The sequence below is a fragment of the Gordonia sp. ABKF26 genome, from assembly GCF_041103195.1.
Classification (GTDB): Bacteria; Actinomycetota; Actinomycetes; order Mycobacteriales; family Mycobacteriaceae; genus Gordonia; species Gordonia terrae.
This window is the reverse complement of the sequence record NZ_JBGCVZ010000003.1, coordinates 2,412,522-2,468,697: the sequence shown is the minus strand read 5'-3', so window position 1 is coordinate 2,468,697 and position 56,176 is coordinate 2,412,522. Positions and strand designations below refer to the sequence as shown.

Annotated in this window: 55 protein-coding genes and 2 tRNA genes (2 of these 57 only partly in view); 21 read left to right on the top strand and 36 right to left on the bottom strand. The window is 67.9% G+C overall.

Annotated features, from left to right (window positions below; all coding sequences use genetic code 11):
- The 4 genes in view from AB4Z55_RS11530 to AB4Z55_RS11515 are tightly spaced (at most 27 nt apart) and all read right to left on the bottom strand, a layout consistent with a single transcriptional unit that may run on beyond the window.
- Nucleotides 1–1,298: the 5' portion of an AMP-binding protein gene (locus tag AB4Z55_RS11530; RefSeq protein WP_239402492.1), read on the bottom strand. It extends 262 nt beyond the left edge of the window; 1,298 of the gene's 1,560 nt are visible here — the first part of the coding sequence; it begins with the start codon at nucleotides 1,296–1,298; its stop codon lies off the left edge, out of view.
- 11 nt (nucleotides 1,299–1,309) lie between these two features.
- Nucleotides 1,310–2,299, bottom strand: coding sequence for a hypothetical protein (locus tag AB4Z55_RS11525; RefSeq protein ID WP_239402493.1), 990 nt, complete (start codon nucleotides 2,297–2,299; stop codon nucleotides 1,310–1,312).
- A gap of 27 nt (nucleotides 2,300–2,326) precedes the next feature.
- Nucleotides 2,327–3,166, bottom strand: coding sequence for an enoyl-CoA hydratase-related protein (locus AB4Z55_RS11520; RefSeq protein ID WP_369519743.1), 840 nt, complete (start codon nucleotides 3,164–3,166; stop codon nucleotides 2,327–2,329).
- Between the two features lie 26 nt (nucleotides 3,167–3,192).
- Nucleotides 3,193–4,017, bottom strand: coding sequence for an SDR family NAD(P)-dependent oxidoreductase (locus AB4Z55_RS11515; protein WP_369519742.1), 825 nt, complete (start codon nucleotides 4,015–4,017; stop codon nucleotides 3,193–3,195).
- A gap of 226 nt (nucleotides 4,018–4,243) precedes the next feature.
- On the opposite strand from AB4Z55_RS11515, the gene AB4Z55_RS11510 reads away from it, so the two are divergent.
- The 5 genes from AB4Z55_RS11510 to AB4Z55_RS11490 are packed head-to-tail and all read left to right on the top strand — an operon-like array spanning nucleotide 4,244 to nucleotide 8,339.
- Nucleotides 4,244–5,428: a lipid-transfer protein gene (locus AB4Z55_RS11510; protein ID WP_369519741.1), complete on the top strand. Its 1,185-nt coding sequence runs from the start codon at nucleotides 4,244–4,246 to the stop codon at nucleotides 5,426–5,428.
- On the top strand, nucleotides 5,428–5,883 hold the full coding sequence (locus AB4Z55_RS11505) for a MaoC family dehydratase N-terminal domain-containing protein (RefSeq protein WP_248643028.1): 456 nt from the start codon (nucleotides 5,428–5,430) through the stop codon (nucleotides 5,881–5,883). Before AB4Z55_RS11510 ends, AB4Z55_RS11505 begins: the two co-directional genes overlap by 1 nt.
- Nucleotides 5,880–6,320 (top strand): MaoC/PaaZ C-terminal domain-containing protein, encoded by a 441-nt coding sequence (locus tag AB4Z55_RS11500; RefSeq protein WP_004023056.1) that lies wholly within the window; start codon nucleotides 5,880–5,882, stop codon nucleotides 6,318–6,320. The genes AB4Z55_RS11505 and AB4Z55_RS11500 overlap by 4 nt, the downstream gene beginning before the upstream one ends.
- Entirely contained in the window at nucleotides 6,317–7,534 is a 1,218-nt protein-coding gene (locus AB4Z55_RS11495) for a TetR/AcrR family transcriptional regulator (RefSeq protein ID WP_248643029.1), read from the top strand. Before AB4Z55_RS11500 ends, AB4Z55_RS11495 begins: the two co-directional genes overlap by 4 nt.
- A gap of 28 nt (nucleotides 7,535–7,562) precedes the next feature.
- Complete coding sequence (locus AB4Z55_RS11490; protein WP_248643030.1) at nucleotides 7,563–8,339, top strand: SDR family NAD(P)-dependent oxidoreductase; 777 nt, start codon at nucleotides 7,563–7,565, stop codon at nucleotides 8,337–8,339.
- Nucleotides 8,340–8,356: 17 nt separating this feature from the next.
- On the opposite strand, the gene AB4Z55_RS11485 is transcribed toward AB4Z55_RS11490, so the two are convergent.
- The 3 genes from AB4Z55_RS11485 to lepA are packed head-to-tail and all read right to left on the bottom strand — an operon-like array spanning nucleotide 8,357 to nucleotide 13,262.
- Nucleotides 8,357–9,271: a cation diffusion facilitator family transporter gene (locus AB4Z55_RS11485; protein WP_004023059.1), complete on the bottom strand. Its 915-nt coding sequence runs from the start codon at nucleotides 9,269–9,271 to the stop codon at nucleotides 8,357–8,359.
- Between the two features lie 8 nt (nucleotides 9,272–9,279).
- Nucleotides 9,280–11,355 (bottom strand): M3 family metallopeptidase, encoded by a 2,076-nt coding sequence (locus AB4Z55_RS11480; RefSeq protein WP_369519740.1) that lies wholly within the window; start codon nucleotides 11,353–11,355, stop codon nucleotides 9,280–9,282.
- Nucleotides 11,355–13,262, bottom strand: coding sequence for a translation elongation factor 4 (gene lepA, locus AB4Z55_RS11475; RefSeq protein WP_275425840.1), 1,908 nt, complete (start codon nucleotides 13,260–13,262; stop codon nucleotides 11,355–11,357). Before lepA ends, AB4Z55_RS11480 begins: the two co-directional genes overlap by 1 nt.
- Nucleotides 13,263–13,478: 216 nt before the next feature.
- Between lepA and AB4Z55_RS11470 the strand changes: the two genes are divergently transcribed.
- Together AB4Z55_RS11470 and AB4Z55_RS11465 are read left to right on the top strand one after the other, a co-directional pair.
- Complete coding sequence (locus AB4Z55_RS11470; RefSeq protein WP_369519739.1) at nucleotides 13,479–14,168, top strand: alpha/beta fold hydrolase; 690 nt, start codon at nucleotides 13,479–13,481, stop codon at nucleotides 14,166–14,168.
- On the top strand, nucleotides 14,165–14,590 hold the full coding sequence (locus AB4Z55_RS11465) for a type II toxin-antitoxin system PemK/MazF family toxin (RefSeq protein WP_101819367.1): 426 nt from the start codon (nucleotides 14,165–14,167) through the stop codon (nucleotides 14,588–14,590). Before AB4Z55_RS11470 ends, AB4Z55_RS11465 begins: the two co-directional genes overlap by 4 nt.
- A 15-nt stretch (nucleotides 14,591–14,605) precedes the next feature.
- On the opposite strand, the gene AB4Z55_RS11460 is transcribed toward AB4Z55_RS11465, so the two are convergent.
- From AB4Z55_RS11460 to AB4Z55_RS11445, 4 genes are all read right to left on the bottom strand, one after another.
- On the bottom strand, nucleotides 14,606–15,454 hold the full coding sequence (locus tag AB4Z55_RS11460; protein WP_369519738.1) for a transglutaminase domain-containing protein: 849 nt from the start codon (nucleotides 15,452–15,454) through the stop codon (nucleotides 14,606–14,608).
- On the bottom strand, nucleotides 15,451–16,428 hold the full coding sequence (locus AB4Z55_RS11455; RefSeq protein ID WP_004023068.1) for an alpha-E domain-containing protein: 978 nt from the start codon (nucleotides 16,426–16,428) through the stop codon (nucleotides 15,451–15,453). Before AB4Z55_RS11455 ends, AB4Z55_RS11460 begins: the two co-directional genes overlap by 4 nt.
- A complete protein-coding gene (locus tag AB4Z55_RS11450; protein WP_004023070.1) occupies nucleotides 16,425–18,287 on the bottom strand; it encodes a circularly permuted type 2 ATP-grasp protein in 1,863 nt (620 codons plus the stop codon). Before AB4Z55_RS11450 ends, AB4Z55_RS11455 begins: the two co-directional genes overlap by 4 nt.
- 92 nt (nucleotides 18,288–18,379) lie before the next feature.
- Entirely contained in the window at nucleotides 18,380–19,537 is a 1,158-nt protein-coding gene (locus AB4Z55_RS11445; protein ID WP_239402501.1) for a sulfotransferase family protein, read from the bottom strand.
- Between the two features lie 239 nt (nucleotides 19,538–19,776).
- Between AB4Z55_RS11445 and rpsT the strand changes: the two genes are divergently transcribed.
- A complete protein-coding gene (gene rpsT, locus AB4Z55_RS11440) occupies nucleotides 19,777–20,037 on the top strand; it encodes a 30S ribosomal protein S20 (RefSeq protein ID WP_004023072.1) in 261 nt (86 codons plus the stop codon).
- A gap of 368 nt (nucleotides 20,038–20,405) precedes the next feature.
- On the opposite strand, the gene holA is transcribed toward rpsT, so the two are convergent.
- Nucleotides 20,406–21,374: a DNA polymerase III subunit delta gene (gene holA, locus AB4Z55_RS11435; protein WP_369519737.1), complete on the bottom strand. Its 969-nt coding sequence runs from the start codon at nucleotides 21,372–21,374 to the stop codon at nucleotides 20,406–20,408.
- 164 nt (nucleotides 21,375–21,538) lie between these two features.
- On the opposite strand from holA, the gene AB4Z55_RS11430 reads away from it, so the two are divergent.
- Complete coding sequence (locus tag AB4Z55_RS11430; RefSeq protein WP_004023074.1) at nucleotides 21,539–22,951, top strand: amino acid permease; 1,413 nt, start codon at nucleotides 21,539–21,541, stop codon at nucleotides 22,949–22,951.
- Between the two features lie 12 nt (nucleotides 22,952–22,963).
- Here AB4Z55_RS11430 and AB4Z55_RS11425 read toward each other — a convergent pair whose 3' ends face one another.
- From AB4Z55_RS11425 to AB4Z55_RS11375, 11 genes are all read right to left on the bottom strand, one after another.
- Entirely contained in the window at nucleotides 22,964–24,361 is a 1,398-nt protein-coding gene (locus AB4Z55_RS11425; RefSeq protein WP_239402503.1) for a ComEC/Rec2 family competence protein, read from the bottom strand.
- A gap of 3 nt (nucleotides 24,362–24,364) precedes the next feature.
- Complete coding sequence (locus tag AB4Z55_RS11420; RefSeq protein ID WP_248643038.1) at nucleotides 24,365–25,348, bottom strand: ComEA family DNA-binding protein; 984 nt, start codon at nucleotides 25,346–25,348, stop codon at nucleotides 24,365–24,367.
- A gap of 118 nt (nucleotides 25,349–25,466) precedes the next feature.
- On the bottom strand, nucleotides 25,467–26,327 hold the full coding sequence (locus AB4Z55_RS11415; protein WP_004023077.1) for a DegV family protein: 861 nt from the start codon (nucleotides 26,325–26,327) through the stop codon (nucleotides 25,467–25,469).
- Nucleotides 26,328–26,358: 31 nt separating this feature from the next.
- Nucleotides 26,359–27,165, bottom strand: coding sequence for a diglucosylglycerate octanoyltransferase (gene octT / locus AB4Z55_RS11410; RefSeq protein WP_239402505.1), 807 nt, complete (start codon nucleotides 27,163–27,165; stop codon nucleotides 26,359–26,361).
- 14 nt (nucleotides 27,166–27,179) lie between these two features.
- A complete protein-coding gene (locus tag AB4Z55_RS11405; RefSeq protein ID WP_064570625.1) occupies nucleotides 27,180–27,893 on the bottom strand; it encodes a histidine phosphatase family protein in 714 nt (237 codons plus the stop codon).
- Nucleotides 27,890–28,252 (bottom strand): ribosome silencing factor, encoded by a 363-nt coding sequence (rsfS, locus tag AB4Z55_RS11400; RefSeq protein WP_004023080.1) that lies wholly within the window; start codon nucleotides 28,250–28,252, stop codon nucleotides 27,890–27,892. Before rsfS ends, AB4Z55_RS11405 begins: the two co-directional genes overlap by 4 nt.
- A gap of 10 nt (nucleotides 28,253–28,262) precedes the next feature.
- Entirely contained in the window at nucleotides 28,263–29,042 is a 780-nt protein-coding gene (gene nadD, locus AB4Z55_RS11395) for a nicotinate-nucleotide adenylyltransferase (protein ID WP_239402506.1), read from the bottom strand.
- Between the two features lie 48 nt (nucleotides 29,043–29,090).
- Complete coding sequence (locus AB4Z55_RS11390; RefSeq protein ID WP_354562125.1) at nucleotides 29,091–30,488, bottom strand: VWA domain-containing protein; 1,398 nt, start codon at nucleotides 30,486–30,488, stop codon at nucleotides 29,091–29,093.
- Entirely contained in the window at nucleotides 30,488–31,432 is a 945-nt protein-coding gene (locus AB4Z55_RS11385; RefSeq protein WP_051987154.1) for a MoxR family ATPase, read from the bottom strand. The genes AB4Z55_RS11390 and AB4Z55_RS11385 overlap by 1 nt, the downstream gene beginning before the upstream one ends.
- Nucleotides 31,432–32,745 (bottom strand): glutamate-5-semialdehyde dehydrogenase, encoded by a 1,314-nt coding sequence (locus AB4Z55_RS11380; protein WP_369519736.1) that lies wholly within the window; start codon nucleotides 32,743–32,745, stop codon nucleotides 31,432–31,434. The genes AB4Z55_RS11385 and AB4Z55_RS11380 overlap by 1 nt, the downstream gene beginning before the upstream one ends.
- A gap of 111 nt (nucleotides 32,746–32,856) precedes the next feature.
- Nucleotides 32,857–33,147, bottom strand: a complete 291-nt coding sequence (locus AB4Z55_RS11375) for a metal-sensitive transcriptional regulator (RefSeq protein WP_239402508.1) — start codon at nucleotides 33,145–33,147, stop codon at nucleotides 32,857–32,859.
- A 126-nt stretch (nucleotides 33,148–33,273) separates the two neighbouring features.
- On the opposite strand from AB4Z55_RS11375, the gene AB4Z55_RS11370 reads away from it, so the two are divergent.
- Genes AB4Z55_RS11370 through AB4Z55_RS11360 form a run of 3 tightly spaced genes read left to right on the top strand, consistent with a single transcriptional unit; the run spans nucleotide 33,274 to nucleotide 36,535 of the window.
- The gene (locus tag AB4Z55_RS11370) at nucleotides 33,274–35,433 is read left to right on the top strand and encodes an MMPL family transporter (protein WP_369519735.1); all 2,160 of its coding nucleotides are present in this window, start codon (nucleotides 33,274–33,276) and stop codon (nucleotides 35,431–35,433) included.
- A 57-nt stretch (nucleotides 35,434–35,490) separates the two neighbouring features.
- Nucleotides 35,491–35,895, top strand: coding sequence for a DUF302 domain-containing protein (locus AB4Z55_RS11365; protein WP_004023087.1), 405 nt, complete (start codon nucleotides 35,491–35,493; stop codon nucleotides 35,893–35,895).
- Nucleotides 35,896–35,929: 34 nt separating this feature from the next.
- Nucleotides 35,930–36,535 carry a DsbA family protein gene (locus tag AB4Z55_RS11360; protein WP_239402510.1) on the top strand — a complete coding sequence of 202 codons (606 nt, stop codon included), beginning with the start codon at nucleotides 35,930–35,932 and terminating at the stop codon, nucleotides 36,533–36,535.
- Between the two features lie 35 nt (nucleotides 36,536–36,570).
- Here AB4Z55_RS11360 and AB4Z55_RS11355 read toward each other — a convergent pair whose 3' ends face one another.
- The 3 genes from AB4Z55_RS11355 to AB4Z55_RS11345 form a co-directional block, all read right to left on the bottom strand.
- Nucleotides 36,571–37,359, bottom strand: coding sequence for an HNH endonuclease family protein (locus AB4Z55_RS11355; protein ID WP_369519734.1), 789 nt, complete (start codon nucleotides 37,357–37,359; stop codon nucleotides 36,571–36,573).
- Between the two features lie 75 nt (nucleotides 37,360–37,434).
- The gene (gene recG / locus AB4Z55_RS11350) at nucleotides 37,435–39,681 is read right to left on the bottom strand and encodes an ATP-dependent DNA helicase RecG (protein WP_369519733.1); all 2,247 of its coding nucleotides are present in this window, start codon (nucleotides 39,679–39,681) and stop codon (nucleotides 37,435–37,437) included.
- Entirely contained in the window at nucleotides 39,678–41,327 is a 1,650-nt protein-coding gene (locus AB4Z55_RS11345; RefSeq protein ID WP_248643043.1) for a DAK2 domain-containing protein, read from the bottom strand. The genes recG and AB4Z55_RS11345 overlap by 4 nt, the downstream gene beginning before the upstream one ends.
- Before the next feature lie 283 nt (nucleotides 41,328–41,610).
- On the opposite strand from AB4Z55_RS11345, the gene rpmB reads away from it, so the two are divergent.
- Both rpmB and AB4Z55_RS11335 read left to right on the top strand, forming a co-directional pair.
- Nucleotides 41,611–41,802, top strand: coding sequence for a 50S ribosomal protein L28 (gene rpmB, locus AB4Z55_RS11340; RefSeq protein WP_004023092.1), 192 nt, complete (start codon nucleotides 41,611–41,613; stop codon nucleotides 41,800–41,802).
- Between the two features lie 109 nt (nucleotides 41,803–41,911).
- Entirely contained in the window at nucleotides 41,912–42,748 is an 837-nt protein-coding gene (locus AB4Z55_RS11335; RefSeq protein WP_354562131.1) for an enoyl-CoA hydratase-related protein, read from the top strand.
- A gap of 70 nt (nucleotides 42,749–42,818) precedes the next feature.
- Here the strand turns inward: AB4Z55_RS11335 and AB4Z55_RS11330 are convergent, their stop codons facing one another.
- The 3 genes from AB4Z55_RS11330 to AB4Z55_RS11320 are packed head-to-tail and all read right to left on the bottom strand — an operon-like array spanning nucleotide 42,819 to nucleotide 45,100.
- Nucleotides 42,819–43,502, bottom strand: a complete 684-nt coding sequence (locus AB4Z55_RS11330; protein ID WP_004023094.1) for a uracil-DNA glycosylase — start codon at nucleotides 43,500–43,502, stop codon at nucleotides 42,819–42,821.
- Between the two features lie 26 nt (nucleotides 43,503–43,528).
- Nucleotides 43,529–44,050 (bottom strand): gamma carbonic anhydrase family protein, encoded by a 522-nt coding sequence (locus AB4Z55_RS11325; protein ID WP_004023095.1) that lies wholly within the window; start codon nucleotides 44,048–44,050, stop codon nucleotides 43,529–43,531.
- A 9-nt stretch (nucleotides 44,051–44,059) separates the two neighbouring features.
- Entirely contained in the window at nucleotides 44,060–45,100 is a 1,041-nt protein-coding gene (locus tag AB4Z55_RS11320) for a thiamine-phosphate kinase (protein ID WP_101819352.1), read from the bottom strand.
- 139 nt (nucleotides 45,101–45,239) lie between these two features.
- On the opposite strand from AB4Z55_RS11320, the gene AB4Z55_RS11315 reads away from it, so the two are divergent.
- Nucleotides 45,240–45,485: an Lrp/AsnC ligand binding domain-containing protein gene (locus AB4Z55_RS11315; protein ID WP_101819351.1), complete on the top strand. Its 246-nt coding sequence runs from the start codon at nucleotides 45,240–45,242 to the stop codon at nucleotides 45,483–45,485.
- 80 nt (nucleotides 45,486–45,565) lie between these two features.
- Complete coding sequence (locus tag AB4Z55_RS11310) at nucleotides 45,566–46,174, top strand: DUF3515 domain-containing protein (RefSeq protein WP_101819350.1); 609 nt, start codon at nucleotides 45,566–45,568, stop codon at nucleotides 46,172–46,174.
- Between the two features lie 14 nt (nucleotides 46,175–46,188).
- On the opposite strand, the gene AB4Z55_RS11305 is transcribed toward AB4Z55_RS11310, so the two are convergent.
- Nucleotides 46,189–47,196 carry an NAD(P)H-dependent glycerol-3-phosphate dehydrogenase gene (locus AB4Z55_RS11305; protein ID WP_101819349.1) on the bottom strand — a complete coding sequence of 336 codons (1,008 nt, stop codon included), beginning with the start codon at nucleotides 47,194–47,196 and terminating at the stop codon, nucleotides 46,189–46,191.
- Nucleotides 47,197–47,339: 143 nt separating this feature from the next.
- On the opposite strand from AB4Z55_RS11305, the gene cofC reads away from it, so the two are divergent.
- From cofC to AB4Z55_RS11290, 3 genes are all read left to right on the top strand, one after another.
- A complete protein-coding gene (gene cofC, locus AB4Z55_RS11300; protein ID WP_101819560.1) occupies nucleotides 47,340–48,095 on the top strand; it encodes a 2-phospho-L-lactate guanylyltransferase in 756 nt (251 codons plus the stop codon).
- Between the two features lie 75 nt (nucleotides 48,096–48,170).
- Nucleotides 48,171–50,372 (top strand): RNA degradosome polyphosphate kinase, encoded by a 2,202-nt coding sequence (locus AB4Z55_RS11295; RefSeq protein WP_033203969.1) that lies wholly within the window; start codon nucleotides 48,171–48,173, stop codon nucleotides 50,370–50,372.
- 44 nt (nucleotides 50,373–50,416) lie between these two features.
- Nucleotides 50,417–51,349 (top strand): NUDIX domain-containing protein, encoded by a 933-nt coding sequence (locus AB4Z55_RS11290; RefSeq protein ID WP_369519732.1) that lies wholly within the window; start codon nucleotides 50,417–50,419, stop codon nucleotides 51,347–51,349.
- Nucleotides 51,350–51,455: 106 nt separating this feature from the next.
- On the opposite strand, the gene AB4Z55_RS11285 is transcribed toward AB4Z55_RS11290, so the two are convergent.
- The 3 genes from AB4Z55_RS11285 to leuC form a co-directional block, all read right to left on the bottom strand.
- A complete protein-coding gene (locus tag AB4Z55_RS11285) occupies nucleotides 51,456–52,082 on the bottom strand; it encodes an HU family DNA-binding protein (RefSeq protein ID WP_369519731.1) in 627 nt (208 codons plus the stop codon).
- A gap of 173 nt (nucleotides 52,083–52,255) precedes the next feature.
- Entirely contained in the window at nucleotides 52,256–52,849 is a 594-nt protein-coding gene (gene leuD, locus AB4Z55_RS11280; protein ID WP_004023104.1) for a 3-isopropylmalate dehydratase small subunit, read from the bottom strand.
- Between the two features lie 52 nt (nucleotides 52,850–52,901).
- On the bottom strand, nucleotides 52,902–54,365 hold the full coding sequence (leuC, locus tag AB4Z55_RS11275) for a 3-isopropylmalate dehydratase large subunit (RefSeq protein ID WP_064570633.1): 1,464 nt from the start codon (nucleotides 54,363–54,365) through the stop codon (nucleotides 52,902–52,904).
- Between the two features lie 108 nt (nucleotides 54,366–54,473).
- On the opposite strand from leuC, the gene AB4Z55_RS11270 reads away from it, so the two are divergent.
- Together AB4Z55_RS11270 and AB4Z55_RS11265 are read left to right on the top strand one after the other, a co-directional pair.
- Nucleotides 54,474–55,208, top strand: coding sequence for an IclR family transcriptional regulator (locus AB4Z55_RS11270; protein WP_004023106.1), 735 nt, complete (start codon nucleotides 54,474–54,476; stop codon nucleotides 55,206–55,208).
- 61 nt (nucleotides 55,209–55,269) lie between these two features.
- Nucleotides 55,270–55,767 carry a PPOX class F420-dependent oxidoreductase gene (locus tag AB4Z55_RS11265; protein WP_004023107.1) on the top strand — a complete coding sequence of 166 codons (498 nt, stop codon included), beginning with the start codon at nucleotides 55,270–55,272 and terminating at the stop codon, nucleotides 55,765–55,767.
- A gap of 120 nt (nucleotides 55,768–55,887) precedes the next feature.
- On the opposite strand, the gene AB4Z55_RS11260 is transcribed toward AB4Z55_RS11265, so the two are convergent.
- The 3 genes from AB4Z55_RS11260 to gltX form a co-directional block, all read right to left on the bottom strand.
- Nucleotides 55,888–55,960: transfer RNA gene (locus tag AB4Z55_RS11260), tRNA-Glu, on the bottom strand.
- A gap of 54 nt (nucleotides 55,961–56,014) precedes the next feature.
- Nucleotides 56,015–56,086 (bottom strand) — tRNA-Gln (locus AB4Z55_RS11255).
- Nucleotides 56,087–56,172: 86 nt separating this feature from the next.
- Nucleotides 56,173–56,176: the end of a glutamate--tRNA ligase gene (gene gltX / locus AB4Z55_RS11250; protein WP_369519730.1), read on the bottom strand. 1,475 nt of this gene lie beyond the right edge of the window; the window shows 4 of its 1,479 coding nt (coding positions 1,476–1,479); its start codon lies beyond the right edge, outside the window; its stop codon occupies nucleotides 56,173–56,175.

Sequence of the window (56,176 nt, the reverse complement as noted above, 5' to 3'; positions counted from 1 at the left end):
ACCTCGGGATGGGTGACGAGGAGATTTTCCACCTCCTGCGGGTAGATGTTCACCCCGCCGGAGATGATGACAAACGCCTGACGGTCGGTGAGGTACAGGAATCCGTCCTCGTCCAGGTAGCCGATGTCCCCGATCTTCGACATCGTGCCGTCGGCGTCCCGAGCTTCGGCGGTCTTGCCCGGATCGTTGAAGTATTCGAACGTTGCACCGACGCCCCGGAACCAGATGGTTCCTGGTACTCGCGGCGGGCATGGGTTCCCGTCATCGTCGAGGATCACCGGCTCACCCATGAACGGACGGCCGACGGTTCCCTTGTGCGCCAGCCACTCCTCGGGTGTACAGCCACAGATGCCGTTCGCCTCGGTGCCGCCGTAGTACTCGTAGATGACCGGGCCGAACCAATCGATCATCGCCTCCTTCACCGCCACCGGGCACGGTGCGGCACCGTGCACCACCACCTCCAACGACGAGAGGTCCTGCTGCCGTTCTCTTTCCGGGAGTTTGAGCATGCGCGAGAACATGGTGGGAACAACCATGGAATGCGTGATCCGGTGTTCCTCGATGAGGTCGAGGTAGTCACGGGCATCGAACCGCTTCATCACGACGATCGTCGCGCCGAGACGGATGCCGATGGCCACCGACGACTGAGGCCCGGAGTGATACAGCGGAGCGGGCGAGAGAAAACGCATGCCCTCCCGGAGGTGGAAGACCTTCCGACCGAAGTCCTCGATGTCCAGGATCTGTCCCGGGTGCGCGTCGGGCAGATTGCGCTTGATGGCCTTGGGCCGGCCGGTGGTGCCCGACGAGTAGAACATCGGAGTTCCCAGTCGCTCGTTCTCGCCTGGGGCGTCGCCGAACCCGGCGACAGCCTCGGCGAACGACTCGAATGGTCCGGGCATGGATGCGAGCTGGTCGGCGTCGACGAGGAGCCAACGACCCACCGCTGGGCACAACTGCGGTAAGTCTTGTGCTACATCGAATTTCGCCACTGTTGTGATGACCAGCTTCGACTGCGAGTCGTTGATGATGTACGCGGCCTCGCCGGCCGACAGAAACGAGTTGACCGGCGTGTAGAACAGTCCGCTGCGTTCGGCTGCGGACATCGCCACGATCATCTCGACGTGATTCTCCATGAACAGGGCGATGTGGTCGCCCGGCTCACATCCGTTCGCACGGAAGAGCGCGGCGAGTCTGTTGGCGCGCGAGTCGAGGTCCCCATAGGTGAGAATCGCATCGCTGCCCGCCATGATCACGGCCGGGCGGTCGGGGTGTTCGGCGGCGTGACGTCCGGGATACATGGGAACTCCTTCTACGGGCGGATCGGTCGCAGGAACTCGGCGACGGCCCAGCCGCCGACGCCTTCGGCGAGATCGACGGTCATCTGCCCCATCCGCACCGCGCGGTCCTCGGTGCGCTGGGTGACCGGGACGAAGTGGCGGATCGTCCCGTCGACCACGATCGTCGGCAACCCCTCTGCCTGGACGACGCCGACGTGGCGCCCCGAGTAGGTGGATTCGCCGGCGTAATCGGTGAGGACGCGGTAGTCGGTGATCGGGTGGGCGACTCCGTCGGTGGTCAGCACGGCCCCAGCCGACACCCTGATCCCTGACTTCTCGTATTCGCCGTAGGCACTGAATGCGGTCCCGTCGGCGAGCCAGCCGGCCACCCATTCCCCGGTGTAGGAATCCCATTCACGCGGACCCCACGAATGGTCCCGAAACGACGTCACCTTCTCGAGCACCCAGGTCCGCGTCCCGACCCGGATGGTCCCCGAGAGATGACCGAACTGCTCGTAATGGTCGGTGGCGAAGGTCGACTCGCCGGGCGTGCAGTCGCCGCCACCGTCACTGTTGATCACGAACATCGGACTCGATGCCTCGTAGGTGAGCGAGATCTCGCAGTCCTCGGCGGGCGCGTTCTTGAGAGCGATTCGTCCGTTCTCTGCCATCAGGGACGGATGCGTCACGCGCGCAACCGAGTTGCGGTAGGTGATCGTCGCCTTTCGAGTGGGCTCGGTGAACACGATCTCGAGGCCTTGACCGGCGAACCCGTCGTTGGTGTCCCGGGGTGTCCGACCCGCACGAAATGCGATCGCGCCGCCCGGCAGCGTCAGTTGCACCGAAGTCTCGCTGTAGCCGAGATTCGGACGGTTGCCGATGCGCACGAGACCGCCCAATTGCGAGACGGGGTCGACGAAGTTGAAGTAGACGCTTTCGTTGAAGTTGTGGACGTCGGCGGGGTCGTGTGTTCCTTCGGCGTCGGCGCCGTACTTGCACACGGTGAACGGCTGGTTGGTCATTGTGCTCCTCTGTCTGCGGCGATCAGCTCAGAAACGCTGCGCCGGCGAAGGATCGAGTGGGGGGAAGACAGCAGGTCGGCGCTCCAGAAAGGACATGACGCCCTCCCGAGCATCATCGGAGTCGACTCGACCGGCGTAGATTCGGGACTCCTGGGCCGCAGCCGGACCCGGGTGGGAGTGGAGCCACGCGCTCGAGAGCAACCTCTTGGACAATGCCACGGACGTAGGCGAGGTGTTCCGGGCGAACAATCGCGCGTACTCATGGGCGACCGACATCACCTGATCGGCTGGGACCACCTTCGTGAGGAAGCCCGCTTCGTAAGCCTCAGCTGCATCGAGGACTCGGCCCGTCAGCAACCAATCGGCAGCACGACCCAACCCGACCAGTCGCGGGAGGAACCAGGACGACGCACCTTCGGGGACGACACCCCGCTGAGTGAACACGAACCCGAACCGGGCGTTCTCACTCGCGATGCGGATGTCCATCGCTGCGGCGATCGTCGCCCCGCCGCCGATGGCATGCCCGTTCAACGCTGCGATGACCGGCTTGCACATCGAGAACAACCGCTCGCTGATCCGGCCCGCCGGCTCACGGTAACCCGTCGGGGTGTGACCGTCGACGTCCTCGACCAGCGCTCGCGACAGCGTCTCGGGCCCGTCGAGATCGGCTCCCACGGAGAAGGATTCGCCGGCTCCGGTGACGATCACCGCGCGGACATCGGGATCGCGGTCGGCACGATCCAAGGCATGGAGGGCATCCACGAGCATCTGGACCCGCATGCCGTTGCGGCGCTGCGGAGCATCGAGTGTGATGACGGCGACGCCATCCGCGATCTCGTAGCCCACCTCGTCGTACGATCTGTTCACAGCGCGTTGTGCTGCAGACGAACCCGTCACAGCCCGCCACCGCAGACCAGGACCTGTCCGGTGATGTAACTCGACTCCGGGCTGCACAACAGATAGACGGCCCCGGCCGCCTCCTCGACTGTTCCGGCACGTCCGAGGGCGATCCCCTTCGTCGCCGCTTCCATCACCGCCGGATCCATCCCGACCTTGATGTCGCGGTCCTCGACCTTGATCGTCTTCGCCTCAGTGGTCACCGACGTCAGACGCGTGCTGATCACGCCGTAGGCCACCGCGTTGGAGGTCACGTTGTAGCGTCCCCACTCCTTGGCGATGGTCTTGGTGAGGCCGACCATTCCGGCTTTGGCCGACGAATAGTTCGCCTGGCCGGGGTTGCCGAGCAGACCCGAGGTCGAGGAGATGTTGACGACCTTGCGGCAGGGAACCGAACCCTGCGCGCGCTCCCGTTTGACCGCTGCGCTGATGACCGGTTGAGCGGCGCGCAGGATTCGGAACGGCGCGGTCAGATGCACATCGAGGATGTCGGCCCACTGCTTGTCGGTCATCTTCTGGATCACACTGTCCCAGGTGTAGCCGGCGTTGTTCACGATGATGTCGACACCGCCGAAGTTGTCCACCGCGGTCGTCACGAAACGGTCGGCGAATTCGGGGTCGGTGACGCTGCCGATGCAGGCGACCGCCTGCCCTCCTGCTGACTCGATCTCGGCCACAACCTCTTTCGCCGGCTCTGGATCGAGGTCGTTGACCACCACCCGAGCTCCCTCGGAAGCGAGCTTCACGGCAACCGCACGGCCGATTCCTCGGCCCGAACCCGATACCAGCGCGACTTTGTCCTGCAGTTTCTGCACGCTCACGTGCTGCCTCCCAAGGCGTTTCGGCGTTCGTGGGGTCCGCGCGATTGCCGCGCCGCCCCACCGGTGTGGAATCTTGTGATCGTAGTCACTGGGGTGAATGCTAACTTCGGCCTATATGAAGAGTCAATAGCCCACTGACTGGTGAAATGAGCGTGTTGTTAGTGACGACTTTATGTGGTTTGGTGATGTCACCAGCCTCGAGAACACACCGAACGAAAGATGGACCATGACGAATGTCTGCATCAGCGGTGTAGGGATGATGCCCTTCACCAAGCCGGGCAAGAGCCAGACCTATGACCAGATGGGCGCAACCGCCGCGCGCGCGGCGCTCGCCGACGCGGGACTGGACTACTCCGACGTGCAACAGGCCTATGTGGGCTATGTCTACGGCGATTCGACATCCGGGCAGAACGCGCTGTACGAGATCGGCATGAGCGGCATCCCGGTCGTCAACGTCAACAACAACTGCTCGACCGGTTCGAGCGCCCTGTGGTTGGCTCGCCAGGCCGTCGCCGCCGGCACCGCCGACTGCGTGCTCGCTCTGGGGTTCGAGCAGATGCAGCCCGGAGCGCTGGTCAACGCCTACGGCGATCGCCCCAGCCCCACCGAGCGTGGCGAGAAGATCGCGCAGTCGCGGCCCGACGGCGACGCGCTCGCACCCATGGCTGCCAAGATGTTCGGTGGCGCAGGCATCGAGTACATGGACCGTCACGGAGTCACGGCAGAGGTCTTCGGCCGTGTCTCGGTGAAGGCACGGACCCACGCCGGCCGGAATCCGCTGGCGGTGTTCCGCGATCCGATCGACCTCGACACTGTGATGACGTCGAAGCAGATCTGGGGACCCTTGACCCTGCTGATGTGCTGCCCGCCGACCAACGGCGCAGCCGCAGCCATCGTCTGCAGCGAGGAGTTCGCCCGCGCCCGGGGCATCGACGCCAGCGTCCGCCTCCGCGCGCAATCGATGGTGACCGACGTCCCCGGGACCTTCGACACCACCGACATGATGCGTGTAGCCGGCTACGACATGACCGCCAAAGCCGCGGCCGAAGTCTACGAGCTGTCCGGCGTCGATCCGCTCGACATCCCCGTCGTCGAACTGCACGACTGCTTCTCCACCAATGAGGTCATCACCTACGAAGGTCTCGGACTCACCCCAGAGGGCACCGCGGAGAAGTTCGTCCTCGACGGCGACAACACCTACGGCGGTCGCGTCGTGACCAACCCGTCCGGCGGCCTGTTGTCCAAGGGGCATCCACTCGGAGCCACGGGCCTCGCCCAGTGCGCCGAGTTGGTGTGGCAGTTGCGCGGCCAGGCCGGCGATCGCCAGGTCGAGGGCGCTCGTCTCGCCCTGCAGCACAATCTCGGACTGGGCGGTGCATGCGTCGTGAGTCTGTACGAGAAGGTGTCATGATGCCTCTCGACCGAGCGATTCTCGACGTCGAGTCCCCTACCGTCGTCGCCGACATAGAACGCGGCCGTATCCGCCAGTTCGCCACCGCCATCGGCGAATACGATCCGATCCATCACGACCGTGACGCCGCGGTCGCCGCCGGCCATCCCGACGTCCTCGCGCCGCCGACCTTCCTCTTCGGTCTCGAGCTGGAGAACTCCGACGTGTTCGGCGACCTCGCGGCACACGGGGTCGACCTGGGTACGGTTCTCCACGGCGAACAGCGGTTCAGATACTTCGCCGACGTGCACGCAGGCGACACCGTCGGCTTCGCCACCCGTTACGTCGACGCCTACTCGAAAGCCGGGGGCGCCCTGGACTTCCTGGTGCGACGTACGACGGTGAGCCGCGGCGACGAGGTGGTCGCAGAACTCGAGAGCGTCAGCGTGATCAGAAATCCACAGGAACCGACATGAGCGCACCAGCCCCCGGCGACGTGGTCGCCGAATTGAGACCCGGCGCGGTGACCCGCACCACGCTCGCGCTCTTCGCCGGCGCATCAGGCGATCACAACCCCATCCACATCGACATCGATTCGGCCCGCGCCTCGGGCATGGACGACGTGTTCGCCCACGGGATGCTGTCCATGGCTTACCTGGGACGCCTGTTGACCCAGCGCTTTCCGCAGAGCAGTATCCGGGAGCTGTCGACGCGATTCACCGCGATCACACCGGTCCTCGCCGAGCCGGTCCTCACCGCCACCGTGAAAGAGCTGGTGAGCGTCGACGACGAGCAGCGCGTCGTGCTCGATCTCGACGTCCGGCTGGCGGATGGCACCCGAACGCTTGCCGGCACCGCCGTCGTGGCTTGGTCCGGTCCTGATCGGGACGCGAATGCGACACTTGCTCCATGACCGACACCACCCACGTCGCGCCCGCCTCCCTCACCCGGGGTGAACATCGAGCCGAACAGATCGTGCGAGCCGCGACCCTACTGTTCCAGGATCTGGGATATCAGAACGTCAGCATCGACCAGATCGGCTCGGCGGTCGGCCTCACCGGCCCGGCCATGTACCGGCATTTCAAAGGGAAGTACGCAATCCTGGTGCAGGCGTTGCGCAGCCAGGTCGCCCTGGTCGAAAACCTGACCGACCGGGCGGATCGAGAAGGCGCGACCCCGCAGGAGCGTCTCGATCTGTTTCTCGACGGCCTTTCCGACATCACCGCCAACGGCGACGAAGCCACCCTGTGGCGTCGAGAACAGCGACACCTGCGCGACGCCGATCGGGCCGAGTTCGAGGAGGACTTCCGCAAGAACCGCGACCGCATCGCATCGAAGATCGCCGCAGTCAGACCCGAGACCCGCAAGCAGGACCGAGAATTGCTCGGATTCGCGGTGTTGACCATGTACTCCAACACCCCCAGCGTTCGAGGCAATCTGACGCCCGAACGTCTGATCAGCGTTCAGCAGGCGATCGCTCGAGAAATCATCAACTGCCGACTCCCCGCTGTCGACACCGACGTCGTCACGGCCCCCACGCCGGCACTTCGTCGGCCCGCCGGTCGCCGGGAGCGAATCCTCACGGCCTCGACCGCCTTGTTCGACGAGCGAGGCTTCTACGACGTGCGTATCGACGACATCGCGAAGGCGTCGGAGATGTCGGTGGCGACTCTGTATCAGCATGTGACCGGCAAGACCCAGGTGCTGAGCGCGATCCTGGAGCGTGGTGCCGAAGGTCTGCTCTACGTCACCGCCGAAGCCCTCGCACACGCGACGACGCCGGCGGAAGTTCTCCGGACGCTCATCGACACCTATGTTCGCCAGGCACTCGGCGTTCATGGACGCATCATGCACATTCTCGCCGCGGACCTTCTCTATCTCTCCGACGACGAGCAGCTCCGCCTGCGCGAAACCCAGCGCGAATACATCGCCGAGTGGATGGAGGCGATCTCCGCGCTGTCCGACGAGGTGACCGGCGACGACGCGCGCGCACTCGCGCAGGCGGCGATCGCCGTCATCACCGACGTCTGCCAGAACCCCGAACTCAAGTCCCGTCCGGGCCTCGCCGAGCAACTGTCGGCGCTCGCACACGCAATGGTCATTCCCAAGGGTCTCGAACCCTCGTGATGTCCCACATTCCGAAGGAACGCACGCCATGTCCTCTTCCGAACCCCGCAGCGCCGTCGTCATAGGAGGTGCCTCCGGAATCGGAGCCGCGATCGCACGCGCGCTGGCCGCCGACGGAGCGGTGGTCACCGTCGCCGACCGCAATCTCGACCTCGCCGAAACCATTGCCGCCGAGCTGGGTTCGCCGCATGATGCCGCAGCGGTCGACGTCGTCGACGAAGACTCGGTCCGCGAACTGTTCCACTCCGTTCGAGCGCACCGCGGGCACGTGGACGTCGTCGTGAACAGCGCCGGACTCAGCGTCGCCGGAGCGGTCACGGACTTGGCCATCGAGAAGTTCCGCCGCGTTGTCGATGTCTGTCTCACCGGAGCGTTCGCGGTCATCAAGCAGGCGGCGCGGGCAATGGACGACGGCGGGGTCATCATCTCGCTGTCGTCGCTGAACGCGCGGCAGCCGGGGACCGGGATGAGCGCCTACTGCTCGGCGAAGGCCGGCCTGGCCATGCTCACCCAGGTGGCCGCACTCGAGCTCGCCGAGCGGAAGATCCGCGTCAATGCGATCGCGCCCGGAATCGTGATGACTCCCCTCACGACACCGTCGATGTCGGTGCCGGGCCTCGAGGAGGACTACCTGGCCAACACCCCGCTGGGGCGGTCGGGAACTCCCGAGGAGGTCGCCGAAGCCGCCGTCTACATGACGCACGCGTCATGGCTCACCGGAGAGAGCCTCGACCTCAACGGCGGCGCACACCTGGCCCGCTACCCGGATCTGCTGGGCCACTTCCAGCGCGCCTCGGCCGGGTGACCGACGCCTGACGCCACTCAGTCGAGCCGCCAGTCCTCGTACGCGCGTGGGTCGTTGATCGGTTCGACGTGCATCGTCACGTTCAGTCCGTCGACCGCGCTGCGCAGTTCGTCCTCGACCCGCTCGGCGAGGTCGTGTGCGCGCTGCACCGACCAGTCGCCGGGCACCAGCATGTGCATCTGCACGAATCGCTCATGACCCGCCTCGCGCGTGCGGATGTCGTGGAAGTCGATTCGATCGGCGCGGTGCGCGGCGAGGACCCGGTCGATGGTGGCCCGCTCGTCGTCGGGCAGTGCCGCGTCCATCAGCCCCGCACCGGATCGCCACACCAGCCGGCCGCCCACGACCAGGATGTTGACCGCCACCGCGATGGCGATCAGGGGATCGAGCGGCAGCCAGCCCGTGGCGGCCACCAGGAAGACGCCGACGACCACCCCGATGGTCGTCCACACGTCGGTCATGAGGTGTTTGCCGTCGGCTTCGAGTGTCAGTGACCGATGGCGGCGCCCGGCTCGGATGAGCACCCAGCCGACGACCGCATTGACGGCGGTCGCACCGATCGAGATCGCCAGTCCGACACCGACTTCCTCGAGCTCCTGCGGATGGAACAGACGGTCGGCGGCCGTGACGATGATGACGACCGCCGCGACGACGATCATCACGCCCTCGAACACCGCCGAGAAGTACTCGGCCTTCGTGTGTCCGAAGTTGTGACTCCGGTCGGCCGGCTTCGCCGCCACCCGCAGAGCCACGAAGGCTCCCACCGCCGCAACGAGATTGACCACCGACTCCAGCGCGTCGGAGAGCAGACCGACCGAACCGGTGATCCGCCACGCGATCAGCTTGAGACCGATCACGACGATCGCGGTCGCGATGCTCAGTACCGCGAACGCCGACAGATCACGGCGTGGGGTGCGCGTCGTCACGGCCATGCCCCCGGTCAGGCCGCGAGCCCCCGGCGCCGCAGCAACGGGTCTATCCGCGGTCGGCGACCGATCAGGCCTTCGTGCGCGACAAGCGGATCGACGCTGTCGCCGCGGGACAGAGTGGCGTCGGCGAATCGCCGGCCGTTCTCGCGCTGCAGCCCGCCCTCGGCGAGGAACCACTGCTCGGTCTCGGCGTCGAGCACCTCCGACCAGATGTAGCTGTAGTACCCGGCGGAGTAGCCGCCGCCGAAGATGTGGTTGAAGTACGCACTCCGGTAGCGCGGCGGGATCAGCTCGGTGTGGAGTCCCGCGTCGGCGAGCGCCTGCGACTCGAAGGTCTCGACATCGGCGATCGCCTCGGCCTCCGACACGGACAGCCGATGCCAGGCGAGGTCCAGGGAGGACGCGGCGAGGTATTCGATGGTCGCGTGTGCAGATTCGGTTCCGGCCGATTCCCGTGCCGCCTCGGCCAGTTCGGCCGGGATGGGCTCGCCGGTCTCGTGGTGCCGGGCGTAGTTGGCCAGCACGTCGGGGTGCAGCGCCCACATCTCGTTCACCTGCGACGGGAACTCGACGAAGTCCCGCGGGACCGACGTACCGGACTGCGACGGGTACTCGACCGACGACAACAGCCCGTGCAGCGCGTGTCCGAACTCGTGGAAGAGGGTGGTGAGCTGATCCATCGTGAGCAGACACGGCTGTCCGGCATCGGGCTTGGTCAGGTTCAGCACGTTCACGATGATCGGATGGGTCTGCAGCACCGACGACTGGTCGACGATGTTGTTCATCCATGCGCCACCGCGTTTCGACGGTCGGGCATAGAAGTCGCCGAGGAACAGGCCGATGCCGACGCCCGTGTCGTCGCGCACCTCCCACGCGCGTACGTCCGGGTGATACAGCGGCAGATCGGTCAGCTCGACGAAGCGCAGTCCGTACAACGTGTTCGCGGCGTGGAACACGCCCCGGGTCAGCACCGTGTCGAGTTCGCAGTAGTCCGCGAACCCGTCGAGTGGCACCGACGCCTGCGACCGCTTCTCGCGGTCGAGCCAGTACGTGAGATCGGCGGGACCGATCGGCACATCGCCCGCGAATTCGGTGAGACGGGTGAGTTCGCGGCCGCCGGCACGCATGGCCGACGCGTTGAGTTCCCGGAGCATGTCGTCGACCGCCGCCGGGTTCGGTGCGGTCTGCTCGGCGATGACGAACTCGGCATGGTCGCGGTAACCGAGCAATTCGGCGCGCCGCGCCCGCAAGCGGACGATCTCGAGGACCAGGTCGCGGGTGTCGTGCTCGTTGCCTCGAGCGCACCGGTTCACCGACGCTTCGAACACCCGTTGCCGCACATCGGCGTTCGTCAGTTCGGTCAGCACCGACTGGCTCGTCGGCAACTCGAGCGTGATGAGGTGCCCGTTCTCGTGTCCCGCCTCGATCGCGGCGCGTCGCGCGGCCGCGATCTGTCCGGCGGACAGGCCGTCGAGTTCGGTTGCGTCGCCGACGAGAACCGCCGATTCGTTGGTGTCGTCGAGGATCTTCTGGGAGAACGTCGTGGTGAGATAGGCCAGCCGGGAGGCGATCTCGCGCATCTCCTGCTGCGCGTCGGCCGGGAGTCCGGCGCCGGCGCGAACGGATTCCCGGTACCGCTTGTCGAGCAGCCGACGCTGCGGCTCGGTGAGGCCGAGATCGTCGGCGCGCGCGTGGAGGTCGGAGATGCGCTCGAACAGAACCGGATTCATCGCGATCGTGTTCGCGTGATCGGTGAGGAGCGTCGAGAGCTCCTGGGAGATCTCGTTCCGCTTCGGGTTCGTGTCCGGTCCGACGAGGTTGAAGAAGATCCCCGCCGCGCGCGCCAGGTCGCGGCCCGAGAGCTCGAGCGCCTCGATCGTGTTGACGAACGTGGGCGCTGCGACCTCGGCCGCGATCGCTTCCACCTCGGCGACATGTGACGCCATGGCCGAGGTGAACGCCGGCAGGAAGTCGTCGTCGGAGATCGACCTGAAGTCGGGGAGATCGTAGGGCAGACCGCTGTGTACCAGTACCGGATTCACGCTCGTGGCACCCTGCCCTGCAGCCATCGTCTCCCCTTCGGTCATCACTTCCCCTTCGGCTTGTCACCCACCGCGTCGGTGGAGAGCGCGGCCACGAACGCCTCCTGCGGGACGTCGACCCGGCCGATGGTCTTCATCCGCTTCTTGCCCTCTTTCTGCTTCTCGAGCAGCTTGCGCTTACGGCTGATGTCGCCGCCGTAACACTTCGCGAGCACGTCTTTGCGGATGGCGCGGATGTTCTCGCGCGCGATGATCTTGGAGCCGACCGCAGCCTGCACGGGGACTTCGAACTGCTGACGCGGGATGAGCTCCTTGAGCTTGATCGCCATCCGGTTGCCGTACGCGTAGGCGGCGTCCTTGTGCACGATCGCACTGAACGCGTCCACGGCCTCGCCCTGCAGGAGGATGTCGACCTTCACCAGGTCGGCCTCCTGTTCGCCCGCCTCCTCGTAGTCGAGGCTGGCGTAGCCACGCGTGCGGGACTTCAGCGCGTCGAAGAAGTCGAAGATGATCTCCGCCATCGGCAGCGTGTACCGCAGTTCCACGCGCGTCTCCGACAGGTAGTCCATGCCGCCGAGCTCGCCGCGGCGGGACTGACACAGCTCCATGATCGCGCCGATGAACTCGCTCGGCGCGATGACCGTCGTCTTGACGATCGGCTCGTAGATGTGCCGGGTCTTGCCCTCCGGCCAGTCCGACGGGTTGGTGACCACGTGCTCGGAACCGTCTTCCATCTCCACGCGGTAGACGACGTTGGGGGCGGTCGAGATCAGGTCGAGGTTGAACTCGCGCTCGAGTCGTTCGCGGGTGATCTCCATGTGCAGCAGGCCGAGGAAGCCGCAGCGGAACCCGAAGCCGAGCGCGACCGAGGTCTCCGGCTCGAAGGTCAGTGCGGCGTCGTTGAGTTGCAGCTTCTCGAGTGCCTCACGCAACACCGGGTAGTCGGAGCCGTCGAGCGGATACAGACCCGAGTAGACCATCGGCTGCGGCTCCCGGTACCCGGTGAGCGCCTGCTCGGCGCCGTGCCGGGCGGTGGTGACGGTGTCACCGACCTTCGACTGCCGCACGTCCTTCACACCGGTGATCAGGTAGCCGACCTCGCCGACACCCAGACCCTTGGTCGGTTTCGGCTCCGGGGACACGATGCCCACCTCGAGCAACTCGTGCGTGGTCCCGGTCGACATCATCAGGATCTTCTCCCGCGGCACGACCTTGCCGTCGACGACACGGACGTAGGTGACAACGCCGCGGTAGGTGTCGTAGACCGAGTCGAAGATCATCGCCCGCGCCGGGGCATCGGGGTCGCCCACCGGGGCGGGCACCGAGCGGATGACCTCGTCGAGCAGTTCGGTCACGCCGACACCGGTCTTGCCCGACACCCGCAGCACGTCCTCGGGTTCGCATCCCACGATGTGCGCGAGCTCGGCGGCGTAGCGCTCGGGGTCGGCCGCGGGCAGATCGATCTTGTTCAGCACCGGGATGATGGTGAGGTCGTTCTCCATCGCCAGATACAGGTTGGCGAGCGTCTGCGCCTCGATGCCCTGCGCGGCGTCGACGAGGAGCACCGCACCCTCACACGCCTCGAGCGCGCGCGAGACCTCATAGGTGAAGTCGACGTGCCCGGGGGTGTCGATGAGATGCAGGACGTAGTCCTCGTCGCCCGCCGCGGACTTCACCGTCCAGGGCAGACGCACGTTCTGCGCCTTGATGGTGATGCCGCGCTCGCGCTCGATGTCCATCCGGTCGAGATATTGCGCCCGCATCTGCCGCTCTTCGACGACGCCGGTGAGCTGCAGCATCCGGTCCGCCAGCGTCGACTTGCCGTGGTCGATGTGGGCGATGATGCAGAAGTTCCGGATACGTGCCGGATCGGTGAAGGTGGTGTCGGCGAAGTTGGGAATGGGAACTACTCCTCGAACGAGAACTGCGGTAGAGAACGGATGCGGATACAGGTTGTGGTCCAGTTTCTCATGACCGGCCGACGCTTCGCGTCCGGCCACGTCTCCCTTCGAGACGGCCCTCCGCAAGCTCCGGGCCTCCTCAGGGATCGGAGGGGCCGGCCCTCCGCAAGCTCCGGGCCTCCTCAAGGATCGGAGGGGCCGGCCCTCCGCAAGCTCCGGGCCTCCTCAGGGATCGGGGAAGTCCGTGAACCGCGACGAGGCGCTACCGTGGCAGCCGTGTCCGCGTCCACCGTCACCACCATCGAGTCCGACGACGTCGCCGCCGAGGTCCACCGTCCGGGCGCCCCGGGTCGGGCCACGTTCGTCCTCGCGCACGGCGCGGGCGGTAATCGCGACGCCGTGATCCTCCGCGCCCTGGCCGACGAGCTGTGCGACCGCGGGTTCGTCGTGGCCCGCATCGACCTGCCGTACCGGCGACGTCGCCCCAAGGGCCCGCCCAGCCCGTCGACCTCACCCGCCGACCGGGACGGGATCCGTGCGGCGTGTGCCATGTTCCGCGGCGAGTCCGACGGGCCGCTGTTCGTCGGCGGACACTCGTATGGTGGCCGGCAGGCCTCGATGGCCGTCGCCGACGACGGGCGGGCGCTGGCCGACGGGCTGCTGCTGACGTCCTATCCGCTGCATCCCCCCGGCAAACCCGACCGGCTGCGCACCGAGCACCTGCCGTCGATCACCGTGCCCACGCTCGTGGTTCACGGCAGCACCGACCCGTTCGGCACCACCGACGAGATGAGCCGCGCCATCGCTCTCATCGATGCGCCGACGCACATCGTCGAACTGGAGAAGGTCGGACACGACCTCAATCCGAAGCGGAAGCCGACCGCGTCGCTCACCGCCGACGCGGTACGCGACTTCCTGTTGCCCCTGTTCCCGGATACCGAGGAGACACACCAGTGACCAGCCGCGACGTCCGGCCCGATCTCCGGCCGACCGGCGACCTCGCCCGCACCATCAGCTACTCCCCCGACCTCGACGGCGACGCCGATCCGGGCGAGATCGTGTGGACCTGGGTCGCCTACGAGGACGATCCGAGCCAGGGGAAGGACCGGCCGGTACTGGTCGTCGGCCGCGACGCCCGTGCCGAACAGGCCGACACCGTGCTCGGCCTCATGCTGTCGAGCAAGGACCACCGGTCCGACGGCAATTGGCTTCCCGTGGGATCGGGCCCATGGGACTCCCAGGGCCGGCCCAGCTTCGTCCGCCTCGACCGCGTGCTCGTCGTCGACGATGACGGAATCCGCCGGGAGGGAGCGATTCTCGGTCGTCCGACATTCGATACGGTTGCGCACGAACTCCGCGAGCACTACGGCTGGCGCTGACCGGCCACCGAAACCTCAGGCAAGCCTGGTGATCTCGACGATGACGTCGAGATCGGTGGCGCCTCCGCCGGTGTAGATACCCTTCAGCGGCGACACATCGGCGTAGTCGCGCCCCACACCCACCGACACATGCTGTTCGGTGATCGGGGTGTCGTTGGTCGGGTCGTATCCCCACCATCCCCCCGTCCACGCCTCGATCCAGGCATGGCTCTGACCCTGCACCGTCTTGTCGATCTCGGCGTCGGGCTCGGGATGGAGGTAGCCGGACACGTAGCGCGCCGGGATACCGAGGCCGCGGAGCATCAGCAGGGTCAGATGCGCGTAGTCCTGACACACGCCCTTGCGGTCGGTCCACGCGTCGACAGCCGTGGTGTGCACACCCGTCGTACCGGGGACGTACTCCATCTCGGTGTGGATGAAGCGGCACACGGCCTCGACGGCCTCCTGGGGAGTCAGCCCCTTGGTGACCTTCTTCGCGGTCGAGAGCAGCGGCCGGTTGCGGGCCACATACGGTGTGTACGAGAGCATCTCGTCATACCGATCGATGACGTGATCGCTGTTGACGTCCTCCCACGACACCTGGTCCTCCTCGACGGGCCGGTGCCCGGCCTCGGTCTCGACGACCGACAGTCCCGAGACCTCGAGTTCGTGGTGCGGGGCATGCAGATCGAATGCGGTGACCGCCGTGCCCCAGTAATCCGTGTAGCGGTAGGACCTCGTCGCGGGGACGGTCTCGACGCGGTTCACGATGACGTTCTGCCTGGTGTCACTGCGGGGAGTGAGCCGGGCTTCGTTGTACGACGAGGTGACCGGGCTGTGGTAGGCGAAACCGGTGGAATGGACGACACGCAGGCGCCAGCTCACAGTTCACTCTCCTCGATGACGTGCGAGTCGCTGACCCGGGCGTCGGCCCACGAGACATAGGGCGACACATGGAAATACTGTTTCGTGACGGCTTCGTTCACGGCCTGGCAGGTGTCCTGCAGGTCGACGAGGCGGTCCTGCAGATCGTCGAGCAACTTCCCCGGCTCGAGGAACTCCAGCGAACTGCGCGCACGACCGAGGAGCAGTTGCGCCTCCGCCTGGGCGCCGACCCTGCTGGGCCCCTTCTCGAGCTGGCCCAGATTGTGCTCGGCGACGCTGAGCGCGTGGAAGATCGACCGCGGGAACAGTCGGTCGAGGAGCATGAACTCGACGATGTTCTCCGCGTCCAGGACACCGCGGTAGGTTCGCAGGTAGGTGTCGTGCCCGCCGGCGGACACGAGCACGTTGACCCATGCCGGCGACGACGTCCGATCACCGGCGCGGGACAACAACATCCGGATCGTCATGTCGACCCGCTCCACCGACCGACCCAGCAACAGGTACCGGTAGCCGTCGTCGTGGCTGAGGGTCGCATCGGCGAGGCCGGCGAACATCGCCGCCCGGTTCTTCACATACGAGAGGAACTCGTGCGGACCGAGACGACGTGACCGGCGCTCGGCGGCGTCGAGCCCGTTGTAGGTGGTGTTCAAGCACTCCCACAACTCGCTCGAGGTGACCTCGCGTGCGCCGCGGGCATTCTCCCGCGCCGCGCGGATGAGGTCGACGATCGATCCCACCGCATCGGCGTCGTAGGCGACGCGCTCGGTCAGCGACCAGACATCGAGTTCGTCGTCGTCCTCCGGCGCCGTGAGACCGAGCACCTGGATGATCAGTCGCGCCTGCCGGTCGACGTCGACCGTGGTGTCCTCGAGGATCTGGTGGATCGCGACGTCGAGGATTCGCGCCATGTCATCGGCGCGCTCGACGTACCTGCCGATCCAGTAGAGCGACTCCGCGTTCCGCGCCAGCATCATCGGACGTCACCGCCCTGCCGCTGCGACATCGTGCCGGACCGGGTTGCCCTGCCGGGCAGAGACATCGAATCCAGTTGCTGCGTCATGTCACCCAGCTGCTGGGTCATCGAACCCTGCTGTTGCTGCTGGGTCTGCGTGTGTACCGGATCGGGGGCACTCTCGGCGGGGCGGGCGGCGGCGACGCCGCTCGTCGTGACGACTTTCGCACCCGACAGCTCGCGATCCCCCTCCGAGGTGCGCGAGGCGAGCACCCAGGTGTCCTTGGAACCGCCGCCCTGGCTGGAGTTCACGACCAGCGATCCCTCGGGAAGCGCGACCCGGGTGAGGCCGCCGGGCAGGACCCACACGGACTCACCATCGTTGACCGCGAACGGACGCAGGTCGACGTGGCGCGGACGGATGTCGTCGCCGATCTTGGTCGGCACCGTCGACAGCTGCACCACCGGCTGCGCGATCCACCCGCGCGGGTCGTTGCGGACCTTGCGTGCCAGGGCGTCCAGTTCGGCCCCGGTCGCGTCGGGTCCGAAGACGATGCCGTATCCACCCGACCCCTCAACGGGTTTGACGACGAGTTCGTCGATGCGGTCGAGCACCTCTTCGCACTCGTCGGGCAGCCAGCAGCGCAACGTGTCCACGTTCTGCAGGCTCGGCTTCTCGCCGAGGTAGTACTGGATGATCTCCGGGACGTAGGTGTAGATCAGCTTGTCGTCGCCGACGCCGTTGCCGACGGCGCTGGAGATCACGACGTTGCCCGCGCGGGCCGCGTTGAGCAGGCCGGCCACACCGAGCATCGAATCCGGGCGGAACTGCATGGGGTCGAGGTAGTCGTCGTCGATGCGTCGGTAGATGACGTCGACCCGCTGCTCGCCCTCGGTGGTGCGCATGTACACGACGTTGTCGCGGCAGAAGAGGTCTCGACCCTCCACCAGCTCGACGCCCATCAGCCGCGCCAGCAGCGAGTGCTCGAAGTAGGCGGAGTTGGCCACGCCGGGGGTGAGCACGACGATGTTCGGGTCGGCCTCGTTGAACGCTGCCGATGCACGCAGGGCGCGGAGCAGGTGACTCGGATAGTCGGCGACCGCACGGACCTTGTGCTTGGAGAACAGGTCCGGGAACACGCGCGCCATGGCCCGCCGGTTCTCGAGCACATAGGACACGCCCGACGGCGACCGCAGGTTGTCCTCGAGGACGCGGAAGTCACCGTTCTCGTCGCGGATGAGGTCGATACCCGCGACGTGGATGCGAACACCGTTGGGCGGGCGGATGTTTGCGGCCTGCCGGTGAAAGTGCTCGCAGGAGTGGACGAGCCGCTTGGGCAACACCCCGTCGCGCAGGATCTCCTGCTCGCCGTAGATGTCGTCGAGGAAGAGTTCGAGGGCCTGCACGCGCTGGGTGATGCCGGCCTCGAGCTTGTTCCATTCCGCCGCCGAGATCACCCGCGGCACAACATCCAACGGGAACGGACGCTCCTTGCCCGAGAGCGAGAACGTCACCCCCTGGTCGAGGTAGGCGCGCCCGAGTGCTTCCACCCGGGCCTCGACGAGGTCGGACTGATCCTCGTCGGCCATCGCCTTGTAGATGCCGCGGTAGGGCGTGCGCACCTCGCCGGCGGCGTCGAACATCTCGTCATAAGCCTTGCCGTACGGGCCTTTTGCGTACCCGCCGAAGTTGCCGGTGAAGTTGTCCCCGGACGCGTTGTCGCCCGCACCCTTCGACGATCGGCCGCCGGAACCAGAACCCTTGGTCGAGCCGGATCGTCCGGCGGCCGGCCGCCCGGACGAGGTGGACGACGCCGCTTTCGCGGCTGCGGACTTACGCGCCGCCTTCTTGGCTGGCGCACTTGTCGATGCGGGGGTCATAAACTGCCATGGTGCTACAGAATGTCGAAATCGGCAGGACGTCGACCGGCCGTGTCACCGTCGAAGCCGGACCGCCGTCCGGCGCGCGTCGATCACGATGATCGACGCGCGGCGATCACCCGCCGCTTGACCCTGCGCAACACATTCGCCGCTCGCGTCCGCGCACGCGGACCCACCTTGGGCAGCGGCGCCGCGAGCACCATCGCCGCGATGGTGTCGAGCGCGACGTCGAGCACCTCGCCGTCCGAGGGCGACGGTACGTCGCCGGCGTCGTGCTTTGGCGACACCACCAGATCGTCGAGATCGCCGGCGACGTCGTAACCGGCCGCACGGACCGCCGCGACCATCCGCCGCGACTCCCCCGCCGCCCATTCCCGACTCTTGTCCGAGAGCCCCTGCGGCGGACCGGAGGGCGCCTCGAACAGGATCTCCCCGATCAGCTGTCCCTTGATGATCCGCTCGTACCGGCGCCATTCGATGGTCTCGGGCTGCAGGCGGCGGTTGAGGCCGCGCAGGAACTCGGCCTGCGGTGCGGACAGCGAACTGTTCAGGCTGGGGACGGGAATGCGTAGCGGGGTGGGGTCGATGTCCATCACCCGCAGGAACCGATCCCACAACGTGTCACCCCGCGCGGCCCCACGCCCTGGCACGGTGACGACGTGTACGCGCTCGGGTCCGACGAATCGCGACCAGCGTTCCAGGATGCCGATGTAGTCCTGGAACTCCCAGAACGGTTCCTCGTCCATGTCGGCGGCCGGGGATTCGAGCGCGACGGGCCCATCGTTGCGGCGCCCCTCGGATGCGAACGCCACCGAGTCGACGAACTCGTCGAACGACGCCCGGCGCTGGTTCTTGACGTTTTCCTGCCAGACCGACGGGAGCTGACGGCCCAGGTCCCGCACGGTCGCGATCACATGCACCTCGTCGGCGAAGGACAGATCGGCCATCAGCCGCTCGATCTGCTCGACGGTCGCGGTGCTGTAGAGCTCGTGCGAGAGCAGCGACGTCTGCGGCCAGGCCCGGATCTGACCGAGCAGCTTCGGCCAGGTGCTCGCGAACGCGGGATCGACCCAGTCGAGGTAGCGGTCCGGCTGCAGGTGCACCGCGGCATGGAAGTGATCGGAGATCACGTTGCCCGGATACAACAGCCCGGACGACTGCAATGCCAGGTCTCGGTTTCGCCAGAGGCGATCCTGGAGGTGGGTGGTCCCGGTCTTGGGAAGGCCGATGTGCACATAAACGACGGACATGATGAGTCCACCGTAGACTTGAACTCACGATGATTCTTATTGCCCGGCGTGGCGGCCGGGTGTGTCTTCGGCGCGGATTTTGGCGGGCCGAACCCGACTGGTAATGTTGTGCGCTGTTGCGGTGACGCCGCGGAGATCCTCCGCGCGCCGACGCCGCCAGGTGCGAGTTCGGCCCCCGCGGCCGACCGCCCGACCCGAACAGACAGACATATCCACCAGCAACGACAGAGGTAACACGCGTGGCAAACATCAAGTCTCAGATCAAGCGCAATCGCACCAACGAAGCGAACCGCCAGCGCAACCAGTCGGTGAAGTCGGCCCTTCGTACCGCGATCCGCAGCTTCCGTGAGGCTGTCGAGTCCGGCGACAAGGCGAAGGCTGCCGAGCTCGGCCAGACCGCCAGCCGCAAGCTCGACAAGGCTGCCAGCAAGGGCGTCATCCACGCCAACCAGGCCGCCAACAAAAAGTCGGCCATCGCCCTCGCGGTCAACAAGCTCTGATCTGACACCGACCCCGGTCGGTCCGACGGTTCGTCCGTCGCCACATCTTCATACCTTCGCTCACCCCGGCAGCATCCACGCGGTTGCCGGGGTGAGCGGCGTTTCTCAGCCCTCCACCGGGCGAGCCAGCCCTTGCTGGTCGAGGCGCCCATGTCGCCCCACTGCTGGTTGAGCCGGCCCCGAGCGGAGCCGCCGGGCCGAGCAAGCGACGAAGGAGCGCGTCGAGGTCGAGGCGCCCACACTCCGCTGGTTGAGCCGGCCCCGAGCGGAGCCGCCGGGCCGAGCAAGCGACGAAGGAGCGCGTCGAGGTCGAGGCGCCGAGTGAAGCCACTCCCCGCGCCCACCTCTCGGAGTCGACCGAACGACGGTCAGCTCCGTCGGCGCCCGTCGGGCCGGAGTTCCGCGACGGTCGCGACCGCGTGGGTGAGGCTGTAATCGGGGTCGGCCGCCTGCCCCTTCACGTCGGCGTTGAGCGCGGCGACCACGCCGACCGCCCGGGCGATCGACTCCGAATCCCACGCCTTGGCCTTCGCCTGGACGTTCTTGACCCGGTTGGGCGGCATGCCGAGCTCTCGGGCCGCATCGAAGTGGTTGATCGATCCCATCGGCCGGATGCGGGCGATCGCGTGCACGGCCTCGGCGAGTGCGTCGGCGAGCAGCACCCTCGGCACCCCGTGGTGCAGAGCCCAGGCCAGCGACTCCAGCGCACCCGCCCGATCGCCCGTCACCGCGCGGTCGGCCACCTCGAAACCGGTCACCTCGGGACGGCCCTGGTAGTACAGCCGCACGGTCTCGCGGTCCACCTTTCCGCCGGTGTCGGCGACGAGTTGCGCACACGCGGCCGCCAGTTCACGCAGTTCCGAGCCGACGCCTTCGACGACCTGCTCGACGACGTCCGCGCCGACCTTGACACCCAGCGCACGGAATTCGTTGCGCACGAACGTCATCCGCTCCGACGGCCACTTTGGGGCCGTGGTCTCGTGCTCGACGGCGCCGGCCTTCTTGAGCGCCGGGACCATCGACTTTGCCCGCCCGCCGCCGTGGTGCACGACCATCAGCGTGATGCCCTCGGGCAGTGACGACGCCGTGGCGGCGATCAGTGCGGCCGGCTCCTTGCCCGCCTCGGCGGCCGCCTCGACGACGACGATCCGCTCCTCGGCGAACAGCGACGGGCTGAGCAGTTCGGCGAGTTCGTGTTCGCTGACATCGCCGGCACGCACCCGCGTCACCGGGACAGGCGTTCCCGCCGCCTTCGACGCCGCGTCGGCCACCGCCGAGATCACCCGGCCGGTGAGGAAGTCGTCGTCTCCGAGCAACAGGTGCAGGCGTTCGGTCACGGCGACAATGGTGCCAGACGAACACGACACGGTCGCCGGACCGCCGCCCGGTCAATCGAATACGACAAAGTGGACAGGGCCTGTGGGCGAGTGAATCGGGTTGATCGCGGGTCGTTACGGTGAGCTTCTGCCAGAGGTCCACCGACAATCCAGGAGTCGCACGCGTGACTGTCGAGCACCCCGGCACCCACACGGGTGCCGACACCGACGAGGGATACCAACGCGGACTCACCGCCCGCACCGTGCAGATGATCGCCATCGGCGGAGCGATCGGCACCGGACTGTTCTACGGAGCGGGTGGTGCCATCGAGAAGGCGGGACCGGCACTCATCCTGGCGTACGCGCTCGCGGGACTCGCGATCTTCATCGTGATGCGCGCTCTCGGCGAACTCCTCATCTACCGGCCGATCTCCGGGGGCATCAGTGAGTACGCCGACGAGTTCCTCGGCCGCTTCGCCGGGTTCAGCCAGGGCTGGACCTACTGGGCCGTGTGGACGACGACGTGCATGGCCGAGATCACCGTGGCGGGCAAGTACATCAACTACTGGTGGCCCTCGGTTCCGGTGTGGGTCACCGCGCTCATCGCGCTCATCGTGCTGTTCGGCGCGAACCTGATCTCCGTCGGGGTGTTCGGTCGCGCGGAATTCTGGTTCTCCGCCATCAAGGTCACCGCCATCCTCGGCATGATCATCGTCGGCATCGGCGTGTTGCTCCCGATCGCGGGGCTCGGACCCGAGACCGGGCCGTCGGTGACGAATCTGTGGAACGACGGCGGGTTCTTCGCGACCGGCTTCAGCAACGCGCTGCTGAGCCTGCAGATCGTCATGTTCGCCTATGTCGGCGTCGAGCTCGTCGGCGTGACCGCCGGCGAGGCGCAGAACCCGCGCGTCACCCTGCGCAAGGCCATCAACACCGTGCCGTTCCGGATCGGCATCTTCTACGTCGGCTCGCTGCTGGTGATCCTCTCGGTCCGCAGCTGGAAGGACTTCCAGGCCGGCGAGAGCCCCTTCGTCTCGGTGTTCTCCTACATCGGCATCCCGGGCGCGGCTGGCATCGTCAACTTCATCCTGCTCACCGCCGCCCTCTCGTCGTGCAACTCCGGCATCTACTCCACCGGACGCATGCTGCGCTCCCTCGCCCACACCGGCGACGCCCCGCGTCAGCTGACCCGGCTGTCCAACCGCAAGGTCCCCGCCGCGGGCATCACATTGAGCGCCGCGGTCATGGCGATCGGCGTCGTGGTGAACGTCATCGATCCCGTGCACGCCTTCGCCTACATCACCGCGGTGTCGACGGTCGGCATCATCGTGATCTGGTCGACGATCCTGATCTGCCAGATGGTCTACCGCCGCAAGGTCGCACGCGGCGAACTGCCTCGCTCGGACTACCGGGTCCCCGGCGCGCCGGTGACCACCTGGCTCGCACTCGCCTTCCTCGTGCTCGTGTTCGTCCTGCTGTTCTTCGACCGCGACGGTCGGATCGCGCTCATCGTCGGGGCGGTCTGGTTCAGCGCCGTCGGCATCGGCTACCTGGTGTGGAACCGCACCGCGGGCGAGCTCGCCGACCGCGAGGTCTGACGGCGACCCGGCTCACGCGAACGGGGACCATACGTCCACACTCGCCCAGCTCACCCCGCCGAGGGTGCGGGCACAGGAGACCATCCACCACAGCTCGGGCGCGAGGGCACGCACCAGCAGTTCACCCGTGAACGCGCCGGGTCCGTCGGGCGGTCCGATCGCCCCGATGAGTGCGGCGAGGGTTCCGACCACGCTGATCACCGCGACGACCGGCGCGACGAGAAGGTTCGCCACGATCCCCACTACCGAGAACGTGCCGGTCACCGCGACCACGATCGGAGCCGTGACCACCTGCGCGGTCACCGCCATCGCGACGACCTCGGCGACTCCGGTCGGGCACCGCCACTCGCGTAGCCGGTCACGGAGCCGCGGGGCCCACAGCACGATGGCGCCGGTGGCGGCCACCGACAGCGCGAACCCCGGCTGCAACGCCAGTTCGGGCCACCACAACAGGCCGCCGATGACCGCCGCACCCAACGCCGGGACGGCTTGTGCCCGACGAGAGGCGGCGAGCGCCAGTACCCCGACGGCACCCATCAGGGCGGCCCGCAGCACACTCGGCGACGGACGCACGAGCACCACGAACCCGAGAATCACCAACAGCCCGATGATCGCGGCCGCCCGTGGCGGCACGCCCACACTGCGGACCACGAGAAGCGCTGCGCCGCAGACGATCGCGAAATTGCTGCCACTCACCGCGGTGAGGTGACTGAGTCCCGCGGCGCGGAAGTCGTCACGCAGGCCGTCGTCGAGGGAACTCTCGTCGCCGAGCACGAGCCCGGGCAGGAGTCCGGCCGCATCCTCGTCGAGTCCCCGCGCAGCCAGCGTCTGCAGCCGCTCGCGGATCGCGCCGGCCACCTGCTGATACCCGGGCGGCGAGCCCACCGGACGCGGCCCCTGCGCCGTCAGCGTCGCGACGAGGAGGGAGTGTGCGGGCGGGGGACGTACCCGGACGATCGCGACGACCCGTTGGCCGGGCAGCAGTCCCGACCATTCGTCGACATCACCCATCAGGTCGGCGGCGGCCGCCCGAACGCGGGTGGATGCGATCTGCTCCACCTCCACCCGGACCCGGACCCGTCCGGCGGACGGTTGTCCGATGACCGTGGGGTCGCCGCGCACGGCGAGCACGACCGTCGCCTTGCCGGTCGTCGTCGCCAGCGGATGATCGGCGCGGGCCTCTTGACGGAGCGTCAGCGACGTCGCGCACACGGCCGCGAGTCCGGCGACCACGACGACGAGACCGATCACATTCCATCCGATCCGGCCGGTGAGACAGACCAGGGTGCCGGCGAGAGCAGCCGCGCCCGAACAGATCGCGAACCCGAGCGTGTAGCCGGTCGGCACCACCAGTCCGAGCGCCGTCACCGTCCACACCGCTGCCGCCGGCACCAGCAGGCGGTAGTCCACCGGTCAGACCGTCACGAGATCGCGCAGCCTGGCCAGCCGCGCCGGCCCGATCCCGTCGACCTCGGCGAGTTGGTCGACGGAGGTGAAGCGTCCGTTCCGTTCCCGCCACGCCAGGATGGCCTTCGCGGTCACCGGTCCGACCCCGGGCAGCTCGTCCAGATCGGCCTCGGTGGCGGTGTTGAGGTTCACCAGCCCACCCGAGGCCGGCGGACTTCCCGAACCACCGGCGGACGGACCGGGCCCCGTCGGCGCTGCACCGGCGGGCGGCGATGGCGCACCGGCAGCTCCGACGACGGCACTGCGCAACGACATCTGCCCCTCCCCGCCCGCGTAGCCGACGAGGATCTGATCACCGTCCCGGAGCACCTGTGCGAGGTTCAGCGAGAGCAGATCGGCGTCCTTGCGCACCCCACCCGCACGGTCGATCGCCTCGGCGACCCGCGCCCCCGGGGCAAGACGGACCAGCCCCGGTTGGTGCACGAGCCCTACGACACTCACGATCATCTGCGTCGGCGTCGGCGCGGTCGGCGCGGCCGGCGGTGACGAATCCGGTGCCCGCGAGCTGCCCGCCACCGCACCGAAATCCACGACCGGTGCCGACTCGGCCCCGCGGAACAACCCGAAGGCCGCCACCGCGCAGGCGACGACACCGACCGCTATCAGCGCGAGAGCGGCCGGTGGTGCAACGGCGAAGCGGCGTCGAGGGAACGGATCGTCATCGTCCTCTTCGTCGTCGGTGCCGACGACGTCATCGGGTTCCGTCCGCCGGCGCGGCGTCCGCACCGGCGGGGTGTCGAGCCAGGTCGGCATCCCGCCGATCCCCCACCCGGGATGATCGGGTTCCTCGGCCGGGCCGACCGGATCATCGGTCTCCGACGCGCGCGAGGGGGAATCCGGCACGATTTCTGCTGTGCCGCTTCGGCGGTCCGGCAGCTCGGCGACCGGCGCCAGCCGGTCCAGCGGGTTCGGCCGTCCTGATGCGCTCATGAGGCCACACGCTAGGTCCTGTCACCACCACTGCTACGCGTGTGGAGATTCCGGCACCGCGATCTGTGGACGGACACGCCGAGTTGTGGATGGCGCGACCACCACGGGCCGGCCGATCTCAGTGTTCCTCGAGGCCCTCGATCGGATCGAGATGCGCGGCGAGCACGACGCCCACCGCGCCGGGGCCGACGTGCGTGCCGAGGATGGGGCCGAGGTCGACGATCAGTTCGGAGGTGACCACCCTCAGCTTGGCGTGGACGGCGGCCCGGAGTTCCTCGGCGACATCGGGACTCTGACAGTGCTGGATGCCGACCGTGACGGCGCGGCCACCGGCGGAGTCGGCGGCGGCGTCGACCATCTTGTCGAGCGCCTTGGAGAACGTACGATGCCGCTCTTTGAGCGTCAGGGTGCCGTCCACCATGTGCAGGATCGGTTTGATCGACAGCGCCGACCCGAACAGCTTGCCCGCCGCGCTGATGCGGCCGCTGGCCCGCAGGTTGTCGAGTTGCTGCACACACAACAGCGAGTCGACCGTCGCGGCCTGCCGGATCGCGGACTCGTACACCCGGTCGCGGTCGGCGCCGTCCGCGGCCGCCTGGGCGGCCGCGATGGCAGTGAAACCGACTGCGAGACCGACAGATCGGGAGTCGACGACGCGCACCTGTCCGGAGAACTTCTCCGCGGCCAACCGAGCCGAACTCCAGGTCCCCGACAGTCGGCGGGACATGTGGACGGCGACGACCCCGGCGCCCTCGCTCGCCTCGAGCGCGGCGTCGAAGTGCTCGGACAAGTCGTTGGGGTTCGCGCCGGAGGTGGTCACACCCGGCGTCGTCACGATGTCGGCGGGAATGTCGTCCACGCCCTCGCGGTAGTCCTTGTCGTCGACCGTGATGTGCAGCGGGACCTGCCGGATCCCGTAGTTCTCGGTCACCGACCGCGGCAGTCGGGACGAGGAGTCTGTGACGACGACGACAGGCACGCGTCTACGTTAACGGGTTCACGCACCGAGCTCACACGGGCGTCGGTGTCGACCCCCCGGCGTCACGGTCGGCGCGCTGGCGGACCGCCTCGACGACCGGGGCGACCAGGTCGGCGATCCCTCGGTGGCACGCGAAACCCCAGTGGATTCCGTCCGGGTTCATCTCGACGGCCGGGTCGTCGAACGAATCCCGGGTGACCGGGTAGAAATCGACGCACGACAGACCGTGACTCGACGCCCACCGGGACATCGCCGCGGTCGTCGGGATCCGGCCGGCGTGGACGTTGCCGTAGTACGGGCTCCGGTGGGTGGGCGGCAGGCACACCACGATCGGCAGATCCGGACGCAGCTGGGAGAGAGCCGCCCGGATCTTCTCGAGGTACTCGATCGTGACGCGCGGCGGCAACGCGAGCGGCCAGCCGAGGTGCGAGCCCCGCGGCTGGATCCAGCCGTAGGCCGCACGGATCCGCTGCCGCAGCCCATTCGGACGGATGTACCGGATCTGCTCCCGAAACGCCGTGGGCAGGGGCGACGGCAAGGTGTCCATCCCGCCGAATGCGAGGACCACGACCTCGGCGCGGGGCACGGTGGCCCAGATGTTCGGATCCTGGGTGAGCGCCCACCAGACGTCCCGACTCGTCCACCCGATCCGGCCGAACAGTCGGACCGGCGCACCGGTCGCCGCCCCCACGAGGGTCGGCCAGATACGGGGGTCGTCGGCCGGCAGGCCGCCCTGCGGACCGTAATAGGCCAGCGAGTCGGACAGCACCAGCACGCACCGCTCACGCGTGTCGGCAGGGGCCGACGGAGCCGGACCACCGGCGGTCGTCCCGCTCATCGCAGGACCGGAGTTCACTGCACCGCCGGGTCGGAGTCCTCGGCGGACGCGTTCCACACGTCCAGTCGCCACCGCGGCAGTTCACCCGGCATGCCGTGACCCGACAGCTGCACCCAACTGGTGTTCGCGAGACCCCCGAATGCGGGCCAGTTCTCGACCGGCAGACCGAGGAGTGCCGCCGTCATCGCGGCGATGACGCCGCCGTGGGCCACCAGCACCACCGGCGCTTCCGGATTGTCGCCGACACCCCACTCCGGCAGCTGCTCGATCAGCTCGTCGACCAGCGGGGTGGATCGTCGGGCGACGTCGACGCGACTCTCCCCGCCCGGCGGTGTCCAGGTCGCGTCGTCACGCCAGATCGCCCGGGCCCCCGGCATCACGGCATCGACGTCCAGATGGGTCAGACCCTGCCACTCGCCCAGATGTGTCTCGCGCAGCCGGACATCGGTGGTCACCGGCAACCCGGTCCGCTGTGCCAGCGCCTCGGCGGTGTCACGCGCCCGCCGCAGATCCGACGACCAGATCACCACGGGCTGCCGCTTGGCGAGCTCCACCGCCGCCGAATTGGCCTGCCGCACGCCGAGATCGGACAGATCGGTGTCGAGCTGACCCTGCATCCGACTGGCCGCGTTGTATTCGGTCTGCCCGTGCCGCAACAGGATCAGGCGTCGGACCACCGGGGTGAGACGTTCGACCGCGGTGTCGTGTGAATCCGGACCGCCACTCACGACAGCCCGTCCACCTCGACCACCGGACAGTCCTTCCAGAGGCTCTCGAGGGCATAGAAGCGCCGCTCGTCGGTGTGCTGGATGTGCACCACGATGTCGGCGTAGTCGAGAAGTGCCCAGCGCCCCTCGCGCGTGCCCTCACGCCGCAGCGGCTTGTGACCGGCCTCCCGCAGTTTCTCCTCGACCTCGTCGACGATGGAATTCACCTGGCGCTCGTTGTCCGCGGACGCGATGACGAAGGCGTCGGTGATCACCAACTGCTCCGACACGTCGATCACGGTCACCTCGTGGGCGAGCTTCTCTGCCGCGGCCAGAGCGGCCACCTTGGCCATCTCCAACGCTTCAGCTGACGCAGTCACACTTGTCTCCTCATTCGCTCACGGCCTGTTCGCCCACGGCCCGGTCGGATCCATCGGCATCGTCCGTCGACTCTCCTGGCCGGGATGTGCCGGCCGGGACCTTTTCGGGGCGGTTGGCCCCCGGCAGGGCCGGGGCGGACACGCCGGGCGACGACGCCCGAGGCGCACGATACAGCTTTCGCTTGGCGATGTACTGGACGACGCCGTCGGGCACCAGGTACCAGACGGGCCGCCCCAGCGATGCGCGCGTCCGACATTCGGTGGACGAGATGGCCAGAGCCGGGATCTCGAGCAGGTGGAGGGTGTCGGCGGGCATGGCCTCGAGATGGTGCGCCAGATGGGTGGCATCGAGTTCGTAACCCGGTCGGCTGACTCCCACGAAGCGGGCCAGCCCGAACAATTCCTCCCAGTCCTGCCACGACAGGATCGATTCGAGCGCATCGGCACCGGTGATGAAGAACAGCTCGGCGTCCGGGAGCAGCGCCCGCAGGTCACGGAGGGTGTCCACGGTGTAGGTGTCCCCGTCGCGATCGATGTCGACGCGACTGACGCTGAACTGGGGATTCGACGCGGTGGCGATGACCGTCATGAGGTACCGGTCCTCCGGGGGACTCACCGTCTCCTGCTCGCCGATCTTCTGCCACGGACGGCCGGTCGGGACGAAGATGACCTCGTCCAGCGAGAACCGGTGGGCGACCTCACTGGCCGCGACCAGGTGCCCGTTGTGGATCGGGTCGAACGTGCCGCCCATCACGCCGATGCGGCGCGCACGTGGGCGGTCGGGTGACATGGACGCTCAGTCTACGCGTCGGGTGCTGATCGGAGACGGCGGCGCCGGTCAGATCGGCAGCAGATCGGCGATGACCGTGCCCAATTGCGTGGCGTTGCGGCATTCGAACATGTCGATGACATCGGCGTAGTCGGTCGCGGCCGAGTCCCCCGTGCCCCAGTGCTGCTTGGCCTCCGGATTCAGCCAATAGGCGTGTCTGGCACGGTCGACCAGCTCGGCCAGCGCATCGGCATGCGGGTCGTGATAATTGTTCCGGCCGTCCCCGAGGATGAGCAGCGCACCCCGGTGGGTCAGCGAATCGCCGTAGTCGGCGACGAATCCGGCCAGCATGTTGCCGTAATCGGAGTGCCCGTCGCGGGTGGAGATCCGCGCGGTGGAGATCATGTGGTGCATCGCCGCGCCGAAGTCCTCCTCGCCGTGGTCGAAATAGTCCGTCACCTCGTCGACGGTGTCGACGAACGCGAACACCCGGACCTTCGAGAACTGTTGGCGCAGTGCGTACACGAGCCGGAGCGTGAACTGACTGAATCCGGCGACCGATCCCGACACGTCGCAGATGATGATGAGCTCGGGGCGCCCGGGCCGCGGCTTGCGGTGACTGAGTTCGATGGGCACGCCGCCGGTGGACATCGACGCGCGCAACGTCTTCCGGACATCGACCGCACCCCGATGGGCCCGACGACGCCGGGTCTCGAGCTTCGCGGCCAGCAACCTGGCCAACGGTTCGATGGTCTTGCGGATCTCGACCTGCTCCTTGGCGCCCGCCGAGAGGAAGTTCACGTTCTCCGGCAACGGCGGCACCGCGTAGGCGCCGACCTTCTCGCGGCCGTTGCGGTCGGCCATACGCCGCTGGGTCTCCCGCTCGATCGCCGCACGCAAGTCGCTGGCCTTCTGGCGGGCCGCCTGCCGGTACAGCGGCTCGGTGCCGGCTCGCCCGCCGTCGTCGCCGCCCGAATCACCGGCCATCGCGGCGGCGATCTTGGCGATCAGCGTCTGCGGACTGACGGCCGTGATGGCCTGATAGGCCGAGAACGCCTCGCCCCGAGTCGATCCGTACCGACCCAGCTCGTCGACGATCATCGCGATGGCCTGGTCCAGCCGGCCGTCGTTGGCCGAGGCGTCGTCGGCGAGCATCTCCGCCAGCGCGTCCCGGACCGCGTCGACGTCGAGTTCGCCGTCGGGCGTACGCGGGAGATCCTCGGTGACGGTGCGCATTCCGGCACCGACCGGGAACCACAGGTCGAAGACCCGGTCGAACACCCCGCGATGAGCATGGTCGACGAGCAGTGTCGTCGCCAGACCCTCCCGCAGTCGAGGGCGTTCGAGGAGATCGAGGACCTCCATCGCACTCGCCGCGTCGATCAGCGCCGACGGCCCGACCACGATCCCGCGTCGGCGAAGCTCATCGACGAAATCGGTGAGGTGCGCGACGAGCGGAGCCGTCATCAGCCCAGCTTGAGTTCTTTGAGGGCCGTCTTGAGGTCCGGGCGGTGCTTGAGCACCACTCCCAGTGTTCGAGCGATGAGCCCGTCGTCGAATCCGCCGCCGCTCTTGGCCGTCGCCTTCTCGCCCGCCCCCAGAGCCAGCAGCGTGTTGGCCCAGTCGATGGTCTCGGCCACCGACGGCTTCTTGCGGATGTCCAGAGTGCGCAGGACGCCGACGATTCGCACCAGCTCGGCGCTGAGCGAGTCCGACAGGTTCGGCACGCGCGAGGCGAGGATCTCCTTCTCGCGCTCGGCATCCGGGAAGTCGATGTAGAGGTAGAGGCAGCGGCGCTTGAGCGCCTCGGACAGCTCGCGGGTCGCGTTGGACGTGAGCAACACGATCGGACGCCGTTGCGCAGCAACGGTTCCCATCTCCGGAATGGTGATGGCGAAGTCGCTGAGCACTTCCAGCAACAGGCCTTCCATGTCGACGTCGGCCTTGTCGACCTCGTCGATGAGGAGCACGGTTGCGCCCTCCCGCGAGATCGCCTTCAGCAGCGGCCGCGGCAGCAGGAACTCGTCGGAGAAGATGTCGGCCTTGGCCTCATCCCACGCACGGTCACCGGTCGCCTGGATGTGCAGGATCTGCTTGGCGTGGTTCCACTCGTACAGGGCTCGGGCCTCGTCGATGCCCTCGTAGCACTGCAACCGGATGAGTTCGGCATCCGTCGCCGCGGCGATGGACCGGGCCAATTCGGTCTTGCCGACACCCGCGGGGCCTTCGACCAGCAGCGGCTTGCCGAGCCGATCGGCCAGGAACGTCGACGTCGCGGTGGCGTCGTCGGCGAGATAGCCCGTGGCCCGCAGACGTCCGACGACGTCGTCGACCCCCTCGAACGACGGCACGACGGCCGGTCCCGAACCCGTGTACTGAGCGGTCCCCGTACCCGGGGTGTCGGCGCTCATCAGGCGGGCCGCACGTGGCCGTTGCCCCAGACCACCCATTTGGTCGAGGTCAGTTCCGGGAGACCCATCGGGCCCCGGGCGTGGAGTTTCTGAGTGGAGATGCCGATCTCGGCACCGAAGCCGAACTGCTCGCCGTCGGTGAAGGCCGTGGAGGCGTTCACCATCACCGCAGCGGCGTCCACGCGTCGCGTGAACTCGTCGGCGGCCGACAGGTCCGTGGTGATGATCGCCTCGGTGTGGCCGGTCCCGTAGGTGTCGATGTGGGCGACCGCGGCGTCCAGGTCGTCGACGACCTTCATCGCGATGTCCATCGACAGGTACTCCATGGACCAGTCGTCCTCGGTGGCCGGCTCCATACCCGGCTCGTCGCCGTGGATGACCACCCCCTGCGTCTGTAGCACCGAGGTGATGCGCGGAAGCGCCTCGGCGGCAACAGCCTTGTCGATGAGCACGGTCTCGGCGGTGTTGCAGACACTGGGCCTGCGGGTCTTGGAGTTGAGGATGACCCGCGCCGCGACGTCGAGGTCGGCGAGCGCATGGACGTAGACATGGCAGTTGCCGACGCCGGTCTCGATCGTCGGCACGGTCGCGTTGGACACCACGGCGTCGATGAGTCCGGCGCCCCCGCGCGGAATGACCACGTCGACGAGTCCGCGCGCCCGGATGAGCGCGGTGACACTGGCGCGATCCTCGCTGGGCACCAGCGACACCGCGTCCGCGCTGACCCCCTTGGACGACAGGGTCTCCCGCAGCACGCGAACGAGTTCGGCATTCGACGACGCCGCCGACGACGAGCCGCGCAGGAGTACCGCGTTGCCGGATTTGAAGGAGATCCCGAAGGCGTCGACGGTGACATTGGGCCGCGCCTCGTAGACGATTCCCACGACGCCGAGGGGGACCCTGAGCTGGCGGAGCTGAAGACCGTTGGGCAGGGTCTTGCCCGCCACCACCTCGCCGATCGGGTCCGGGAGCACGGCGACCTGTCGCAGTCCGTCGGCGATGCCCGCCACGCGGGACTCGTCGAGCCGCAGGCGGTCGAGCAGGCTCACCTCGATGTCGGCTTCTTCGGCACGGGCGATGTCCTCGGCGTTGGCGGCGAGGATGGTCTCCGTCGCCGCCTCGACGGCGTCGGCCGCCGCGAGGAGGACCTCGTTCTTGGCGGCGGTCGTCAGGCCACCCAGCGAGCGGGACGCCGACTTGGCGGCCCGGGCGAGCCCGAGGACGGCTTTCTCGATGTCCGACTTCTCGCCGGCGGCCTTCTCGGTGCCGGGCCCGCGTCCGGCGACGGACTGTTCTGCGGTGGGTGCGCTCATCAACATCCTCGACTTCGCGGTGGTTCACGGGCCGGGACGCCCGGGAAAGTGCCGTCCTCAGAGTAGCCCCGACGGTCGGGGGACCCGACGAGAGAGGCCCGCACTGCGTCCTCAGGCGAGGGCGAGAAACAGCTTCTCGAGTTCGGCCTCGGTCAACGGCGGTTGCTCACCGTCAACGGTCTCGATGCACTGGCGCATTCCCGACGCCACGATCTTGAAGCCGGCGCGGTCGAGCGCCCGCGACACCGCGGCGAGCTGGGTGACGACATCCTTGCAGTCACGGCCCGCCTCGATCATCGCGATCACGCCTGCGAGCTGCCCCTGGGCTCGTCGCAGCCGGTTGAGCACTGCGCTCATCGCTTCTTCGCCGACAGCGATGTGCGGCTTCTCGTCAACGGCCATGGAGGCTCCCTCCGGGTTCGGGCACGACCGGTGTCCGGTCGTGCAGATTTCTTGACGGACGATACCCCCTTGGGTATGTTGGCCACCAGAGACGATACCCCCAGGGGTATACAAGAAGGGAACATCATGGCTTCGACCAGCGCCTCGTCAGACGAGGCGGTTGTCACTGATCCGGCGACTTCCCCCGGCCCGCTCGGCCGGTGGGGCGCGGCGATGGCCGGGCACGCGCGGTGGGTGTTCGGTGTGTGGCTCCTCCTGCTGGTGATCCTCGGAGCGACGGCACCGTCGGTGTTCTCCTCGCTCGCCGGGGCGGGCTGGCAGGCAAACGGATCGGAGTCCGTGCGGGTCCGCGAGCTGGCCCAGCAGCACTTCGGCGGAAACTCCTCGGCTGCGGTGCAGGTGGTCGTCCACTCCGAGCGCGACACGGTCGACAGTCCCGCGGTTGACGAGGTGGTCGCGAAGATCAGCGCGATCGCCGCCTCGGATGACCGCTTCGCGCAGGTCCTCCCGCCACAGCCGGGACTGTCGATCAGCCCCGACGGCCACACCGGAATCGTCATCTTGGGTGCCGCCGCCGACACCGACGAGATGGTGCGCGCCGTCGACGAGCACAAGGACGAGCTGACCGACCTGTCCGATGACGGCGTCGAGGTCTATCCGACCGGGGCGTCGGCGTTGTGGAGCGACTTCAACAAGGCCAACCACGACGCGATGATCAAGGCCGAACTGTTCTCCTGGCCGGTCACGTTGACGATCATGGTTCTCGCGTTCGGGTCGCTCGTCGCGGCCGGGCTCCCCCTGCTGCTGACCATCGCCGGGCTCGTCGCGTCCGCGGGCGGACTCGTCCTGCTCAACCAGGTCACCCCGATCTCGGTGTGGGCGATCAACTTCGCCATGATGTTCGCCCTCGCCCTGGGCATCGACTACGCACTGTTCATCGTGTCGCGCTTCCGCGACGCCATCCGCGGCCACGGCGACAACATGCGTGCCGCGGTCGCCGAGACCATGGACACCTCAGGAAAAGCAGTGTTGCTCTCCGGCATCACCGTCTTGGTGAGCCTGTCGGCCGTGCTGCTGGTTCCCGCACCCGCGGTGCGAACGATGGCCGTGGGCATCATGCTCGCCGTCGTGTTCGTCCTGGCCGCCACCCTGACACTGCTGCCCGCCGCACTGGGCAAGCTCGGCGATGGGGTCAACGCGGTCTCGATGCCATACGCGCGCCGCCAGCAGCACCGATCTCCGTTGTTCGCCCGCTGGGGCGGCTTCCTGCACCGCCACCCGTGGACGATTGCCGCCGGCTCTCTGGGCGTGCTCATCGCTCTCGCGATCCCGGTCTTCGGGCTGAAGGTCGCGATGCCCTCCATCAATGTCGTCCCGGCCGATGCCCCCGTCCGCCAGGGCTACGAACTCGTGCAGTCGCAGATGGGCGAGGGCGCACCGGGGATGTTGCAGATCGTCGCACCCGTCGACGAGGCGCAGCCGACCGCCGCGGTCGCGGCACAGTCCCCGGGCATCGAGATGGTCACTCCCCCGATGCCGGCCGCGGATGGCTCGGGATACGTTCTCATGCAGGCTCTTCCGGCGGTTGATCCGTCCGATGAGCAGTTGGCCACGATCGTCGGCGACCTGCGTGACGCATTGCCCGGAGGCGCTCTGGTCGGCGGCGCGCCCACCGAGAACCTCGACCTACAGCAGGCGCTGAACGACTACCTCCCTCTCGTCGTCTCCGTCATCCTCATCCTCGGTTTCCTCCTGCTCCTGGTGTCACTGCAAGCACCGCTGATCGCACTCATCGGCACCGTGGTGAGCCTGCTGTCCACCGCTGCGGCGTTCGGCGTCGCGAAACTGGTCTTCCAGGACGGCCACCTCGCCGACCTACTGGGTTTCACCCCGCAGGGCTTCCTCGACGGATGGGGCCCGGTGTTCTTCTTCGCCATGATCTTCGCGATCGCGATGGACTACACCGTCTTCCTGCTCGCCACGGCCAAGGAGCATTACGAGCGCTCCGACGACCCGGCGCAGGCCCAGATCGACGGGATGGCCCACTCCGGCCGCATCATCTTCGCGGCGGCCGCGGTCATGGTGGCGGTGTTCTTCACCTTCGCCCTGGCCGAACCGCTCCCCCCGAAGGAGATGGGGATCATCCTGGGCGTGGCGGTCCTGCTCGACGCCATCCTGATCCGGCTCACGCTCCTGCCGGCGCTGTTGCGCATCACCGGCCGGGCGGCGTGGTGGACGCCGTCCTGGTTGCGTCGAGTCCTGCCCGCCATCACCTTCTCGCATTGACTTCGCCCGAAACGGGTACACATCGACCCGAAATGGTCGACAACGAAAGGAATCACAATGTCACTCGCATTGGCCACGACGCTGCAGCTCCCGTTCGAGGAGGCCGTCGCGCGCACCCGCGCCGCCCTCGCCGACCAGGGGTTCGGCGTCCTCACCGAGATCGACGTCAAGGCGACGCTCAAGACGAAACTCGACGAAGACATGGAGCCGTATCTCATCCTGGGCGCCTGCAATCCGCCGCTCGCACACCGCGCGCTCGGCGTCCAGCGGCAGATCGGGTTGTTGTTGCCCTGCAACGTCGTCGTCCGGTCCGATCCCGACGATCCGAACCAGACCCTCGTCGAGGCGATGAACCCCGACCTCATGGTGCAGGTCTCGGACGAACCGGACCTCGAGCCGGTCGCGCGCGACGCCGCGGAGAAGTTGGGCGCCGCGATCGATGCCCTGTCATCGCAGCGGTGAGCACACCGTCCGACTTCGAGATCCTGGAGTCCTCATGACCCACTTCGACTTTCACTTCGACCCCGTGTGCCCCTTCGCCTGGGCGGCCTCCAGGTGGCTCATCGACCGGGCCGACGCGCACCATGCCTCCATCACCTGGCACGTGATGAGCCTGGCAATCCTGAACGAGGATCAGGAGCCGGACTCCGCCGAGCAGCGCCGGCAACTCGACACCTCACGGCGACTCGGACGTGTGCTGACCGCCGCCGCCGAGGAGTCCGGTGCCGAGGTGCTCGAGCCCCTGTACTCGGCGATCGGCCGACGACTCCACCACCGCGGCGACCAGATGACCCCCGCGGTCGTCGCCGAGACCCTGTCCGAGGTGGGGCTTGGTCCGGGGCCGGCCGAGGCCATGGATGACGCATCGTTCGACGAGGCGCTGCGCGCATCGCATCAGCGCGGCCAGGATGCGTTGGGCGAGGCCGGCGGCAGCCCCATCACCGGCATCGACGGGCGCCACTTCTTCGGTCCCGTACTCTCTGCCGTCCCGGCCGGCGACGAGGCCGAGGCGCTCTTCACCGCACTCGTCACACTCGGCGGTGCATCGACCTTCGCGCAGTTCAAGCGTCCGACCGGGGGGCCGCCGACCTTCTCGTCGTGAGGCTCGGTGGCCGCGGGCGGGAGAGCGGTCACCCACTATCCCCCGCACCGCAAAGCCTCCGAGAGGACGCGCCGCGACGGTTCGTCGATGGCCAATCCGTAGGCTGCTGTGATCATCACGAACTGGATCGCGTACTGACACCAGAATCCGGTCGCGGGCGGCATCCAGCGGGCCGGTTCGGAGTCGCTCTTGTCCTGATTCGAGTGCCCGTCGACCGCAACGAGATTGGCCGGATCATTGGCGAAGTCCAGCCTCCTGGCGGCTGTCCACGACCATGCGCCCATGTCCCATGCATAGGACAGCGGGACGATGTGGTCGATCTGCACCGCGGACGCGCTCCGGTCCCGTCGGAAGACGACGAAGTCACCGGTGTACGGACTCCGCAGTTCGCCGGCGAGAACCGCACGCGGGCAACTCGACACCGGACCAGCGCTGACATCGCGCAGATCGCGCGCGAGGACGTCGTTGCGCGTATCGCATCCGTTGCCGCTCCCAGGTACGGACGCGGCGTCGGACCAGGCACTGCCGAACGCCGACCGGTCGTAGTCCTCGCGATCGGTGCGTCCGGCCGAGACCGGTATCGCCGCCAGCGATACCGCCGCCTCGCCGGCCATCGTCCGTATCCCCGGGCCGATGGCGGGGCCGGCCCGGTGTCCGTCGACGCCGACCGCGACCGCCACTGCCGTGACGACGGCAGCGATGAGCATCGCCCACCGGCGCGCCGGCCAGGACGGTGTGTCCCGCGGGGTCCAGAGCATCCATCGCAACCGCATGCACATACGCCGGAGAGTCGGCGAACGCCGCCGAGCATCGCGCACCACCATGCATTCTCAGACGCATACGGCGACCATCCGGTTCCGCGACGAACCCGGTACCGCGCGAATGCCGCAGAACGTCGGTCAGGACTTGTCGAGATACGCGATCTTGTGCGGGACGAGGATGCCGTCGACGAGGTCGGCGAGCGGCCGGTGTTCGAGCAGGGTGATGTCCTCGCCCACGACGTCTTCCGCGAGTTCGCGAGCATCCTCGATGACCTCGACGTCCTCGAGCAGGGAGAGGAACCGCAACGAGGTGTTCACGCCGGACTGGAGAGACCCGAGCAGATCGCCTTCCCGTCGCTGTTCGAGATCTACTCGCGCGAGCTCGAATCCGTCGTTGGAGCCCGCGACGGCGCGGAGGCGATCCATCGACGGGGACGTGTCACGGGCGTTCGTCATGAGCAGGCACAGTCCGGCGTGCCGACCGCGGCCCACGCGACCACGCAACTGATGCAGCTGGCTCACGCCGAAGCGATCGGCGTCGACGATGACCATCGTGGTCGCGTTCGGCACGTCCACACCCACCTCGATGACGGTGGTCGACACCAGGACGTCGACCTCGCCCCGGCCGAAAGCGTCCATGACGGCGTTCTTCTCGTCTGCGGGTAACCGGCCGTGCAACAGCTCGACTCGGCGATGCGCGAACGGACCGGAGACCAGGGCCTCGTACTGCTCGAGCACCGACGTCGTCTTCGGGCCCTTCTCGTCGTCCCCGTCGGGTTCGGGCTCGGGACCGTCGCCGATCCGCGAACACACGACGTAGACCTGGCGACCCGCCTCGATCTCCTCATTGGCCCGCGACCAGACGCGGTCGACCCACGAGGCCCGGCTCGTGGGCACCACGGAGGTGGTGATCGGCTGCCGGCCGCGCGGCAGCTCGCGGAGCACCGACGTCTCCAGATCGCCGAACGCGGTCATGGCGACGGTTCGCGGGATCGGCGTCGCGGTCATCACGAGGAAGTGCGGGATGCGTCCGTTGCGTCCCTTGCCGCGCAACACGTCTCGCTGCTCCACACCGAATCGGTGCTGCTCGTCGATCACGACGAGTCCGAGGTCGAAGAACTCGACCTTGTCCTCGAGGAGCGCGTGCGTCCCGATCACGATGCCCGCCTGTCCGGTGACCACGTCGAGCAGCGTCTCGCGCCGACCCTTCGTCTTCATCGACCCTGTCAGCAGCGCGATCCGCGTCGCACCTTCGGCCGCGGTCAGCTCGCCCGCCTCGGCGAGGTCGCCCAGCATCGTCCTCATGGTCCGATAGTGCTGCGCGGCAAGAACTTCCGTCGGTGCCAGGATCGCGCACTGGAACCCGTTGTCGACGACCCGGAGCATCGCCAGCAACGACACGAGAGTCTTCCCGGACCCGACCTCACCCTGCAGCAGCCGCGACATCGGCTGCGCGCGGGCCAGATCCTCGGCGAGCTCCTCGCCCACCTCGACCTGACCGTCGGTCAGCGTGAACGGGAGCCGGTCACGCAACTTGTCCTCGAGACCGCCGGGCACCCGCGGGCACGGTGGCGCCGAATCACTTCGGCCCGCCAGTCGACGCTGCGCCAGCACGGTCTGGATGGCCAGCGCCTCGTCGAACTTCAGCCGATGGGACGCGACCTTCACGTCGTCCTCGGAATCGGGCAGGTGGATCTTGCGAATTGCCTCGTCGGTGCTCACGAGTCCCCGCGCCCGCCGTTGCGCCTCGGTCAGGGCATCAGGGATCGGTGCGCTCTCGCTCAACACCCGACGGAGGGCGCCGAGGATGTCCCAGGTCTGGATGTTCTTGTTGGCCGGGTACATCGGCAGGATGTCCCGGTCGAACATCGTGACCAGCGGGTGCTCGCCCCGCTCGCCCGTGACCTGCTCCTCGATCGAGTACATCTCGGTCAGCATCTTGGAGCCGACGACGTCCTCGATCTCCGGGTCGCCGTCGGGCAGGATCATCCATTCGGGATGGGACAACTGGATCTGGTCGCGGAAGTACTTGACCGCGCCGGCCATCATCACCCGCGCGCCGGGCCGCAACAATCCCTTGATCCGGTACGCGTTGAAGAAGCTGGCCTCGTAGACGTCGTTGTCGTCGGTCACCTTCACCTTGAGGAAAGACCCTTTGCGGCTTCTCATCTTGATGAGATCGGACTTGGTGATCCGCCCGACGATCGTCAGCCACTCACCGGGCTCGGGTCGTTCCTGGTCGGCCACGTGGCCGCGTCGGATGTACCGACGCGGCGTGTACCGCAACAGTTCGCCGACCGTGTGCACGCCCACGGTGGCCAGCTGTTCGGCGGGCTTGACCCCCAGGACGTCGGCCAGCGAATCCGACAGCACCAGCTCGGTCACTCCACACCCACCTGGATGAGATCGGCGCGCTGCCCGGTGCGATACACCGCCAGTTCGATACCCGGGTAACTGCGCCGCATCTGCTCGCCCACGGCCTCGAGAGCGGCCTCGTCGACGTCGACACCGGCGAGCACTGTCACGAGTTCACCTCCGGTGGAGAGCATGAGGTCGACGAGGGCGGTGCACGCCGACGTCTGATCCGGCGCGACCACGAGAACGTCGTCGCCGATCAGTCCCAGCACGTCGCCGACATCGCTCATCCCGGCCAGCGTCATCATCCTCGTCGTCGCCGACTGCAGCGATCCCCAGCGCGCACCGGCAGCCGCCTCGGCCATCGCGTAGGCGTCGACGTCGGGCACCTCACTCGGATCGTGCACGGCGAGGGCCGCCAGACACTGGGTCATCGACGAGGTCGGCAGCATGAGCACCGAACGCTGGTTGGACCGCACCTCGGTGGCCACCGTGACGAGGTCCTGCGAGGTCAGCGCTCCGTTGGCCATCACGACGACATGCCCACTGTCGGTGTCGCGGATCGCCTGCCCCAATTCGTGCGCGGAGAGACCGTCGTCGGCGCGCAGCACGACAGCACCGGCCTCGCCGAACAGTTCGGCCGCGCCGTCACCGGACACGACGACCACGACAGCACGCTTGTGCCGGGGCGGCGGTTCCGCCGAATCCGCCTGCGCTCGAATGGCATCGAGGGCGAAGCAGCTGATCCGGATGTCCGAGAGCTGCCCGATGCCCGCGCCGGCCTCCACCGCCGCACCCGGCTCGCAGGTGTGCACGTGCACCGAGAACCGTTCGCCCTCACCGCTGGAACTGTCACCGACGATCACCACCGCGTCGCCGAGGTCGTCGAGTCGTGCGCGGAGTTCGGCGATCTGCTCACCGGCCGCCCCGTCGAGGAGGTACATGACCTCGAAGTCCTGGTCGCTGCCGTCGACGCAGGTGTCGTCCGGCCCGTGTCCGAGGGTGGTGCTGTCGGTGAGGATGCCCCGGTAACGGCGCCGACGGTGAGAGACGCCGGTGATCACCTTGACCATGGCGTCGACGATCGCGAGGAATCCGCGTCCGCCCGCGTCCACCACGCCGGCGTTCGCGAGCACCGACAGCTGTTCCGGAGTGCGTTCGAGTGCCTCGGCGCAGTCGTCGGCGACCGCGCGCACCTGGTCGGCAGGCGACTCGTTCTCGTGTGCCGCGGCCGCCTCGGCTGCCACCCGTACCAGGGTGAGGACCGTGCCCTCGCGCGGTTCGCTCACCGCGCGGGTCGCCGCGAGCGAACCGAGGCGGAGTCCCAGCGTCGACAGTTCGGCGAAGGTCAGCGCATCCGTGTCGCCGAGGATCTCGGCACCGTCTGCGAGCCCGACGAGGACCTGGGAGAGGATGATCCCCGAGTTGCCGCGCGCCTGCGCGACCGCACCGTCGGCCATCGCGCGCGCCACCTCGGGCAGGGATGCGTCGGGCGGGGTCCTCTCGACCGCCTCGGCCGCCGCACGCATCGTGAAGAGCATGTTGCTGCCGGTGTCCGAATCCGGGATCGGGAAGACGTTGAGGTCGTTGATCTCGCCGCGCAGCGACTCGAGCTGCTCGACCGAGGTACGGGCCCAGTCGCGCAGCAACTGCGGGTTGACGGTGCGGGCGATCACACGGGAACTCTTTCTCGCAGACGCGGCGCGCGACGGGCAGTGCTCTCGCGGGCGACGTGACCGGCTGGTGAGGTTGTGTGCAAGGCTACTCGGGGTGTCCGACCGTGCGGCGCGACCGATCGGGTCCGCGTACGGCGAGTCGGCCCGGATTTGGTCACGTACCCACGACCTGGTTATCCTTGCAGGGTTGCCTTTCGCCTCGGCCGCGCACACCTTCCGGTGGTGCCGATCGGTTCGAGAGGCTGACCACCAGACCATGATCATCTACCAAGGGAGTTCGACGATGGCTGCCGTCTGCGATATTTGCGGCAAGGGCCCGGGCTTCGGCAAGTCGGTTTCTCACTCGCACCGCCGTACCAACCGACGCTGGAACCCGAACATCCAGTCCGTTCGCGTGGAGGTCGCCCCCGGCAACCGCAAGCGCAAGAACGTCTGCACCTCCTGCCTGAAGGCCGGCAAGACCGCAGCTGTCTGATCTTCCGCACCCGTCCGCGGGTGAGGTGTCCGAGAGCACGAGACCCGATGCCACGAGCGCAAGCTCCCCGGCGTCGGGTCTTTGGCGTGTGCGCGATAGGGTTTCGCGCATGGCCTCACCGAACCCCGCCACCCCCGCCGAAGACTCCGCCGCCGGGGAGAACTCCGATGCCCTGGTGACCGAGAACAACGGCGTCCTCACCGTCGCGGTCTCGACCGCGGGTGCGGGCAACTCACTCGACGACGCCGCACTCGCCGCCGGCACGCAGGCTCTCCGCGAGGTCGCGCGCGGCCGTCGGGACGTCGGAGCCGTTCTGCTCGTCGGGCTGGGCAAGAACTTCTGCGCAGGCGGGAACGTCCGGGCCTTCGCCGGCGCGGACGACCGCCCGACCTATCTCCGCGAGATCGCGGACAACTTCCATCAGCTCGTCGGCGCACTCCACGAGGCCGACCGCCCCGTCGTCGTCGCCGCCAAGGGTTGGGCAGCGGGTGCAGGCATGTCGCTGGTCCTGCACGCCGACGTGGCCATCGGCGGCCCGTCCACGAGACTCCGGCCCGCCTACCGCGGCATCGGTCTGACGCCCGACGGTGGACTCACCTGGACACTCCCGCGCGCGGTCGGCGCCGCTCGCGCCCGACAGATCATCCTGACCGACCGCGTCATCACCGCGGAGGAGGCCCTGCAGTGGGGGCTGCTGTCGGAGATCGTCGCCGACGACGAGGTCGAGACGGCCGCGCGGACGGCAGCCGAGACCATCGCGTCCGGCCCTCGTGGCGCCGACGCCGCCACGAGGCATCTGCTCGCCGTCTCCGCGGACACCACGCTGGTCGAGCACCTTGCCCTCGAAGCCCGCTCGATCTCCGAACGGTCGGGGCTGCCCGAGGGCATCGAAGGTGTCGACGCCTTCGTCGGCAAGCGCGCACCTGATTTCGGCAAGGGACGCTGAAGCGGTCGTCGTCCTCGAGTGCGAGACTCGCCCCGCTCCCTGAGGTGCGAGCGCAGCGAGCCTCGAAGGGTCAGGGCAGGCGCCACTCCACCGGCTCGGCACCGAGATCGAGCAATTCCTCGTTGGCCCGGCTGAAGGGTCGTGAACCGAAGAACCCGCGCGAGGCGGACAGCGGCGAGGGGTGCGCCGACATGATGGTCGGTACGTCGGGAAGCCACTTCTCCAGACCCGCGGCGTCCCGGCCCCACAGGATCGCGACGAGTGGTTCGTCGCGAGCCGCGAGTGCCTTGATGGCGCACTCGGTCACCTCCTCCCAGCCCTTGCCGCGGTGCGAGGCAGGCTCCCCCGGGGCCACCGTGAGCACACGGTTGAGCAGGAGCACGCCGTTGTCCGCCCAGGGCGTGAGATCACCGGTGGTCGGTGTCGGATAGCCCAGATCCGCGCAGTACTCGGTGTAGATGTTCGTCAGCGAGCGCGGGATCGGACGCACGTCGGGAGCCACCGAAAAGCTCAGCCCGACTGCGTGTCCGGGCGTCGGATACGGATCCTGCCCGACGATGAGGACGCGTACGTCCTCGAGCGGACGGGTGAACGCCCGCAGGACATGTTGTCCCGCAGGAAGATAGCGGCGTCCCTCGGCGATCTCCGTACGCAGGAACCGGCCCATCTCGGTGATGATGGGCTCCACCGGGGCCAACGCCTGCGCCCAGCCCGGGTCGATCAGTTCGGCGAGCGGTTTGGGTGGTGCGGTCACTCGATTGCCTCCGTCGTGCGCGGTCGTCAGTCCAGTCGTTTGAGCGCGGTGCGGTAATGCTGCGCGTTCTGGAAGTACATCTCACAGTTCAGGTCGGTGTGCCCCTCGGGAACCTCGTAGCCGTCACGGAGCCGTGCCGGCACACCGAGCGCCATCCGTCGCGGCGGCACGTCGAACTTGAACGGCACCACCGCGCCGGCGCCCACGATCGCGCCGTCACCGACGGTCGACCCGTTCAGGACCACCGATCCCGAGGCGATGAGGCAATCGTCGCCGATCGTCGCACCCTCGATGTGCGCGTTGTGACCGACGACGCATCGCTCGCCGATCACCGTCGGTTCGAGGACCGTGCAGTGGATGACGGTGCCGTCCTGGATGTTGCTGCGCGCGCCCACGGTGATGGTCCCGTAGTCACCCCGCAGGACCGCGCCCGGCCACACCGACACGCCATCGCCCAGGGTGACCGCACCGATCACGACCGCATCCGGGTGCACGTAGGTGTCCTGTCCCAGGACCGGTTCTCGATCGTCGAGTGCGTAGATCGCCATGAGGCGACTCTAGTGGGGTGTCGGATCGGCGAAGGACTGCCACCCGTGCAGGTCCGGTCCGTCGGGCCCGCCGACGCGCCGGTCGTCGACCCAGACCTCGGGAGCCGATGACGACGCCGGACCGACCGAGCCGATGACGGTCCAGCCCGGGGGCACCGCCGCCGCCTCGAACGAGGCGAGAAGATGATGGTCCTCGCCCCCGGCGAGGAGCCACCGCGCGACGTCCACCCCGAGCGCACCGGCCGCATCGACCAGATCGGGGCGTCGCGGCACGGCACCGGACTCCACGGTCATCGCGAGCCCCGCGGCCCTCGACATCGTGAGCAGTTCTTCGACGAGACCGTCGGAGATGTCGGTCATGGCGTGCGCGCCCGCAGCCGCGGCGACCGGCCCCTGGCCGAGGTCGGGAGCCGGCACGCGATGCAGCGCAACGAGTTCCGGCCAATCGCTCTCGGCCGCACGCGGATCGGACAACACCGCGAGCCCCGCCGCACTGGCCCCGAGCGGACCACTCACCGCGAGGACGTCACCCGTTCGAGCGCCACCGAGTGACACCGGACGACGACCCTCCAGGGCACCAACGGCGGTGACACTCACCACCACCTGTTCGGCCGCGACGAGATCGCCGCCCAGCACCCGCGCACCCAGTTCGTGCGCAGCGTGCACCACCCCGTCGTTGAGGTCGAGGACCACGCCGACCGGCGTCTCCGCCGGACACGCGATGGATACGACGAGACCCGTTGTGCGCCCGCCCATCGCGGCGACATCGGCCGAACTCTGCACCACCGCGCGGGCACCGACCTGGTCGGGCGTCGACCAGTCGAACCGAAAATGGCGGCCCTCGACGACGGTGTCGGTGCTGATCACCGCCGACCCGCCGATGTCGAGAACGGCTGCGTCGTCACCCGATCCGATCACGATGTCGTCGGCCGGCTCGCCGGTTGTCGCGGACGCGGTCAGCGCGGCGATCACCGCGCGCTCACCGATCGCACCGACCGTGTCGGTCCGGTCGATCGGGCGGTGGGGGCGACCGGTCTCCTCGAAGGTCACTCGTGGGCCTTTCCTCTTCCGGTCGCGCACGCACGGGGTTGTCGGTGACAATGTGTGCCACAGTGTATTGGGCCGCCGGGCGCGGCCGGTTCGCAGCAGACCCGGACTGCCCGGAGTCGAACACTGCCCGACGGAGAGGATGCCCGTGGTCCAGGCATACATACTGATCCAGACCGAGGTCGGCAGGGCCGCACTCGCGGCGGCGACGATCGCCGAGATCGCCGGTGTCGCCTCGTCGGAAGAGGTCAGTGGGCCGTATGACGTGATCGTCCGGGTCGATGCGGCCGATGCCACGCACCTGACCGAGAACGTCGTTCCGCAGATCCAGAAGGTCGACGGCATCACCCGCACCCTGACCTGCCCGGTGGTCACGAAGACGCGCTGACCGGTGGCCCGCCGGCCATCGGCGTCCGCGACAGGTCCCCACGCGCGGGGCCGACCGGGGGGCTCTCTTACTGTTGTGGGGTGACGTCAGCAGGTTCGGATGACACCCCGCAGAGCCCCGTCGGCGACGATCCCGGCGACGACCCCACTGCCGAGGACACCCCGCGGTACGGCGGTGGCGGCCGGCTCAGCCCGGCACTCGTCGCGACGCTGGTGGCCATCCCCGTGATGGTGATCGCCGGATTCATCGTGTTCGCCGCGTTGCGACCCGACCCGGTGACCCCGATCGAGTCCTACGACGCCGCCGGGCCGGTCTCGGCGGAGTGCACCCGTCTCCTCGACGAAGCCCCGGACACCTTCGAGGGGTTCGGCACGAAAGAGGTCTCCGGAGATCGCGCGACGTGGCCTGCGACGGACTCCGGCGACGACATGACCTTGCGCTGTGGGGTGACCCGACCGGCGGAACTGTCTCCCACGAGCAACCTGCAGGAGATCCACGCCGCCGATCAGGCCGGCGTCCAGTGGTTCATCACCGACACGGTCGCCGGGTCGGGGCAGGCCTACGTGTGCGTCGACCACCGGCCCTACGTCGCGATGTGGATCCCGGCGAACGCAGGCAACGGCCCCATCACCGACATCTCGGGCGTGATCGACCGCACCCTCGAACGGGGACCGCTCGACTTCGGCTGATCCGGCGCGCGGGATCAGTCCCGATAGATCTCCGGCTTGGGGCTGCGGCCCAGCAGCGAGTTGACGGCGTCGGCCACCGACATGCCGTCGTGGCACACCTGGTGGACCGCGTTCGTGAGCGGCATCGGCACCTGATGCCGTTCGGCCAGCGCGCGCACCGAGGAGCACGACTTGACTCCTTCGGCGACCTGCCCGTTGGTGGCCTCCTGAGCCTGCGCCATGGTGGCCCCTTCACCGAGCCGGGCACCGAACGTGCGGTTGCGCGACAACGGCGAGGAACACGTGGCGACGAGGTCGCCGATCCCGGCCAGCCCGGCCAGCGTCTCGATCTGCGCGCCCACCGCGACGCCCAGCCGGATCGTCTCCGCGAGCCCCCGGGTGATGATCGTCGCCAGGGTGTTCTGACCGAATCCGATCCCGCTCGCCATCCCACAGGCCAGCGCGATGACGTTCTTGGCCGAGCCGCCGATCTCGCATCCGACGACGTCGGTGTTGGTGTACGGCCGGAAGTACCGCGTGCTGAACGCGCTCTGCAGGGTCACCGCACGCGCCTCGTCGGCACAGGCGATGACCGTCGCCGCGGGCTGGCCCTCCGCGATCTCGCGGGCCAGGTTCGGACCCGTCAGCACCGCGATCCGGTCGTCGTCGACGCCGGTCACCTCGGCGATGACCTCGCTCATCCGCAGCAGCGTGTTGGACTCGATGCCCTTGGCGAGCGACACCAGGGACGCATCCGAACCGATGTAGGGGGTCCACTGCGTGAGATTGGGACGCAACGACTGCGACGGCACACCGCACACGACGATGTCGGCACCCATGAGGGCGTCGACCGCCGAACTCGTCGCCGTCAGCGCACCCGGCAGCGTGATGCCCGGGAGGTAGTCGGCGTTGACGTGCTCGCTGTTGATCGCCTCCGCGAGTTCGGGGCGTCGAGCCCAGATCACGGTGTCCGTCCCGGCATCCACGAGGACCTTCGCCACCGAGGTTCCCCAGGAACCCGCTCCCATCACCGCCGCGCGCACCGCAACCTCCCACCGGGCAAGCCCAATTCCGCATTCAGACCGGCGGCCTTCTGGCCGTCCGACCCTGCTCACCCTAATGCCCTCGCGGGCATGACCGACCCGGAATGTCACCGACCACCGGCCGGTGCATCATGATGGTCGGCATGGAACACAGCACTGTCGGCGCGGACGCCGACTCGACGATCGTCGACGCGGGGGGCACCGAGCCCGTCGCGACGTCGGTCGCGGCCGTGCTGGCGGTGAAGAGTCTGCATCGCGCGAAGTCGCGGTTGGCCGCGACTCTCTCCACCGCGTTCGAGGGCGATGACCCGGTCACCCGAGGTTCGCTCGTCCTCGCGATGTTCCTCGACACCGTCGAGGCTCTCCGCGGTGCGGGGATCTCCCGCATCGTCGTCGTCAGCCCCGACGACGAGGTCCTCGCCGCGGCCCGACGCTCGGGCATGCGCGGCCTCCGGGAGTCACCGCACGGGAATCCGACACAGGGACCTCCCCCGTCCGACGCCGGGCTCAATGCCGCGTTCGTCGACGGCGCGCGGTGGGCCGGTGAGGCCTGGCCCGACTCGACGGGACTGATGTACGTCCAAGCGGACCTGCCCGCCGCGACGAGCACGTCGCTCACCGCCGTGCTGCGCGCGGCGCAGCAGCATCGTTCCAGCTTCCTCACCGACCGCGACGGCACCGGCACCGTCCTCCTACACGGAACCGTCGTCGACGCCACGGCGCCCCGCTTCGGCCCCGGCTCGGCCGCGGCCCATCGTTCGGCCGGCGCCGTCGAACTCGATCCCGCGGGTGTGAACTGGCCCGACCTGCGCACCGACGTCGACACCGCGACGGACCTCGCCGTCGCCCGCGAGCTCGGTCTGGGCCCGCACACCACCGCTGCGCTGCGTCACCTCTGACCCGACACACAACACCGATCACCGTCTATCCGGCGGGCGTGTACGGCGAACACGTCGATGGGTCATCATTGGGGGGTGAGCCCAGCCGACGACGACGCACCACCGCAGACCCCCACGGTCACGACCACACCGATCCCCCATGCCCCGCCGGCCGCCACCCTGGTGCCCGACGAATCCGCCGATCTGCCCGAAGACCGCTACCTCAACCGGGAATTGAGCTGGCTGGACTTCAATTCCCGTGTGCTCGCGCTGGCCGAGGACACCTCGCTGCCGCTTCTGGATCGCGCGAAGTTCCTCGCGATCTTCGCCTCCAACCTCGACGAGTTCTTCATGGTTCGGGTGGCCGGGCTCAAGCGGCGTGACGAGACCGGCCTGTCCGTCCGGTCCGCGGACGGGCTCTCGCCGCGAGAGCAACTCATGCGGATCGCCGGCCGCGCCCAGACCATCGCCGACCGCCACGCCCGGGTGTTCCTGGATTCGGTCCGACCGGCGTTGGCCGACAACGACATCTACGTGGTGTCCTGGTCCGACCTGACCGCCGAGCAGCAGGCGCGGATGACGGACTACTTCCAGGACGAGGTGTTCCCCGTCCTGACGCCTCTGGCCGTCGACCCCGCTCACCCGTTCCCGTACATCAGCGGGCTGTCGCTGAACCTCGCCGTAACCGTCCGCGACGTCAACGAGAGTGGCGAGCATTTCGCGCGGGTCAAGGTACCGGACAACGTGAACCGCTTCATCCGGGTCGACCGGTTGTCGCCGTACCGGGGCCCCGCGGACGACAAGGCCGCCAAACGCGCGGTGTACCTGCCGATGGAGAGCCTGATCGCGGCCAACCTCGGCAACCTGTTCCCGGGCATGGAAATCGTTGAGCACCATGTTTTCCGGATCACCCGCAACGCCGACTTCGAAGTCGAGGAGGACCGGGACGAGGACCTGCTGCAGGCGTTGGAGCGCGAGCTCGCGCGGCGCCGGTTCGGTTCCCCGGTGCGACTCGAGGTCGCCGACGACATGAGCGAGCACATGCTCGAGTTGTTGCTGCGCGAACTCGAGGTCGATCCCGCCGACGTCATCCAGGTGCCCGGACTCCTCGATCTGTCTTCGCTTTTCGAGATCTACGCACTCGACCGCCCGCACCTCAAGGACCGCCCGTTCGTCCCCGCCACTCATCCCGCGTTCGGAGAGCGGGAGACGCCCAAGAGCGTCTTCTCGACGTTGCGCGACGGAGACGTGCTCGTCCACCATCCATACGACTCGTTCTCCACCAGCGTGCAGCGGTTCATCGAGCAGGCCGCGGCCGACCCCCAGGTCCTCGCCATCAAGCAGACGCTGTACCGGACCTCCGGCGACTCCCCGATCGTGAACGCGCTCATCGACGCAGCCGAGGCCGGCAAACAGGTCGTCGCGCTCGTCGAGATCAAGGCACGGTTCGACGAGCAGGCGAACATCAAGTGGGCCCGCAAGCTCGAGCAGGCCGGCGTCCACGTCGTCTACGGCCTCGTGGGACTCAAGACCCACTGCAAGACCTGTCTGGTGGTGCGGCGTGAGGGCTCGACGATCAAGCGGTACTGCCACATCGGCACCGGAAACTACAACCCGAAGACGGCGCGACTCTACGAGGACGTGGGCCTGCTGACCGCCGCACCCGACATCGGCGCCGACCTCACCGACCTGTTCAACACCTTGACCGGTTACTCACGCAAACAGGAGTACCGCAACATTCTCGTTGCGCCGCACGGTATCCGGGCCGGAATCATCAAACGGATCCAGCGTGAGATCGAGCTCTTCCGGGAGGGTGACACACGCGCACGGATCCAGCTCAAGGCGAATGCGCTCGTCGACGAGCAGGTGATCGATGCGCTCTATCGGGCCTCCCAGAGCGGGGTGCCCGTCGATGTCGTCGTCCGCGGTATCAGCGCCCTGCGGCCCGGGGTCGAGGGGTACAGCGACAACATCCACGTGCGTTCCATCCTGGGCCAGTTCCTCGAGCACTCGCGGATTCTGTACTTCGGTGCGCAGAACCAGTACTGGTTCGGCAGCGCGGACATGATGCACCGCAATCTGGACCGCCGCGTCGAGGTCATGGTGAACGTTCGTGACGAGCGACTGGCCGGCGAGCTCGGCGACATCTTCGCCTCGGCGCTCGACCCGCGGACCCGCTGCTGGGTCCTGCATCCCGATGGCAGTTGGGTCGCGTCACCCGCCGAAGGCGAGGAGGTCCGCGACCACCAGCGACAGATGATGCGGCGCAATCGACGTCGGCCGGAGACTAGTTCGTGACCGGCACCGGCCCGTAACCTTCGACCCCTACCATCACCACCGATATGGCGAAGAAGACGAATGAGGTGTGGGCCGCGGGCGGCGTGGTCTGGCGGCCGAAGGGCTCCGGTTCCGCCGGGGCCGACGCTGTCGGGAACGGCGATCTCGAGATCGCGGTCGTCCACCGCCCGAAGTACGACGACTGGACGCTGCCCAAGGGAAAAGTCGAGTCGGGTGAGACGCTCATCGACACCGCGGTGCGCGAGATCGCCGAGGAGACCGGACAACACGTCATCCTCGGCCGGCACCTCGACGACGTCCACTACGACTTGGGCAGTACGCGCAAGCATGTGCGCTACTGGTCGGCGCGGGCGCACGACGGGGAGTTCGTCGCCGGCAGCGAGGTCGACGAACTGCGTTGGCTCTCGGTCGACAAGGCCCGGGAGACGCTGAGTTACCCGCTCGACCGGGCGATCCTGGAAGAGTTCGTACGACTCCCCGCGGACCTGCACACGTTCCTCCTGGTCCGGCACGCCAAGGCCGGCCGGCGCTCGACGTACAAGGGCGACGACCGGCTGCGGCCGTTGGACAAGCTGGGCCGCGCGCAGGCAGACGCCCTGGCCCCGCTGCTGGTGGCGTTCGGGGCGAGGCGAGTTCACTCGGCTGATCGCGTGCGTTGCGAGCAGACCCTGGAACCGCTACGCGAGCGACTCGGCGTCGAGTTGCACAGCGAGCCGGATCTGTCGGAGGAGACGTACCGAACGAATCCGGTGGCGGCGCAACGTCGGATACTCCAGCTCGCGACCGACGCGACGTCGACGCCGGCGGTCTGCAGTCAGGGGAAGGTGATCCCGCCCCTCATGGACTGGTGGGCCGCCCGGGACGCGATCGCGCTTCCCAAGGCGTCCAATCGCAAGGGAAGCGTGTGGGTTCTGTCGCTCCACGACGGCAGGTTGGTGGCGGCCGATCACATCGCCGGCCCACTCCCCACAGCCTGACGCCGGACAACACCGTCGTAGACCCATGGCCCGAACACAGTTCAGCCCCCGGCGGGGGAAGTACGCCGGGGGCTGAACTGTGGTTGTCGACCGCGGTTTCCGCGGTTCAGCGACGAGTGGTCTTCTTTGCCCCGGTCTTCTTTGCGGCGGTCTTCTTGGCCGGAGCCTTCTTCGCGGCCGTGGCCTTCTTGGCCGGCGCGGCCTTCTTGGCCGGAGCCTTCTTCGCGGCGGTCGTGGTCTTCTTGGCCGCCGTGGTCTTGGCCGGAGCCTTCTTGGCCGCCGTGGTCTTCTTGGCCGCGGTGGTCTTGGCCGGAGCCTTCTTGGCAGCCGTGGCCTTCTTGGCCGCGGTGGTGGCCTTCTTGGCTGCGGTCTTCTTTGCCGGGGCAGCCTTCTTGGCAGCCGTGGCGGTGGTTCCGCTGCCGCGCTTCACAGCCGGGCCGGTGGCGGACAGCTTCTGCTTGCCGGCGACGACGGCCTTGAACTGAGCGCCCGGACGGAATGCCGGAACCGATGTCGCGCGGACCTTCACGGTCTCGCCGGTGCGCGGGTTGCGGGCGACGCGCGGTGCGCGCTTCCGCTTCTCGAATACGCCGAAGCCGGTGATCGTCACGCTCTCGCCCTTGTTGACAGCGCGCACGATCGTGTCGACGACGAGCTCGACGGCTTCAGTCGCAGTCTTGCGATCCGCGTCGAGCTTTTTGGTCAGCTCATCAATGAGCTCCGCCTTGTTCATGAGTACCTCCGCAAGCTGATCTGACCGAGTTTCGGCCAGCTACCAACACACGGTAAACGTCGGATGTGAAAACGTCCATCTTCCACGCCAATTAGGATGCCGTGTTGCGAAATCGTATGGCAGCTCACGAGGGTGCCGCCGCGGCGAGATGACCCCGCCGCGGCGACGGGAGATCAGTCCGCGAGGGTCCGCGGCTTGAATGCCGGACGCGTCGACTCGAACGCAGAAATCGCGTCTACCTGGCGCAACGTGAGTCCGATGTCGTCGAGACCCTCCATCAGGCGCCACCGGGTGTAGTCATCAATTGCCAACGGCACCACGAGGTCTCCGGCGGTGACCGTCTTATCGACAAGGCTCACGGTCACTTCGAGTCCCGGATTCTCCTCGAGCCGCTTCCAGAGCAGTTCGACGTCGGACTGCTCGACCTGGGCGGCCACCAGGCCCGCCTTGCCCGAGTTGCCGCGGAAGATGTCGGCGAAGCGGGACGAGATCACCACGCGGAAACCGAAATCGGACAGGGCCCAGACCGCGTGCTCGCGCGAGGAGCCGGTGCCGAAGTCGGGACCGGCGACTAGGACCGACCCGCGGCTCCAGGGCTCGTTGTTGAGGATGAAGTCGGGATCGGTCCGCCAGCCGGCGAACAGACCGTCCTCAAAGCCGGTGCGTGTCACCCGCTTCAGATAGACGGCCGGGATGATCTGGTCGGTGTCGACATTGCTGCGCCGCAGCGGGACGCCGATGCCGGTGTGTTCGGTGAACGGTTCCATCAGGAAAGCCCCTGTTCGAATGATGTGGCTGGGATGTGGTTCGGACCGTGACTCAACCGAGATCGGCGGGCGCCGGCAGTGAGTCCAGATCGGCGGGCGCCGACAGGGTGCCGCGCAGCGCGGTGGCCGCGGCCACTCCCGGCGACACGAGGTGGGTTCGACCACCCTTGCCCTGGCGCCCTTCGAAATTCCGGTTCGACGTCGATGCGCATCGCTCACCCGGGGCGAGTTGATCCGGGTTCATGCCGAGACACATCGAGCATCCGGCCTGCCGCCACTCGGCGCCCGCCGCGACGAAGATCTCGCCGAGCCCTTCGTCCTCGGCCTGCGCGCGCACGCGCATCGAGCCGGGGACGATCAGCATCCGCATGCCGTCCGCGACCTTGCGACCCTTGAGGATGCCCGCGACCTCGCGCAGATCCTCGATCCGGCCGTTCGTGCACGAGCCCACGAAGACCGTGTCCACCTTGATGTCACGCAGCGGCGTTCCGGGCTCGAGGCCCATGTACTCCAGCGCCTTCGCCGCGGCCCCGGCCTTGACCTCGTCGCCGTAGTCGGCCGGGTCCGGCACCGCGGCGCCGAGCGGCGCACCCTGGCCCGGGTTGGTTCCCCACGTGACGAAGGGGGTCAGCGTGGTGGCGTCGATGTGCACCTCGGCGTCGAAGGTGGCGTCGGGATCGGTGCGCAGACTGTCCCAATAGGCAACAGCGGCATCCCAATCGGCACCGGCCGGAGCGTGCGGACGACCCTTGAGGAACTCGTAGGTGGTCTCGTCGGGCGCGATCATCCCGGCCCGGGCCCCCGCCTCGATCGACATGTTGCACACCGTCATCCGGGCTTCCATGGACAGCTTGCGGATCGCCTCGCCGCGGTACTCCAACACGTAGCCCTGGCCACCGCCGGTGCCGATCTTCGCGATGATCGCGAGGATCAGGTCCTTGCTCGTCACACCGGGCGGCAGCTCACCGTCGACGTTGATGGCCATCGTCTTGAACGGGCGCAACGACAGTGTCTGGGTGGCGAGGACGTGCTCGACCTCGCTGGTGCCGATTCCCATCGCGATCGCACCGAAGGCACCATGCGTCGACGTGTGACTGTCGCCGCACACCACGGTCATGCCGGGCTGGGTGAGGCCCAGCTGCGGCCCCACGACGTGGACGATGCCCTGCTCGGCATCTCCCATGGGATGCAGGCGGACGCCGAACTCTTCGCAGTTGCTGCGGAGGGTGTCGACCTGGGTGCGCGAGACCGGGTCGGCGATGGGCTTGTCGATGTCGACCGTCGGGACATTGTGATCCTCGGTCGCGATCGTCAGGTCGGGTCGCCGAACCGGACGTCCGGCGAGGCGCAGGCCCTCGAAGGCCTGCGGACTGGTGACCTCGTGCACGAGGTGGAGGTCGATGTAGATCAGGTCGGGATTGGTGTTGCCGGACGCGTCGACGTCACCGGGGACCACGACGTGGTCGCGCCACACCTTCTCGGCGAGAGTTAGCGGCTGGGCTGGGCTGTTGCTCATGGCTGCACTCGTTATCTGTCTCGGGTTCTTCGGACTCTGCACGCGATGGTGGCGAACTGGCTGGCTTTCGAGCGTGCATCTCACTATTTGGACAGCTAGTATCGTCCTATGGGAAAGGATACCGCATCTGCGGTCAGCAGCGGAATCGGTGTGCTCGACAAGTCGGTGGCGGTGCTGCACGCGATCGCCGAGGCCCCGTGCAATCTGTCGGAGCTCTGCGATCGGACCGGACTGCCCCGGGCGACGGCACACCGGCTCGCAGTCGGGCTCGAGACCCACCGCTTCCTCATCAGGGACGTCACCGGACGCTGGCAGCCCGGCCCCGTCCTCGGTGAACTCGCCTCCTCGGCACACGATCCCGTCACCGAGTCGGCGCTCATGGTCCTCCCCCGGCTTCGTGACATCACCGGCGAATCGGTCCAGGTCTATCGCCGCGAAGGCGCCGAACGCGTCTGCGTCGCGGCGATGGAACCACCGACCGGCCTGCGGGACACCGTCCCGGTGGGCACCCGCTTCCCGATGAGCGCGGGGTCGGCGGCGAAGGTCCTCCTCGCCTGGGCCGACCCGGCAACCCAGCGGGCGCTCGTGCCGGACAGTGTCTTCAGCGAGCGGGCGCTGCACGAGATCCGCCGCCGCGGGTGGGCGCAGAGCGCCGGTGAACGAGCCGCCGGGGTGGCGAGTGTGTCGGCTCCGGTACGCGACGGCAACGGTGACGTCGTCGCAGCGATATCGGTGTCCGGACCCATCGACCGGATGGGGCGCCGGCCCGGTGCGCGCTGGGCGGCCGACCTGCTCGCCGCCGCGGACGCGATCCACAAACGTCTTCAGGCCGCTCGTCCCTGAGCCCAGAGCCGTTGCACCCGGAGCCGTTCCGATGCAACGGCCGGTGGGCTAGCGTCAGGGCATGGGAGTCAATCAACGTAGTCAGATCGTCATGTCCGAGGACGAGATCGCGGAGTTCGTCGCGCGCAGCCGGACCGCGACCCTCGCCACCACCGGACCCGACGGGAGCATCCACCTGGTGGCGATGTGGTACGGGATCGTCGACGGCGACATCTGGTTCGAGACGAAATCCAAGTCTCAGAAGGCGGTCAACATCCGCCGCAACAGCCGGTGTTCGGTGATGATCGAGGACGGCGACACCTACGACACCCTCCGGGGCGTCACCTTCGAGGGGGTCGCCGAGATCCTCGACGACCCGGACTCATGTCTGAAGGTGGGCATCAGCGTCTGGGAGCGCTACACCGCGCCCTACACCGAAGAATCGCGGCCGTTCGTGGAGCAGATGATGAACAAGCGCGTCGCCGTGCGGATCAGACCGTCTCGCACACGTTCCTGGGACCACCGCAAGCTCGGTATCCCCGAGATGCCGGCCTCCGGAAGCACCGCCGAATTCCTGTGACCCGACGCCGATGACGGCCGCCGTCCGTGTCTCGATGTGATCATCGCGACACGGACGAGATGGCCTGCCACACAATGAAAAACACCCTCCCCCTGCAGTGCAGAGAGAGGGTGTTTCTCGTAGCCCCGACGGGATTCGAACCCGCGCTACCGCCTTGAGAGGGCGGCGTCCTAGGCCGCTAGACGACGGGGCCATGGGAACTTCCGGCGATCAAGACCTTAGCACGGTCTCGATCTCTTTCTGTCCGCTGGGGTACCAGGACTCGAACCTAGAATGGCGGTACCAGAAACCGCTGTGTTGCCAATTACACCATACCCCATTGGCTTGGTTCTCCTTGCGGAAAACTGCCGAGAAAGAGAGTATCAAAGGGTTGCCGGAAGTCCACAAACGTGCAGCTCAGAGGCCTTAT

Excerpts from the sequence above, each read along its gene's own strand:
- AB4Z55_RS11525 (WP_239402493.1), bottom strand. The coding sequence starts at position 2,299 with ATGACCAACCAGCCGTTCACCGTGTGCAAGTACGGCGCCGACGCCGAA.
- AB4Z55_RS11510 (WP_369519741.1), top strand. The coding sequence starts at position 4,244 with ATGACGAATGTCTGCATCAGCGGTGTAGGGATGATGCCCTTCACCAAG.
- AB4Z55_RS11505 (WP_248643028.1), top strand. The coding sequence starts at position 5,428 with ATGCCTCTCGACCGAGCGATTCTCGACGTCGAGTCCCCTACCGTCGTC.
- AB4Z55_RS11500 (WP_004023056.1), top strand. The coding sequence starts at position 5,880 with ATGAGCGCACCAGCCCCCGGCGACGTGGTCGCCGAATTGAGACCCGGC.
- AB4Z55_RS11495 (WP_248643029.1), top strand. The coding sequence starts at position 6,317 with ATGACCGACACCACCCACGTCGCGCCCGCCTCCCTCACCCGGGGTGAA.
- AB4Z55_RS11490 (WP_248643030.1), top strand. The coding sequence starts at position 7,563 with ATGTCCTCTTCCGAACCCCGCAGCGCCGTCGTCATAGGAGGTGCCTCC.
- AB4Z55_RS11485 (WP_004023059.1), bottom strand. The coding sequence starts at position 9,271 with ATGGCCGTGACGACGCGCACCCCACGCCGTGATCTGTCGGCGTTCGCG.
- AB4Z55_RS11480 (WP_369519740.1), bottom strand. The coding sequence starts at position 11,355 with ATGACCGAAGGGGAGACGATGGCTGCAGGGCAGGGTGCCACGAGCGTG.
- AB4Z55_RS11455 (WP_004023068.1), bottom strand. The coding sequence starts at position 16,428 with ATGATGCTGGCGCGGAACGCGGAGTCGCTCTACTGGATCGGCAGGTAC.
- AB4Z55_RS11450 (WP_004023070.1), bottom strand. The coding sequence starts at position 18,287 with ATGACCCCCGCATCGACAAGTGCGCCAGCCAAGAAGGCGGCGCGTAAG.
- AB4Z55_RS11445 (WP_239402501.1), bottom strand. The coding sequence starts at position 19,537 with ATGTCCGTCGTTTATGTGCACATCGGCCTTCCCAAGACCGGGACCACC.
- AB4Z55_RS11420 (WP_248643038.1), bottom strand. The coding sequence starts at position 25,348 with ATGAGCGCATCAGGACGGCCGAACCCGCTGGACCGGCTGGCGCCGGTC.
- octT (WP_239402505.1), bottom strand. The coding sequence starts at position 27,165 with ATGAGCGGGACGACCGCCGGTGGTCCGGCTCCGTCGGCCCCTGCCGAC.
- nadD (WP_239402506.1), bottom strand. The coding sequence starts at position 29,042 with ATGTCACCCGACCGCCCACGTGCGCGCCGCATCGGCGTGATGGGCGGC.
- AB4Z55_RS11390 (WP_354562125.1), bottom strand. The coding sequence starts at position 30,488 with ATGACGGCTCCGCTCGTCGCGCACCTCACCGATTTCGTCGATGAGCTT.
- AB4Z55_RS11385 (WP_051987154.1), bottom strand. The coding sequence starts at position 31,432 with ATGAGCGCCGACACCCCGGGTACGGGGACCGCTCAGTACACGGGTTCG.
- AB4Z55_RS11380 (WP_369519736.1), bottom strand. The coding sequence starts at position 32,745 with ATGAGCGCACCCACCGCAGAACAGTCCGTCGCCGGACGCGGGCCCGGC.
- AB4Z55_RS11375 (WP_239402508.1), bottom strand. The coding sequence starts at position 33,147 with ATGGCCGTTGACGAGAAGCCGCACATCGCTGTCGGCGAAGAAGCGATG.
- AB4Z55_RS11370 (WP_369519735.1), top strand. The coding sequence starts at position 33,274 with ATGGCTTCGACCAGCGCCTCGTCAGACGAGGCGGTTGTCACTGATCCG.
- AB4Z55_RS11365 (WP_004023087.1), top strand. The coding sequence starts at position 35,491 with ATGTCACTCGCATTGGCCACGACGCTGCAGCTCCCGTTCGAGGAGGCC.
- AB4Z55_RS11360 (WP_239402510.1), top strand. The coding sequence starts at position 35,930 with ATGACCCACTTCGACTTTCACTTCGACCCCGTGTGCCCCTTCGCCTGG.
- AB4Z55_RS11355 (WP_369519734.1), bottom strand. The coding sequence starts at position 37,359 with ATGGTGGTGCGCGATGCTCGGCGGCGTTCGCCGACTCTCCGGCGTATG.
- rpmB (WP_004023092.1), top strand. The coding sequence starts at position 41,611 with ATGGCTGCCGTCTGCGATATTTGCGGCAAGGGCCCGGGCTTCGGCAAG.
- AB4Z55_RS11335 (WP_354562131.1), top strand. The coding sequence starts at position 41,912 with ATGGCCTCACCGAACCCCGCCACCCCCGCCGAAGACTCCGCCGCCGGG.
- AB4Z55_RS11325 (WP_004023095.1), bottom strand. The coding sequence starts at position 44,050 with ATGGCGATCTACGCACTCGACGATCGAGAACCGGTCCTGGGACAGGAC.
- AB4Z55_RS11315 (WP_101819351.1), top strand. The coding sequence starts at position 45,240 with ATGCCCGTGGTCCAGGCATACATACTGATCCAGACCGAGGTCGGCAGG.
- cofC (WP_101819560.1), top strand. The coding sequence starts at position 47,340 with ATGGAACACAGCACTGTCGGCGCGGACGCCGACTCGACGATCGTCGAC.
- AB4Z55_RS11290 (WP_369519732.1), top strand. The coding sequence starts at position 50,417 with ATGGCGAAGAAGACGAATGAGGTGTGGGCCGCGGGCGGCGTGGTCTGG.
- AB4Z55_RS11285 (WP_369519731.1), bottom strand. The coding sequence starts at position 52,082 with ATGAACAAGGCGGAGCTCATTGATGAGCTGACCAAAAAGCTCGACGCG.
- leuD (WP_004023104.1), bottom strand. The coding sequence starts at position 52,849 with ATGGAACCGTTCACCGAACACACCGGCATCGGCGTCCCGCTGCGGCGC.
- leuC (WP_064570633.1), bottom strand. The coding sequence starts at position 54,365 with ATGAGCAACAGCCCAGCCCAGCCGCTAACTCTCGCCGAGAAGGTGTGG.
- AB4Z55_RS11270 (WP_004023106.1), top strand. The coding sequence starts at position 54,474 with ATGGGAAAGGATACCGCATCTGCGGTCAGCAGCGGAATCGGTGTGCTC.
- AB4Z55_RS11265 (WP_004023107.1), top strand. The coding sequence starts at position 55,270 with ATGGGAGTCAATCAACGTAGTCAGATCGTCATGTCCGAGGACGAGATC.